Annotated in this window: 25 protein-coding genes and 1 tRNA gene; 14 read left to right on the forward strand and 12 right to left on the reverse strand. The window is 39.9% G+C overall.

Going from position 1 to position 46,696, the window contains the following annotated elements; all coding sequences use genetic code 11:
* Window positions 1-332 precede the first annotated feature (332 nt).
* Window positions 333-1,874, forward strand: a complete 1,542-nt coding sequence (locus LDB17_RS12015; RefSeq protein WP_252639484.1) for a family 43 glycosylhydrolase — start codon at window positions 333-335, stop codon at window positions 1,872-1,874.
* A 51-nt stretch (window positions 1,875-1,925) separates the two neighbouring features.
* Here LDB17_RS12015 and LDB17_RS12020 read toward each other — a convergent pair whose 3' ends face one another.
* The 9 genes from LDB17_RS12020 to LDB17_RS12060 all read right to left on the reverse strand — a co-directional run bounded on the left by LDB17_RS12020 (window position 1,926) and on the right by LDB17_RS12060 (window position 18,063).
* The gene (locus tag LDB17_RS12020) at window positions 1,926-3,533 is read right to left on the reverse strand and encodes a trehalase family glycosidase (RefSeq protein WP_252639483.1); all 1,608 of its coding nucleotides are present in this window, start codon (window positions 3,531-3,533) and stop codon (window positions 1,926-1,928) included.
* A gap of 226 nt (window positions 3,534-3,759) precedes the next feature.
* Window positions 3,760-5,214, reverse strand: coding sequence for a PA14 domain-containing protein (locus LDB17_RS12025; RefSeq protein ID WP_252639485.1), 1,455 nt, complete (start codon window positions 5,212-5,214; stop codon window positions 3,760-3,762).
* A 123-nt stretch (window positions 5,215-5,337) separates the two neighbouring features.
* Window positions 5,338-7,302, reverse strand: coding sequence for an alkaline phosphatase (locus tag LDB17_RS12030; protein ID WP_252639482.1), 1,965 nt, complete (start codon window positions 7,300-7,302; stop codon window positions 5,338-5,340).
* A 68-nt stretch (window positions 7,303-7,370) separates the two neighbouring features.
* A complete protein-coding gene (locus LDB17_RS12035) occupies window positions 7,371-8,225 on the reverse strand; it encodes an endonuclease/exonuclease/phosphatase family protein (RefSeq protein ID WP_252639481.1) in 855 nt (284 codons plus the stop codon).
* Window positions 8,226-8,239: 14 nt separating this feature from the next.
* On the reverse strand, window positions 8,240-11,167 hold the full coding sequence (locus LDB17_RS12040; protein WP_252639480.1) for a GH92 family glycosyl hydrolase: 2,928 nt from the start codon (window positions 11,165-11,167) through the stop codon (window positions 8,240-8,242).
* A 115-nt stretch (window positions 11,168-11,282) separates the two neighbouring features.
* Window positions 11,283-12,818, reverse strand: a complete 1,536-nt coding sequence (locus LDB17_RS12045) for a RagB/SusD family nutrient uptake outer membrane protein (protein ID WP_252639479.1) — start codon at window positions 12,816-12,818, stop codon at window positions 11,283-11,285.
* 12 nt (window positions 12,819-12,830) lie between these two features.
* Window positions 12,831-16,217: a TonB-dependent receptor gene (locus tag LDB17_RS12050; protein WP_252639478.1), complete on the reverse strand. Its 3,387-nt coding sequence runs from the start codon at window positions 16,215-16,217 to the stop codon at window positions 12,831-12,833.
* A 221-nt stretch (window positions 16,218-16,438) separates the two neighbouring features.
* Complete coding sequence (locus LDB17_RS12055; RefSeq protein WP_252639477.1) at window positions 16,439-17,422, reverse strand: FecR family protein; 984 nt, start codon at window positions 17,420-17,422, stop codon at window positions 16,439-16,441.
* Between the two features lie 62 nt (window positions 17,423-17,484).
* Window positions 17,485-18,063 (reverse strand): RNA polymerase sigma-70 factor, encoded by a 579-nt coding sequence (locus LDB17_RS12060; RefSeq protein WP_252639476.1) that lies wholly within the window; start codon window positions 18,061-18,063, stop codon window positions 17,485-17,487.
* 168 nt (window positions 18,064-18,231) lie between these two features.
* On the opposite strand from LDB17_RS12060, the gene LDB17_RS12065 reads away from it, so the two are divergent.
* On the forward strand, window positions 18,232-19,620 hold the full coding sequence (locus LDB17_RS12065; RefSeq protein ID WP_252639475.1) for a Gfo/Idh/MocA family protein: 1,389 nt from the start codon (window positions 18,232-18,234) through the stop codon (window positions 19,618-19,620).
* A 144-nt stretch (window positions 19,621-19,764) separates the two neighbouring features.
* Window positions 19,765-21,762 carry a glycoside hydrolase family 97 protein gene (locus LDB17_RS12070; protein WP_252639474.1) on the forward strand — a complete coding sequence of 666 codons (1,998 nt, stop codon included), beginning with the start codon at window positions 19,765-19,767 and terminating at the stop codon, window positions 21,760-21,762.
* 91 nt (window positions 21,763-21,853) lie between these two features.
* Here LDB17_RS12070 and LDB17_RS12075 read toward each other — a convergent pair whose 3' ends face one another.
* Window positions 21,854-23,149: an O-acetylhomoserine aminocarboxypropyltransferase/cysteine synthase family protein gene (locus LDB17_RS12075; protein WP_252639473.1), complete on the reverse strand. Its 1,296-nt coding sequence runs from the start codon at window positions 23,147-23,149 to the stop codon at window positions 21,854-21,856.
* A gap of 93 nt (window positions 23,150-23,242) precedes the next feature.
* A complete protein-coding gene (gene cysK / locus LDB17_RS12080; protein ID WP_006843938.1) occupies window positions 23,243-24,190 on the reverse strand; it encodes a cysteine synthase A in 948 nt (315 codons plus the stop codon).
* 268 nt (window positions 24,191-24,458) lie between these two features.
* Here cysK and murF point away from each other — a divergent pair, with 268 nt between their 5' ends.
* Window positions 24,459-25,748, forward strand: coding sequence for a UDP-N-acetylmuramoyl-tripeptide--D-alanyl-D-alanine ligase (murF, locus tag LDB17_RS12085; protein ID WP_252639472.1), 1,290 nt, complete (start codon window positions 24,459-24,461; stop codon window positions 25,746-25,748).
* 101 nt (window positions 25,749-25,849) lie between these two features.
* Here the strand turns inward: murF and LDB17_RS12090 are convergent, their stop codons facing one another.
* Window positions 25,850-28,345: a DNA-binding transcriptional activator gene (locus tag LDB17_RS12090; RefSeq protein ID WP_252639471.1), complete on the reverse strand. Its 2,496-nt coding sequence runs from the start codon at window positions 28,343-28,345 to the stop codon at window positions 25,850-25,852.
* 441 nt (window positions 28,346-28,786) lie between these two features.
* Here LDB17_RS12090 and LDB17_RS12095 point away from each other — a divergent pair, with 441 nt between their 5' ends.
* The 10 genes from LDB17_RS12095 (at window position 28,787) to cas13b (ending at window position 46,598) form a co-directional block, all read left to right on the forward strand.
* Window positions 28,787-30,589 (forward strand): carboxypeptidase-like regulatory domain-containing protein, encoded by a 1,803-nt coding sequence (locus LDB17_RS12095; protein ID WP_252639470.1) that lies wholly within the window; start codon window positions 28,787-28,789, stop codon window positions 30,587-30,589.
* A gap of 100 nt (window positions 30,590-30,689) precedes the next feature.
* On the forward strand, window positions 30,690-32,156 hold the full coding sequence (locus tag LDB17_RS12100; protein ID WP_252639469.1) for a glycoside hydrolase family 76 protein: 1,467 nt from the start codon (window positions 30,690-30,692) through the stop codon (window positions 32,154-32,156).
* A 21-nt stretch (window positions 32,157-32,177) separates the two neighbouring features.
* Window positions 32,178-35,357 (forward strand): TonB-dependent receptor, encoded by a 3,180-nt coding sequence (locus LDB17_RS12105; protein ID WP_252639468.1) that lies wholly within the window; start codon window positions 32,178-32,180, stop codon window positions 35,355-35,357.
* 38 nt (window positions 35,358-35,395) lie between these two features.
* Window positions 35,396-37,450 carry a RagB/SusD family nutrient uptake outer membrane protein gene (locus tag LDB17_RS12110; RefSeq protein ID WP_252639467.1) on the forward strand — a complete coding sequence of 685 codons (2,055 nt, stop codon included), beginning with the start codon at window positions 35,396-35,398 and terminating at the stop codon, window positions 37,448-37,450.
* A 23-nt stretch (window positions 37,451-37,473) separates the two neighbouring features.
* Window positions 37,474-38,286: a DUF3823 domain-containing protein gene (locus LDB17_RS12115; RefSeq protein WP_135104499.1), complete on the forward strand. Its 813-nt coding sequence runs from the start codon at window positions 37,474-37,476 to the stop codon at window positions 38,284-38,286.
* A 240-nt stretch (window positions 38,287-38,526) separates the two neighbouring features.
* Window positions 38,527-40,701, forward strand: coding sequence for a hypothetical protein (locus tag LDB17_RS12120; RefSeq protein WP_252639466.1), 2,175 nt, complete (start codon window positions 38,527-38,529; stop codon window positions 40,699-40,701).
* Between the two features lie 28 nt (window positions 40,702-40,729).
* On the forward strand, window positions 40,730-43,225 hold the full coding sequence (locus LDB17_RS12125) for a glutaminase domain-containing protein (protein WP_252639465.1): 2,496 nt from the start codon (window positions 40,730-40,732) through the stop codon (window positions 43,223-43,225).
* A gap of 385 nt (window positions 43,226-43,610) precedes the next feature.
* Window positions 43,611-44,903, forward strand: a complete 1,293-nt coding sequence (tyrS, locus tag LDB17_RS12130; RefSeq protein WP_252639464.1) for a tyrosine--tRNA ligase — start codon at window positions 43,611-43,613, stop codon at window positions 44,901-44,903.
* Between the two features lie 35 nt (window positions 44,904-44,938).
* Window positions 44,939-45,009 (forward strand) — tRNA-Gln (locus LDB17_RS12135).
* Between the two features lie 617 nt (window positions 45,010-45,626).
* Window positions 45,627-46,598, forward strand: a complete 972-nt coding sequence (gene cas13b / locus LDB17_RS12140) for a type VI-B CRISPR-associated RNA-guided ribonuclease Cas13b (protein WP_289781715.1) — start codon at window positions 45,627-45,629, stop codon at window positions 46,596-46,598.
* Window positions 46,599-46,696 lie beyond the last annotated feature (98 nt).

The raw sequence follows: 46,696 nt of genomic DNA on the forward strand, positions 1-46,696 counted from the left end.
ACTGCGTAAAAGTGGGAGAGTAGGTTACCGCCGTTTTAAGCAAAGTCCGTATACATGAAACTGTATGCGGACTTTTGTTATTGATACAATCCAAGCTACAAAGGATAATAGAAAGATACAAATACATACAAAGAAGAAGGATCTCATAAACCAATGAGATCCTTTATTTTTTACAATGCCAATGTTTCTTTGTATATTCGTCATATATTTAGAATAAAGGAAAAACCAGATTCCTTAAGCCCAATAAAAAATCTAACGTAAATAACATTTGAAACATATCTTTCTAACGGAGAACAATTCCGAGAAAAGTAAAGATCTAATAATATTTTATCATGAATAAAGTTTGTTTTATCCTTTTGTTTAGCCTTGCCCTTATTTCTAGTCTAAAGAGTCAGCAGAATTACTTCCGGAATCCCGTTATTCATGGAGATATGGCAGATCCCTCTGTAATAAGAATAGGTGATACCTATTATGCAACTGCTACCTCTTCCGAATGGGCTCCGCACTATCCGCTATTTACTTCAAAAGACTTGGTAAACTGGACGCAGATCGGACATATATTTAAGAAGCGACCCGAATGGACTTCCAACTCTTTTTGGGCTCCCGAATTGTTTTATCATAACGATAAGGTCTATTGCTATTATACGGCACGACGGAAGTCTGATGGGATATCATACATAGGTGTTGCTACAGCAAATAGTCCTACCGATGAATTTACAGATCATGGTCTTCTGGTCGAATTCGGGAAAGAAGCGATCGATGCATTTATCTATGACGACAATGGGCAGCTGTATATATCATGGAAGGCGTACGGGCTCGATAATAGACCGATAGAGATACTCGCTAGTAAATTGTCTGATGATGGCTTAAAATTGATTGGAGAGCCTTTCTCGTTGTTGAAAGATGATGAGCGGATCGGGATGGAAGGTCAGTACCATTTCAAGAGAGGAGATTATTATTATATCGTTTATTCACCTCATAGTTGTTGTGGTCCGCAAAGTGATTATGATGTATATGTTGCCCGTTCAAAGAGCTTCAAAGGTCCTTATGAGAAGTATTCTGGCAATCCGATTCTGCATGGAGGAGGTGGAGATTATCTATCCTGCGGACATGGAACAGCAGTAGATACTCCCGATGGTCGTTTGTTTTATCTGTTTCATGCCTACTTCAAAGGTGAAGGCTTTTTTGCCGGCCGACAACCTGTATTGCAAGAGATGTATATGGAAGACGATAGTTGGCCACATTTTCGCACAGGAACAGTCGGTAAAGCAGAGCAAGCTATGCCATATCCCGGAACTGTGCAGATGGGAGTTGCTGATTTTGAAGATAGATTCGAAGGTAGTACGTTGAAAATAGATTGGACTTGGAACTTCCCTTATTCAGATATAAAGACTGAAGTTCGGAATGGAAAACTTCTGCTTAGCGGCACTCCAAAACAAGGGAATGATTGGGGAACAGCATTATGCTTACGTCCGCAAACGCCTTATTATACTTATGAAACATTGGTGAATAATAACAATAAGAGTATAAAAGGGCTTACCATGTATGGAGATGATAAGAATCTCATAGTATGGGGTGTATCGGATGGGAAGTTAGAGTTGAAATCGATAAAAGATGGTCAGCAATCGTTGATCTATAATTCAACAATATCGCAGAAGCTTGTCTATCTCAAGGCTTTGGTAGAGAACGGTTGTTATATGACTTTCTATTGGAGTAAGGATGGGGAAAACTGGACGAAGATAAATGAGACTCCTATCCAAGCCGATTATTTAACCCGATGGGATAGAGTAGCTCGTCCCGGAATAATACAAATAGGAGACACTTCTCAGCCTGCTGAATTCTCTTACTTTAAGATGACGAATATAAAACAATAAAAAAACTGCCTTAGGAAGTGAATTTCTAAGGCAGTTTCTTTTATCTTCTTATCAAATAGTTTGCTTGCCTACCTGAATGCTTACTTTCTTACTCTTGTCTTTTCCCCAAAGCAATGTTAGCTCGAAAGCAACGTTCGAATCAATCGTAACCGATGGAGTTTCATCCGCCGAATTACGCTTATTAACCTTAAACGAAACCAAGCCGTCGGGGCCGTATGGATAACGCTCTATCCCATGTGCTTCGGTCTGAGTAATATCCCATATCACAGAATGATTGGCATAGTCGGAACGGATACCTAAGATATACTCTATAAATACCGCAATAGGAGGAAGACCTGTCCAACCTACAAAGTCTTTGCGAGCCATAAATCCCGGTTCGGCGGCTTCGGGTGCATAATATTCCCAGAATGTTCCTGTGTTCTTGTATACTTCAAAAACATTATTGTAATGATTCTTGGCTATCTCCTTCGCTTGTTTTGTGTATCCTTTCTTATCAAGTCCCGTGATGACCATATAGTTTGTTCCCGGCCAAACACCACCTTGCCAGTAGCGTCCTCTCGGGTTATATTTCGGGTTGTCCGCCGAAAGAGATGGAACTCTGTGCGGACGGTTGAATGTTTTAGGATCGTCCAAATGCTTCACCATTCTATCCAGTTGCTTAGCATCCAATACATCGGTATGTAATGCCCAGAATGCAGGTATTCCCATTGTTGTACTCAGACTACCATCAGCATACTGATCGTACAGGAATCCTGTCTTTTCGTCCCAAAGATTGTCGTGTACATATTTGGTAAGCATTTTTATCTCGTCCTCAAATTCTTCGATCTCTTGCCAGCGTTCGAGATAGAAACCTATTTCGAGCAATACATTTGCCATCAATATTTGTTGCAGGCATGCATCCAGCCATACCATGTGTCCATTACTATATATCATATTATACTGAGGCTGCACACGTGGCATGTTGTCCATACCTGTACCCCAGCCGCTCGACCAGTATGTCCCATTTGGCCATGTACGGTTTAGTTTCAGCCATTTGTAATATGCACATAGTGCCGGGAATATCTTTTCTAAGCGTTCGTTATCGCCATACTGCTTGTAGTATAACATCTCACTCCACGGCAGAAGGTTAGGCCCGGTGCTTGTCGGGTCGTAACGCTCGAAGCAATCTGCTCCATCGGCTTTGATCTCGCGGCAAATGAATCCATCGGGATGCTGTTTAGCGTAGAAGTTATCCAATGTATGTTGGAATGGGAAAAAGCGGTATCCGTAGCGGGCAAACATCATCATAAAAGATGAATCCCACATAAAGATATTTCCGTTATAAGCTGTATCCAGATAACTGGAAACAAAGCCCGAACCTTTTTGTGGTTGACGGATATTGCTGATAGCTATTTGCCATGCTTTCCAATACATCTCTATTTCTTTCGCATGACCTTCCCAAATAGGACTGGGCAATATATTCTTAGCCTCTTCGAAGCTTTTAGGAATTACTTCCTCGGGTTTTGCTATACGGTATTCATTCTCCGTAACCAAAGCTTCCTTCACATACGTATTTTTGTATGGCAGGTTGTATTTTGGAGGTACCTCTTCATTTTCTTGAGAGAAGAGATTGAATGTTACGATACAGCTTAGAATAATTAAACTAACAAGTCTTTTCATCTTAGGGTATTATAATCGATTTTTATTGTTACTTTTCTACAAATATACTGTTTTTATATATGCTTTATAACCTGTGTGATATAAATAAAAGGTGACAAAAGTGACACTTTTTATTCTGTTTTTTATCTGTCACCTTTTTCTATTTTTTATCAAGCTCAACGAAGAGAAGTATCATCTCCGGTAGGATAGAGTAAGAAACATAAGACAGCGTCCTTATATAGATAAACTATTTTGCAATATACAACATATTATCAGGAATAATATCTTCTCTGATACTGCGGCTCGAAACACCTACCTCGAGGAATTCTCCCATATAGTTTTCGAAATACAATAATTTCAATTCGTGATATCCTGCTTCGAGAGCAATCTTTCCTTCGGCACGTTTCAGGCTGTGAGAACCATCGTTGTCAACAACGATTTGTCCGTCAATGAATAACTTCGAACCATCGTCGGAGAAAGTATAAAATTGATAAACGCCCTTTTCGGGTATTTTGATATATGTTTTGAATACAAATGCCATAGAATCTTTAGCTGTAGCAGAGGCAATCGAAAAATTGTTCAACGTACCTTCTTTTACAAGCCTAGCAGAAGCGATCATATCTGTATGCGTAAGTTTAAAATCGGCTTCGTAATATTTGTATTCTACTCCTTGTTGTTTTACCTGAATGTTTTTAGCAGGCAAATATTTTGTTGCTTGTTCGTCGGCAGAAGACAAGCCTGAAGGATAATAATATTCAAACTCGATACCCTTCGGTGTACGTATCCATGTGTCGAACTGATTTTTGCCTTCATACATTTTGATAATGCGTCCGCCTCTTTCTAGTTTACCGTAGGCGTCGACCCCTGTTGTCCGTCCGAATGCGAGGGCTATTCCCTGATCGATTCCTATATAGTCGTTATCGTGGTCGTGCCCTACAAACACTCCCATTACGTCCTTCTTCTCTACCATCGAGCAAAACATTCCTGAATTTATTTCGGGAGAGGCAACGCCTTCTTCTTTATTGCCGATGGTCTTTTCTTTTCCAACAACGTTGTTATACTCCAATACAGGAATATGGAAGAATGCAAGAGCAGGAAGCGGTGTTCCGCCGTTTTGTGCGGTATATTTATCACTTGTTTTTCTGTACCAGTCTATCTGATCGAAGTGTATCCAGTCGTAATGACCGTACTTGTGTGCAGAGGGTTTGTTGTGAGAGTCGATGCAATATAATACAGCCGCAGTCTTAGCTCCTTTTGATGCCTTAACTTCTAACGGATAGTTTCCCGATCCCGATAGCTCCGGTCCTTTTTCTCCGATAAAGTAAGGGTAGTTTGCGATAAGATCAAAAACCTCATCACGAGTAAGCCCTGCTTCTTCATCGTGATTACCCAAGGTGACAGCCCATGGAGTTTTAGCATCTTCAAATATTTTACCAATAGATTTCCAGCCATCTTTGGCAGGCATATCGGTTACTACGTCACCTGTAAGAATCGCAATATCCGGCTTTTCGGTTGCCAAAACATGCTTGATCACATCTACAGTCTTGCTGCAATTAGGTGAGTTGTTGCTCCAATGCAGATCTGTAAATTGGGCGATCTTGAAATAACCGTCCTTATTGAATTTCAGTTGTATGTTATTCTTTTGTGCGAATGATGTCATTGCGCAAAAGAGAGTTACGAGTATTAGTGTATATTTTCTCATGGTCTTTATCTGTATTCTCTCTGTCATACCGAGTGTAACGAAGTATCTCGCTTCCTTTTTATAGAAATGTTCAGCTTTGGGATGCTTCGTGCCTCAGCATGGCAGAGATGGTATAATTATTTTTTACAATCCTAATAATTTTTTCATTTTATGAAAAATCTGAGTATTCTTATACACTCCTATGAATTCGGATGAACCCGGCCCGTAAGAAAATACAGGTAGCATAAGCGGAGTGTGGTCGTCGGTCATATAGCGGGCAGTGAGATGTCCGTTGGCAACATTTCCGTCCACCAATGTAAGCCCCCCTGTTTCGTGGTCGCCTGTTACTACAACCAATGTCTCTCCATTACTGTCTGCAAACTCAAGGGCTGCTTTCACCGCCAAGTCGAAACTTAATGTTTCCATTACAGAACCCGGAAAAGAATTGGCATGTCCGGCATAATCTATTTTTGCACCTTCTACCATCAGGAAAAACCCTTTGTCATTTGTTGTCGATAGTTTTTTTATTGCCTGATTTGTGGCGTCGGCAAGCATTGTCAGCGTTTCTTCAGATGCAGCCAGATCCATTCGTTCGTCAATACAGATAACCTTCTTGTTGTCGGCATTGATATCGTCAATAGATGTACTGATTCTATACTGTTTTTTTAATTCGCCCAAAATATCCTTACCATCGTTCCGACGTGTGAAAACAGACATTCCCGCACCGTTCAGAAGGGTTAGTTTTCCATCGAGCAAATACGAAGTTATCTCGTCAGAGTTATCTCTTTCTACCGAGTGTCCGTAAAAAGCGGCAGGGGTAGCATCGGCAACATTACCCAGTGTTACAACTCCGCAGGCATATCCCGCAGCATACATTACATCTGCCATCGATGGGTATGCTACTCCATCTTCACTCATACTGATATGACGGTTGTTGTGTAGTTCGCCTGTCGCTAATGCGCTGCCTCCTGCGGCAGAATCGGTCGTATAGGCATCTTTTGCACTGGTGTTTTGCAATCCCACATATTTCATGTTGAATATTGTAAGCCCGTTTCCGTTTTTGTAATTGGCATTATTTACTGTAGCTCCTGCCTGTAGTTGAGCAAGTCCTGTACCGTCACCAATAAGGAATATGATGTTCTTGACAGGCTTGTTGCTTCCATCATTTTTGTAAGTAGGGGTATATACGTTGATACCTTTCGATAGTTGCAGAAGCTTGTTGTTAAAACCTTGAAATCCAACAGTTGTTCTATCCAGCCTTTTGGCACGTGCTACATCATCGGTTATATCTTCATTCTTCCCTATTTGGTAATTCTTATTGTCGAAATGCGAGAAATAATCGGCACAGGCTTCAGGGCGGTCGGTATTAATGTAATCTATGCCTAGATTGTGGAACGTATTCCATGCGGTAACGCCATCGGGAGTTCCCCAAAAACGGATAGGCTTGCCCAATGCGTGTACTTCATTGATCACTTTTACGACTTTCTCCAACTCGGCTTTTTTAATAGATCCTTTACCGTTCCATACCGAATAGTCGGCAAAAGAAAGGCTTATCATTGCTATTCTTTTCAGCTGTTCGGGGGTATAGTCTGTTTTATATCCATCGAATGAAATGAATGACGGATATTTAGAATAATCTTTCTCGGCAGGACGATTACCTGATATAACAACCTTTACGGCATAAGGGTTAACCGTAGCGTCGAAAACCTGAGGATAGGCTTTCAGTTTGGATACTAATATATCCAAAGTCGGATTTGCCGGAGTTTTCAGATCTACCAAAAGAATAAGTGTTTTATCTGAGTTTTTCCAAGGTCTTCCTCCGTTTTGTTCAAATAGATTGACCAATGGGGTGATGTATGCTTCGTCTATAGTCGGGGCATTGGCTACGTCCTTTAGGTCGTGTGCCACCTTCAACTCATTGGCTTTCCCTGTTGTGTAAATATCAGCTTCTATAGATGCTACTTGCTGCGCATAAGCCTGATAAAACGGAACTCTTTGCTCGTAATCGTTATGAGAGTGAATGAGTATCCGTTGTTGTGCATTGATAGATATATTTATCAACCCTGTCAATAAGACTAATAAATATATTTTGTTTAAAATATGTCTCATGATTAAAAACCTTTTTTGATTGTTGTTGACTATACTTCGTTACACGCAGGATAGCACAAATTCTATAATTATTTTATTTCTATTTGAGCAACTACTACAGAATGGTCTGAAATGAATATATCGTCCAATTTTTCAGGGAGTACACTGTGTTTAGCTACCTTGATGCCTTTGCTTACAAAAACATAATCGATAAACTCACGTCTTTCCATTGGTACTTTTCCAAATCCGTGGAATGTCCAGTCTGTACCGCTTTTCTCTACTGCAATATCTTTCGAATGGATAAGATGTTCAGGGCTATTCACATCTGTAACGTGTTTGATTACATCCGATTCGGGTGTCGCATTAAAGTCTCCCGTCATAATGATAGGCAAACCGTTAGCAAGAGCGTTTGCTCTGCTTAGCAATAATGTCACACCTTTCTGACGCGCTATTTTACCCACATGATCGAGGTGTGTATTGATAAAGAAAAGTTGTTTTTTGCTGCTTATATCCTCCAGTATAGCCCACGTAGCGATGCGCTCGCAAGCGCCATCCCAACCTTTAGACCCCGCCACTTCGGGGGTTTCGCTCAGCCAGAAGTAACCGGATTTTATTTCTTTGAATCTATCCTTCTTATATAATATAGCACTGTATTCTCCCTTTTCGATACCGTCTTCACGACCTACTCCTATCGCATTATATTCGGGTAGGCGAGATTTTAAGTCGTTCAGCTGGTTTACAAGCACCTCTTGTGTTCCTACGATGTCTGCATTCTGATTCTTTATTGTCTTTGCCGCAACATCTTTCCTGTACTGCCAGTTGTTCAGGCTGTCGTCAGGATTATCGTAACGAATGTTGAAGCTCATTACATTGAAGTCTACCGGCTTGCTATTACATGAAGCCAATAATACGATTACAGCAAGAAAATAAAATAACTTTTTCATCTTATCAAGGTTTTTTATTTTATGAATAAATTAGATGCTGGTATATTCTCAAACTTCTCGGATGTTGGTTTTTTCCAACCCCAACTCAGGTGCTCTCCTTCGTAATCCTCAAAGTATTGGAGCTTGTATGTGTGGTGGCCTTTTTTCAGGGCAATTCGGCCGGTGGCAGATATGGCTGCATGCGAACCATCGTTGTCAACTATCTTTATATTATCAACATACAAGACACTGCCGTCGTCGGAGGTAGTCATGAATTCATAGACGCCATCTTCTGGTACAAAGATAATACCTGTGAATATAAATGCAAAATGATCTGCTTGTTTTGCTCCGTTTATTGACGGTTCGGCTATTATTCCTTTCTCTACGAGAGTTGCTTTTTGTATCTGGTCTACAGCACTAAAGTATCCTTCGTAATAATGAAAGTTTGTACCATTCTCTTTGGCCAAGGCTGATACAGGGTTCTTAAACACAGCTTTTGTGGCTTGAATCGTAAATATACGGCTCGGGATAAATCCATCTTTATATGCACGAGCTTTGATCGTTGTAGTTGCTGCTATTTCTATTGGCTCGGAATAGAGAGCAGACTCTTCGGTTGGCTCTTTCCCGTCGAGGGTGTAATAAATTTTCACATCTTTTGTCGCCGAATGCAAATCAACAGTTGTATTGTCAATGAAGAGATCCAGATCTTTTGTTGTATATGGTATCGAAACAATCTTTCCTGTAGTCATCGAATGCGGATAGTCAGATTCTGCTATGCCTCTGGACTTGTTCGGTGTGGATGACAAGTTGAAATCGAGTACCCCTCCTTGCATCAGTTCTTGGTAGGTGACATAATTAGCAGCTATCTCTTTTCCGTTGAGAGAAACTTTGTTGATATACATATTCTTTTCAGGGTGATTAGCCTTGATAGTCAATGCCTTTCCGTTCGCTAATTTAATTGTTGCTTTTTCAAACAGCGGAGTTGTCAACGAAAATTCGTTCGACCCCGGGCATACAGGGTAAATACCCATACTGCTGAGGATATACCAAGCAGACATCTGTCCGCAATCTTCGTTGCCACTGATTCCCTCAGGAGTCGGCTGATACATCTCCGATAGTATGCGGCGGGTCATAGCCTGGGTTTTCCACGGCTGACCAACATAATTGTATAGGTATGCCATATGATGGCTCGGCTCGTTGCCGTGCGCATATTGCCCTATGAGTCCTGTGATATCAGACATGTGTCCGTCAACTTTCGACTCCACAACAAAGAGGCTATCCAGCTGCGAGGTGAATTCGTCTTTCCCCCCGAAGAGCTGTATAAGACCATTTACATCATGCGGTACAAAGAATCGGTATTGCCATGCAGTAGCTTCTGTATATGCACGTCCCGGTTCAAAAGGATTGAAAGGGCTGTCCCAATTTCCGTCCATACGTTTGCCTCTAAAGAATTTGGTATGTCCGTCAAATACATTGATGTATGATAGTGCTCTTTCCGTATATACTTTGTAATCATCATCTTTCCCTAACTCTTTTGCCATTTGCGCAATACACCAATCGTCGTATGCATATTCGAGAAGGCATGACACTGACTCTCGTTTTATGTTTGAAGGTATAAATCCGTATTTGATATAATAGTCAGAACCTTTTTTGTTTTTATCGGACGAAACCTTCATGGCTTCATAAGCCTTAGCAATATCAAAACCTCGTATTCCTTTCATGTAAGCATCAGCAATTACCGATACCGAGTGATAGCCGATCATAGTCCCTGTTTCTCCGGCAGACAGGGGCCAGATAGGAAGTTCGCCCGAGGCATCATACATATCGAGGTAAGAGTTGATAATATTATTTACGAGTGTAGTATCTGTTAGTGTAACGAGAGGATTCCATGCTCGGAACGTATCCCAAATGGAAAATGTTGAGTAATATTTCTCTCCTTCGGGTAATATGCTAACCTTCATATCATGGCGGCGAAACTGTCCGTTTACGTCGCTCATTATATTGGGTACTACTTTTGAGTGATATATGGCGGTATAGAAGTTTTTCAAATCATGTTCGCTTCCGCCTTCTACAACGATTTCTGATAACGCTTCAGACCAAAGGTTGCGGGCTTGATTGTGTACTACATCAAAGTCGAAATCTTCCACATCGTGGCTCAGGTTTTTTCGTGCATTCTCTTCACTTACAACCGAGAAAGCAACCTTGGCTATAATAGGTGTACCATCCGAAGAGCCAAATTTGAGGACGGCTTGTTGATTATTCGTTTTAGGTTTGGCATCCTTGTCCAGAATGACACCATCGTTAACTAAGTCGAAAGACTGAATATCTTTTGAAAATTGAGCAACGAAGAACACATACTGATTGGTTACCCATCCCTGAGTTCTTCTCATTCCCGACACTTCATTGTTTGCCGATTGCCTGATAACGAGTGAGTCGATAACTTCTTCGGCCAACACATGTGCCATGTCTATAATTATGGCTTGGTTTTTATCTTTATCGAAGGTGTATCGGTGTACACCTGTATATGTTGTAGCTGTCAGTTCAGCTTTAATTCCTTCTTCTTTGAAATCAACCGAATAATATCCGGGTGTGGCTTTTTCGTCTTGATGCGAAAAGGCAAGAGGCTCGAAAATATAACCTTTCGATACTGGTTTTATGTCTTTGGTGGTAGGATGGAAAAGCACGTCGCCCAGATCGGCACAGCCTGTTCCACTAAGGTGTGTGTGCGAAAATCCTAAAATAGAAGAATCGCTATAATGATAGCCCGAACATGCATCCCAGTCTCCTGTGCGGGTGTCGGGACTCAACTGTATTGCTCCATACGGAGTGGTAGCTCCGGGATATGTGTGTCCATGAAAACCTGTTCCGATAAATGGGTCTACATAGTCGATAGGGTTTTTAGGTAGATTTGTACAGCTAATTAAAAATCCAATAATAAAGGTTGATACGAATATTTTCTTCATTAAGTTTTATATATTAATTACAATTGCCTCAATTTATCATTAAGAAGGAACTATCCAAAATGTATTTTCTACTTCTGCGACAGTTCCTTCTCTATGACAATATCAAATTTCTGTTTTATTTAAAGTTCGAATAACCATCATTCGGGTTATTAACCAATAAATAATCAGTGTTTTCTATCTCTCGTTGCGGAATCGGGAAGTGTGCATCTTTAGCCGGATCGAAAGTTCTAGGACCTCTTGGATCGCTTGCGGTTGTTGCAGCAGCATATACTTCTTTTGCTAATCCCCAACGAACAAGGTCGTAATGACGTTCGTCTTCATAAGCTAACTCACAACGGCGTTCTTTAACCAAATCATTGAATGTAGGAGCCGATATTGCTTTTGAATTGTCTCCGCCAAATGCTCTTACTCTAACTTCGTTGAATGAAGCAGCAGCTGCTGCCACGCCTTTAGTGCGATCGTTCGGACCTCCTCCGGCTAAAAATATTTCGGCTTCGGCATGGATAAGTAATACATCAGCATAGCGTAAAAGAGGCACATCTGCTCCGGTTTCCCAGTTCCAACCTGTAAGATCATTATATGCAGCAGAATATTTTGTTCCCATATATCCTGTACTCATGTCCTTAATAAGGGCACTGGTAAGCGTTGTTTGTTTACCTAAGAAGAAAACATCATCACCCGCACCTTTAAGCGTTACCAAACGGCGAAGGTCTCCGCTTGAGGTTAGGTTTGGTTTTTCGAATGCATCGAACAAACTTTTGGTAGGAGCAAAGTAATACCATCCTGTACCACCCGAAAGAGTTCCCGAAAGAAGGATAACAGATGTTACTGTTCCTTGGTTTCTCACCGGCTTGTTAGTAAGATTGAAAAGTACTTCTTCATGCTTTTCTCCTGCCGGAGAGAACAAGTGCGCATAACCGTTATTATTTGTCTTGTCTAAAGAATACTTGCCCGAGTTGATTACTTTTTCTGCAGCAGCTTTAGCTTCGTTATATTTACCCCAATGTGCATATACTTTTGCAAGAAGCCCGTAAGCAGCACCTAGTTGTGGACGACCTTCAGCACCTTTCTCTCTGGTCCAAAGACTTTGTTTCTCGAAATGAGAAATGGCTGTTTTCAAATAATCTTCGATGCGTGTATATGTCTCGGTTTTTGTTTCGCGCGGCTTGTTTATTTCCTGAGGTTTGTTATAATCATAGAATGGCAATCCTCCATATCTTTTTGCTAAATGGAAATAAGCAAAAGCACAAAGGAAATTAGCTTCACCAAGAATGATATCTTTGTTTTTGTCAGACATTTCAATGTTAGGCGCATATTTCATTACGTCATTCGAGCGTCTGATTACTTTATACATTATTCTCCAGTTAGAGAACTGTCCGCTTGATGCATTTGTTGTTGTTCTGAATTCGGTGAGGGCTTCATCGTCGCCTTTGCTGCGATTGATTACCATATCGTCGCTGGCAGCACCTACCCACCAGTGTCCGCGCCCGAAACCTTCTTCTTCATAAAAAGGGGCATAGGCAGCATCTAACCCTAATTGAGCATCGGCTTCTGTATTCCAAAAGTTTGAAAGCCCGTAAGGTTCCCTATCTAAATCACACGATGTGATAAAAATGAATGGGATGAATAGTAATAATTTATATAGTTTCATGTTTTATTCGATTTAAAAGTTAATATTTACACCCATAATGAAAGTTCTAGGCTGAGGGAATTGTCCTCTGTCCACACCTATTTCGGTAACTCCGTAACTATCCAATTCATTAGCATAAGTTTCACCTAGTTCAGGGTCGAAGCCTTTATAGCTGGTGAATGTAAGCAGGTTCTGTACGGTAGCGTAAACTCTTAGTTTTTGCAATCCTAATTTTTTGATTGTGTTTCTGTTGAAAGTATAACCTAAGGTAAGTGTTTTTAGTCTTAGGTAGTCACCTTTGTCAACATAGTAATCAGACATCCTGCGGTTGTTGTTGGTATCCTTGATTGTAACTCGTGGCCCATTCCCTCCGGGGTTGTTTGTTGGGTGATAACGGTCTAGGATAGCTGCAAACTGATTATAACGAGGATCAACGAACATACCTTCATATTTGATGGCGTTGAATATATCGTATCCGGCAACACCTTGGAAGAAGAAGCTAAGATCGAAACCTTTATACTCAAGATCGGCTCCAAGTCCATAAGTGAAATCAGGGAATCCGCTACCAATATTTGTTTGGTCGTTAGAGTCTATTTTTCCATTACCATCCAAATCGAGGAACTTAAGGTCTCCAACTTTTGCGGCAGGTTGTATTTTTTCTCCTTTTTCATTTACGTAAGTATCTATTTCTTCCTGAGATTTGAATACACCTCCATTTTTATAACCATAGAAGTGTGCTATCGGTTCGCCCACTCTTGTTCTTGTGATGTTGGTACCACGGTAAGAACTTGTAAACATGTTTCTGTTTCCTGTACCCATAGAAAGAACTTCATTTTTAACCTTGCTGAAATTGCCGTATGCGCTTATATTAAAGTCCTTAACTTTAGTATTGTATGATAGGTTCATATCAAAACCACGGTTGCGCACTTCGGCAGCATTTACCATCATTCCTCCGTCTACACCGGCTAATGAAGGTACAGGGATCTCTAACAATACATCTGACGATTTTTTGATGAAATAGTCGAATCCGAAATCAAACTTGTTGAGGAAGCTGATATCTAAACCTAAGTCTGTTTGAGTCGTTACCTCCCATTTCAGGTCGGGATTCGCTAATGTAGACTCATATCGTCCAAAACCTGCAGTTTCTGTACTGCCAAAAACAGTGTTGTATCCATCATTATCTGTTGTGTTGGCAATAAGCACTTTGGTAGGATAATTGCTTCCCATATCCTGATTTCCTAATTTACCCCACGATGCTCTCAGCTTTAAGTTTTGAATTGCTTTTTCTTTCAGGGTTTCAAAGAAAGACTCTTCTGAAATACGCCATCCTCCCGAAACAGAAGGGAAGTATCCCCAACGGTTTCCTTTTGCAAATTTAGAAGAACCATCGGTACGGAAGTTTGCTGATAATAGGTATCTGTCTCCAAATGAATAGTCGAGTCGGGCGAAATAAGAATTCATAGCCCATTCTTCGCGACCACCTTGCATCCATGCTATATTGGTAGCAGCAGAAAGATAACGTTGCGATTTATCTTCGGAGATAAAACCTGTACCGCGAGCATTTGTATATTCAGAGTTGAATGCTTCGTAAGAAGTACCTCCCAAGAGCATAAGCTTGTTAAGTCCGATCACTTTGTCATACTTCAATGTAGTGGTTGTGATCCACTTTGTATCTTTCCATCCTCTTTCGGTAAGTTCATTTGTATTGGACGCACGTCCGGCTTCAGGTACTCTGGTGACAAACCATTTGTCACCCCAATCGGACCAATCATAACCTAAATCTGTTTTGATTGTGAAATCGTTCAAAAATTTGTACTCTGCATATACATTTCCAAATATACGGTCGCGAGTACGTGCACGATCCGATCTGTCTAATACAGCTACCGGGTTTCTGAGGTCGGCGCCTAATTCTCCACTTCCGCTATAGATGCCTTTGGCTTTGTTTTCGTAGACAGAAACAGAAGGATCGAATTGAAGTGCAGAAGCAATGGCTCCATTTGCTCCCATTTCCGGAACCAGCATTTGCTTAGAGTGTGTGATCATCAAGTTTTCTCCAACCTTGAAGTTTTTGAAAACCTCCAGTTCTGTATTTATACGCAGTGTTGTACGGTTGAAGCTCGAGTTTTTTAGAAGTCCGTCTTGTTTAAGATGGGCTCCCATGATATTATACTTGAATTTATCGGAACCTCCAGAGAGCGATAGGTCATAGTTAGCCTGATAAGCAGCACTTGAGAAAATCTCATCCTGCCAGTTTGTTCTGCTCACTTTTGCAAAATCAGATGTGTAATAATCCGGAGCCGTTTTGTCGTATCCGTCATATTTTATAGCATTGTCGTATGCCTCCAAATGGATCGTATTACGTTGTGCTGCATTCAGAACATCTATTTTTCGTTGAGCCATCGAAACTCCATGATGAGTATTGAATGCAATATTCACTTTGTCGGATTTACCTCCCTTTTTAGTCTGAATAATAACAACACCGTTTGCTGCACGTGAACCGTAGATAGCCGCAGATGCAGCATCTTTCAATACGTCGATACGCTCTATGTCGCCCGGATTGATGTCGTTCATATTATCAGCCGGCATACCGTCGATTACATAAAGTGGTTCGTTGTTACCAAATGTACCCATCCCACGGATACGGATAGAAGTTCCCGATCCCGGAGCTCCACTACTTTGCAGTACGGTAACACCCGACATACGACCTTGTAGCGCACTATTGATACCGCTTACTGACATATCGTTGAGGCTCGACATTTTTACGGATGATACTGCTCCTGTCAGATCGGCTTTTTTCTGTGTTGTATATCCTACAACAACAACTTCGTCCAAAGCCTGAGTATCTTCTTTGAGGACGATGTCTAAAGTGCTCTGATTTCCTATTTTTACTTCTTGAGGAACAAAGCCAACATAGTTAAATGCCAGAACCGCTCCGCTGGGAACATTTATAGAATATTTTCCGTCAATGTCGGTAATCGTTCCTGTGGTTGTACCTTTAACGGCGATACTAACCCCCGGAAGCGTGAAGCCTTTTTCATCTTTGATGACTCCCGAAATTTCACGGCCTGTTTGTTTACTATCTTTTACTTCGTTTGTTCCGGCAACAGATAATATAATCTGATCATCTACTATGGTATAAGTGATGTTCGAATCTTCGAATAGTGAATTTAGTATTTCATTTACCGGTTTGTCTTTTACATTTATCGATACAATCTTATCTGTGTTGATAAGTTTGTCGTTGTACATAAAGTGGTAAGAAGACGCTTTTTCTATTTCTTTTAGTACAGAGCGGATAGCTCCTGTTCTATTGATGGAAATACTGTCTATCCGTTTCGATTGGACGGTGAAGGACATTAAAAATAGCCCTAAAAATAAGAGATATTTGCTTTTCCCTCCTAAAATAAATTTCATTAATGTCATGGTATATTTTTTTTAAGGTTAATGTTGAAAAATACGGGTTCAGATGGAGCAAAAAAATCCAGCCCCCTTAGAAGTAAGTGGTAATGTCTTTTCATAAATTTTCTTGTTTTAAAAAACATCATACAAATGAATATCCTTATTCTTAAGGAATCACTTCGACGATATTAAGTTTTAATTAAAAGGAATAACACATTTTGTTCATACTGGTTCGATTTTAGGTTTTAAATTTTAGATTTAAGTTTCTGAGTTAATATTATTTTTTGTCCTTGTCTTTTCCATTCCAGTTGAGGTGTACTCAATGATAGCATGTTCATTATCTGATATATTGATTCATCTTTGATCGTCGCCGTAAAGCGATATTCTTTCAAGCTCTCATCTTGTATCATAATATCTACCCCATAAACCCTATTCAGCTTTTGTACGACTTCCTCGAGCGGCCTATTGTTGAATAATAAAATCCCCTGTTCGTAAGCGTCATACTCGTTCGGTGTACTGTTTGATATTGTATATTTTCTATCTGTTTTGTTAAATACCAATCGGGTATCAGGCTTCATTGTTATCGGATGATTTAGCCTTGGCGAATTAAAATCTACAATACCTCGTTCCAGATATACCTGTATTGTATTATCTGCATCATAATCTCTTACCGAGAACTTAGTCCCATATGCTTTTACCCTTGTTCCGTCTGTCGTTTCTACATAGAAAGGATTCTTCGGGTTTGATTTTACCTCAAAAGTTCCTTCACCGTCTAAAATAACAAGTCGCTCTTCATCTGAAAACCGATCAGGATATTTGAGTGTTGACCCTGCATACAGAGAGACTTTCGATCCGTCGGGTAGAGAGATGTTTACTACTTTGGCATTCGTTGCAGCGACTTCGTTATAGGCCACAGGGCCTGTCTTGTATTTATCTATCAGCAGGTATGTGAAGCCTAATATCAAAGGAATTGTGATGATTGCAGCCGAATTGGCTAGCCAGCGACGCCAGTTGATTGTTTTCTTCTCTCTCAAAGAGAACGGTATTTCAGGAATCTCTTTGTTTATAGACAGTGCTTCCGAAGCCTTATACACAAGATTCCATTGATGGAATATCTTACGTGCTTCGTCAGAAGACGACAAAAAAGACTCAAACTCTACTTTTTCTTCAGAGCTTAGTTCTTTGTTGTGAAACTTGAATATTAGCTTTTCAAATTTTTCTTTATCCATAATAGAATTTAGTGGCTTCTATATATAAGACAGATAACTCATAGGTCACCCTATGAAAAAAATTAATTTTTGTTGAAGAAAAGGAAAAGGAGAACGTATGGCAGGAAATCTTTTAATGATACCGATAATATAATCAGCGATTTATGCATATATGCTTCTACTGTTTTTATCGAAATATTTTTTCTTTCGGCTATTTCTTTATAAGTAAGATGTTCAAATCGGCTCATTCTGAATACTTCCCTATACTTTTCGGGGAGTTCATTTATTGCTTTTTCAATCAAATTTTCCAGTTCCTCAACAGAATATAAATCGTCAGAAGTGTAGGGGTCGTACGTATTCAATATATGCTGTTCGTAAGTCATTTGTGTTTTTTGCTTTTCTATCAAATTGAGGCAGTGATTTCGTGTTGCAGTAAGTAGGTAGGAACGGACAGAGGTATTGATAAATATATTTTTTCGGTCTCTCCACATTTTTAAGAACACATCATGTATGCAATCTCTAACCGAGTCTTGATCCGATATGTATCTGTTTGCAAATACGCATAATGGTGCATAAAAAAGATTATATAGCCTGTCGAAGGCATTGTGATCATCTTCTTTTATCAGATCAAACAATCTATCATATGTGTTTTCCCTCTCCATTCGAAAACTGATATATAACAAACATCCTGCAAATGTATGATATATTTTTAGGCTTAAATGTTAATTAAGAAAATAATATGTAAGATTTCCCTTATCTTTATACCTTCCTTATATTCACAAAATAGAGGGTTAATCTTTAAATATAGACTTTGAAATAAAATATTCACCATGAAAAAATTCATTATTTTATTTTCTTCATGTTTGTTATCGTTTAACTGTGGAGCTCAGCAATGTAAAGAACAATCTCTCGTATTGAAAACTCCTGTTCAAGAGCGTCCGGCAGGACAAACAGATGTACTCGAGCTGAGAACCGAACCCTTACCTGTGGTGCGTATCGCATTTATCGGTTTAGGCATGCGAGGCCCCGGAGCTGTGAACCGAATGACTTATATTCCGGGGGTGGAGCTTGTAGCACTATGCGATGTAGAGCAAAAAAATACAGAGAAAGTAAATAAAATGCTACAAGAAAAAGGTCTTCCTAAGGCTCAGGAGTTTTATGGAGACACCTCTGTGTGGCGTAAGGTCACAGCCCTTCCCAATGTAGATCTTGTTTATGTGGCAACAGACTGGTTGTCGCACGCAAAAATAGGTATCCAGGCGATGAAAGACGGCAAGCATGTGGCAATTGAAGTTCCCGCTGCTGTAACAATGGATGAAATATGGGGATTGATCAACACCTCTGAGCAAACCAGAAAGCATTGCATGCAGTTAGAAAATTGCGTATATGATTTCTTCGAACTCACAACCCTGAATATGGTGCAACAAGGATTGCTGGGTGAAGTGATTCATGGCGAAGGTGCTTATATTCATGGATTGCAACCATATTGGGATGAATACTGGAACGACTGGCGCATGGACTTTAATAAAGCTCACCGAGGCGATGTGTATCCGACGCACGGGCTTGGGCCTGTATGTCAGGCAATGAATATACACCGTGGCGACAAACTGAACTATTTGGTTGCGATGGATACGAAGGCGATAGGTAATCCTGAGTTTTTGAAAAAGAAAAGAAAAGAAGAAGTAAAAGGTTTTCGCAATGGAGATCATACCACCACTATGATTGGAACAGAGAATGGGAAATCGATATTGATAGAGCATAATGTAACATCACCTCGTCCATACAACCGTATGTATCAGCTTACCGGGACAAAGGGATTTGCGAATAAATACCCGATAGAAGGATATGCTTTAGACAGAGAAGAACTTGACCCCGCATTGACCAAGAATCATGAAAACCTGACGGCTCACAGCTTCGTGCCCGAAGATGTGCAAGTGGCATTGATGGAGAAATATAAACATCCTATAGCAAAAGATATAGAAGATCAGGCTAAGAAAGTCGGAGGACACGGAGGAATGGACTTCATAATGGACTATCGTCTGATATACTGTCTTCAAAGGGGACTTCCGCTTGATATGGATGTATATGACCTTGCCGAATGGTGCAGCCTGATACCATTAACGGAAATCTCGCTCGACAATAATTCAGCTCCTGTAGAGATTCCCGACTTCACTCGTGGAGGGTGGAATAAAATAAAAGGATTGAAATTTGCTCAGTAATCCCCTTCGTAGACCTTTATAAAAGGATAAAGGAAAAGGAGTTGTCGGTGTTCACTTTAGTCGAAAAGGGTAGGGATAAACTTGAAAAAGAATTATTTTAGCAAAAGAGAGTGATCTCTCTATATTCTAAACTTAAATATACTTATGAAAAAAAATTACTTGATTATTTTAGCCGTATTCTGCACGGCTCTGTTTTCAATGACAGTATCAGCCCAGAAGTTATTTAATCTTAAATCTCCGAATGGTAAGCTGCAAGCTGTAATTAATGTAGGTAAAACAATCGATTATTCTATTTTGCATAACGGCGATCTTATGCTCGACAAGTCTACGATTTCCATGTCACTCAGTGACGGAACTTTCTATGGAAAAGACGCAAAGTTGTCGGGGTCATCTACAAAGACCGTAAATCAGACAATTAGTGCTCAGGTATATAAACGTAAGCAGATAAAGGATAATTATAATGAGCTTACACTCAAATTTAAAGATCACAGTATTCTCTTTAGAGCATACGACGATGGTATTGCTTACCGTTTTGTGTCTGCGTCTAAGAAGCCTTTTGCGGTACAAGGCGAACAAGTTGAGTTTAATTTTCCTGCAGACAGTAAGGCTTTTATCAACTATACGAATAAATATGAATCGGCGTCTTTTGAAGAACAATTCTTCAATTCATTCGAACAACCGTATGTTCATAATCTTTTGTCTGAGTGGAATAAGAAAAGACTTGCCATAAGCCCTTTGGTAGTAGAGGGAGTAAAGGGCAAAAAGGTTTGCATTGTAGAAGCTGACCTTCTTAACTATCCGGGAATGTTCTTATATCCGGGAGATAAAGCCAATATTCTGAAAGGGATTTTTGCACCGTATCCGAAAGATGTAGAACAAGGGGGACACAACAATCTGCAAATGGTTGTAAAATCTCGTGAGAATTTCCTCGCAAAATTTGATGGTGCTACCAATTTCCCTTGGCGTGTGGTAATCGTTTCCGAAAAAGATTCAGATTTGGCAGATAGCGATATGGTCTACAAGCTGGCAACACCGTCTCAGGGTGACTACTCTTGGGTAAAACCGGGTAAGGTAGCATGGGACTGGTGGAACGATTGGAACCTTTATAATGTAGATTTCAAGACAGGAGTGAACAATCAGACGTATAAATATTATATAGACTTCGCATCTAAATATGGTATAGAATATGTAATTCTGGATGAGGGATGGGCTGTGAATTTGAAAGCCGATCTGTTTCAGGTTGTTCCCGAAATTAATTTGCCCGAACTGGTCGCTTATGCTAAATCGAAGAATGTAGGTCTTATCCTTTGGGCAGGGTTTCATGCTTTCGATCGTGATATGGAAGCCGTTTGCAAACATTATAGCGAGATGGGAATCAAAGGTTTTAAAGTAGACTTTATGGATAGGGACGATCAGGTTGTGGTTGATTTTCACCGTCGTGGTGCAGAAACGGCTGCTAAATATAAAATGATGTTAGACTATCACGGTACTTACAAGCCTACTGGTTTGCAACGAACATATCCTAATGTGATTAACTTCGAGGGCGTAAATGGATTGGAGCAAATGAAATGGGCAGAAAACCTCGATCAGGTTACCTATGATGTTACTATTCCGTTTATTCGTCAGGTAGCAGGGCCTATGGATTACACGCAAGGTGCGATGCGCAATGCTACAAAGGGAAATTACAGAAGCGTGAATAACGAAGCCATGAGCCAAGGTACACGTTGCCGTCAGCTTGCTGAATATGTTATTTTCGAATCACCGTTGAATATGCTTTGCGACAGCCCGTCAAACTATATGGCAGAACAGGAGTGTACTGAGTTTATCGCTGCTGTGCCTACCGTTTGGGACAATACAGTTGCTTTGAATGGCGAAATTGCAAAATATGTAGCTATCGCCCGTCAAAAGGGAGATGCATGGTATGTGGGTGCATTGACAAACTGGGATGCCCGTACAATGGAACTGAATTTGTCATTCTTGGGCGAAGGCAACTTCAAAGGAGAAGTTTTTAAAGACGGTGTAAATGCCGATCGTGTTGCTAAAGACTACAAAAAAGAAATAATAGATATTCCTGCCGATCGGAAGCTTCCAATATCAATGGCTCCGGGTGGAGGTTATGTTGTGAAAATAACAAAGAAATAAAAATGATTATTCTTCTATTATAAGATAAGAGGCTGTCTCAACTATTTTGTGAGACAGCCTCTTTTATAAAAAAAATAATCACGGCTTTATTTTATATGTTGTTCAGCGCCTGATCCAGATCAGCGATGATATCGTCAATGTTTTCGATACCCACAGATAAGCGTAACAACCCTGGTATAGCCCCTGCCAAAACTCTTTCTTCGTCCGAAAGTTGTTCGTGAGTTGTAGTTGCAGGATGGATTATGAGAGATTTGGCATCGCCTACATTCGCTAAGTGGCTTATTAGTTGGAGTGAATTTATCACTTTGTCGGCATTATCACCCGATCCTTTTACTTTGAAAGAAAGTACACCACCGGCTCCTTTTTTGAAGTATTTTTTAGCCAATGCGTGGTATGGGCTGCTTTCTAGTCCCGGATAGTTTACATACTCTACTTTAGGATGTTTCTCCAACCATTTAGCAACAGCCAATGTGTTTTCCACATGGCGTTCTACCCGAAGAGAAAGTGTTTCCAGTCCTTGCAAGAGAAGGAATGAGTTGAATGGGCTGATGGTACTACCCCAGTCTCTAAGTCCTTCTACGCGGGCACGTATCGTAAATGCGATATTGCCGAATGGGCCATTTGCTCCAAATACATCCCAGAATACAAGTCCGTGATAGCTGTCGGATGGCTCTGTAAATTCAGGGAACTTACCATTGCCCCAGTTAAACTTACCACTATCTACAATCACCCCGCCAAGAGATGTTCCATGTCCGCCTATCCATTTGGTAGCACTTTCTACTACAATTGTAGCCCCATGTTCTATCGGGCGGAAGAGTGCACCTCCTGCACCGAACGTATTATCTACAATTAGAGGTATTTCGTATTTGTCGGCTATAGCAGCGATAGCTTCAAAATCAGGGATATTCAGATCGGGATTTCCGATTGTTTCCAGATAAAGGGCTTTTGTCCTGTCATCAATAAGCCTTTCGAACGAAGCCGGTTCGTCATCCGGTGTAAAGCGTGCTTCTACTCCCAAACGTTTGAACTGTGACTTGAACTGATTGTGTGTACCACCATACAGATGCGAAGTAGTTACAAAGTTGTCTCCCTGCGACAGTATATTGTTAAGTGCCAAAAATTGAGCGGAGTGGCCTGATGCTGTTGCCAGAGCAGATGTTCCGCCTTCAAGAGCAGCTATACGTTTTTCAAATACATCTGTAGTCGGATTCATCAGACGAATGTATATATTCCCAAATTTACGAAGTCCAAACAAATCGGCTCCATGTTGTGCGTCATCAAAAGTGTATGACGTTGTTTGATAAATAGGTACAGCACGTGATCGTGTAACCGGATCTACCTCTTGTCCGGCATGTACTTGTAATGTTTCAAATTTATAGTTGCTCATATTTTTTTTGTTTTTATAAAATGAGAGTAATTGATTTTAAAATCAATTACTCATAACTAAATAAAGATAACCTTTAAGATCGTATTATGTTGATTAAAGTGGGTATTCTTCGAAAGCATACAATACTGTAGACAGATAACGCTCTCCTGTATCGGGAAGGATTACAACGATATTCTTTCCTTTGTTTTCAGGATTTTTTGCTAACAATGTAGCGGCATACGCTGCTGCGCCCGAAGATATACCTACCAATAGACCTTCTTCGCGAGCCAGTTCACGGCTTGTGCGGATGGCATCGTCATTGCTTACCTGAATTATTTCATCTACAACAGAGTTATTGTATGTTTTTGGCACAAAGCCTGCTCCTATACCTTGTATTTTATGCGGGCCGGGTTTGCCTCCTGATAATACAGGTGAGTCTGTTGGCTCTACAGCCACTATTTGCACATTTGGGTTGTGTTTTTTCAAAACTTCGCCTACACCGCTTACAGTTCCGCCTGTACCAACTCCTGCTACAAAGATGTCGACTTTACCATCGGTGTCACGCCAGATTTCCTCAGCAGTCGTTTTTTTATGTATTGCAGGGTTTGCAGGATTCGCAAATTGTTGAAGAAGAACTCCCTTCGGGTTTTGTCTTTGTAGTTCTTCGGCTTTTGCTATCGCACCTTTCATGCCATCGGGGCCCGGAGTAAGAACAATATTTGCACCAAGTGCTTTAAGTAGATTTCTACGCTCTATACTCATGGTTTCAGGCATTGTTAATGTAAGCTTATAGCCTTTTGCCGCAGCTACGAAAGCAAGCCCTATCCCTGTGTTTCCACTGGTTGGTTCTATCAGTTCGCTGTCGGGGTGAAGTAGTCCCGATGCCTCTGCTTCTTCTATCATCGCATTGGCAATACGGTCTTTGACGCTTGATGCCGGATTGAAGTATTCCAATTTAGCAATTACATGAGCATCTACTCCATGTTTCTTATTATAATTTGATAGCTCCAATAGCGGAGTGTTTCCGATAAGATCAGTTAATTTTTTTGCAATTTTTCCCATAACCGTTGATTTGTTTGTTTAATTATTGATACAAAGGTACATACTTTGAGGTACATATAAAATCGCTAAAGTAAGGTATTTTGATACCATGTTTATGGTATATTTTGCTGAGATATTTGATAAAGTAAAAAACGTTAAGAAGAATGTTTGATAGAAATTATTAACGTATATTCGTAGTGCTTTAAGCAAATCTTGTGGAACTTTACAAATCTAAAAAGTAATACATTAATAAACGTTTGAAAGGAAACAATAAATTTGTATAAACGCTATGGAGATATCAGATCTATATAATATATATAAGAAATACCCGGAAATTTCAACTGATACACGTAATAGTCCTAAAGATTCAATATTTTTTGCATTAAAAGGTGCAAATTTTAACGGAAATGAATACGCTGAAAAAGCAATCGATCAGGGCTGTGCCTATGCTGTTGTTGATGAAGAAAGATACGCAACCAGACCGAATATAATATTAGTAAAAGACAGTCTGGAAACACTACAAGAATTAGCCCGCCATCACCGGAAACAATTTATAAAAAAGCCAATTATCGCTATCACCGGAACAAACGGAAAAACAACTACAAAAGAGTTGATTTATTCTGTTTTGTCTCAGGAGTATAATGTGCTGGCAACTCAGGGAAACCTGAATAATCATATCGGAGTTCCGCTAACCTTACTGAGGATAAAAAAAGAACATGAGATTGTGATCGTGGAAATGGGAGCGAGCCATGTAGGTGAAATCCGCTTTCTTGCCGAGATGGCTTTACCAAACTATGGGCTGATTACGAATCTGGGACATGCACATATCGAGGGGTTTGGTTCGTTCGAAAATGTGGTGAAGGCGAAAGGGGAGTTGTATGAATTTATCCGCAGCACCAAAGATGGGAAGATATTTATAGACTACAGCAATTTGCTCTTACGCGAAATGTCGGAAGGGATAACGTCTATATATTATGGACTGGAGGAAGATTTATTTATTTCAGGAAAAGTAACATCTATCAGTCCTTTCCTTGCATTGGAATGGAAATTTGGCAGTAAACGTAATAAGGTACAAACAAATATGATAGGGGAGTACAATCTCTCTAATGCATTGGCTGCAATAACCATTGGTAAGTATCTCGGAGTAAAAGCTTCTTTGATATGTAAAGCCATAGAGGAGTATGTGCCGACTAATAACCGTTCGCAACTAAAGAAAACAGAGAAAAACATGCTTATAATAGATGCATACAATGCCAATCCGACAAGTATGCACGCCGCTCTCGAAAATTTTGACCATATGGATGTAAATCATAAAGTTCTTATCCTTGGAGATATGAAGGAGTTGGGGCCTGATACAGACATGGAACATCAGAAGATTGCAGATTATATAAGCGATCATGATTTTGAAAGGGTTATGTTTATCGGAGATAATTTCAGCAGGGTAAAAACAAAGTATCCAAGATTTAAAAATCTTGATGACCTGAAAGAATATCTCAAAAAAGATCCGATTGAAGATAGTTATATATTGCTTAAAGGCTCGAGGGGAGTACAACTTGAGAAATGCATTGACATGCTATAAAAAGATAATAAGTCGAAAATAGAAAAAGATCCTCATTTGGGGATCTTTTTCTATTTATATACTTGATTGATTTTTTGGGATAGAACCGAAAGTAAGATATCTTAAATCAAATCCTTATAAGGATGAGGATAGTCACTACCCATTGTTTTCTTATATTCTACAACAAATGCCTGATAGCGGATGCGAGCCTCTTCATTTAGCTTTAATCTTTGTAAAGCTTTGGTCTGGAAAACTAAGGCCTCGTCATTCAACGGATCGATATTGAACAATGCCTCTGTTAGATTTATAGTTGTCTGATAAGCTTCTGTGGTAAAGCTTTTTTCGATTTCTATTAATAATACAGGTTCCAGTTTATGTTCCATGTCTATCTTGAATGTATCAAAAAGAGCCTGATCTGAAGATCTTAGGAATTTACCACGTGTCAGTATCTCTATTAATTCTTCTCTGTTTTCTTCTATACCCGTAGATATGATTTGAATGCATCTTACAAAGTCGCAATAACATTCGTCGGTTAATACTATTTTAAAATAGCCTTTGTCATATACAAATTCAATTCCGTCCAGCTCACCTAGAGCTTTCCTCAAATGATTGATCGTAACACCTCTCGAGTTTTTTACTTTATCTTCAGGCTTGTCGGGCCATATGAGGTTGCTAAGTCGTTGGGAGGTGATACCGTCTTCGATACTATATTGCAGAACAAGAAAAAACATTTGCCTTAGCTTTGTACTAAACATATAGGTAATATCTTTATTGTTTCTATCGCGCACAGTAAACTCACCGAATAGATAAATGGAATTAGGTTTATCAATCCGTTCTTTATCGTTGTTTAGCATTCTTAATGTTTGACTGGTGTTTCTGCTGTTCTTATTTTTCTGGACAAATCTCCTGTATAGAAGATACCCTACAATAGAGATACATATACAAGTTAGGCCGATAATTATTAAAACAATAATACCTGATTCTTCTTTCGGATAATTGGTAAGATCGTCTGCTGTAATGGGCGGGAATGCTAACGAATAAACCTTAAGATCGGAAGATACATCATCGGCAAACTCCTGTACAATTGCATACAGATTATTTAGCTGATGGTCGTAATATAAATTAGCGTTTGTTGTAATCTTATCCGAATATATCGGAATCGAGTCTCCTAGTATTTCATAACTTCCGTCTTTCAGCGAGAAGCGGTATAATTGTAGAAATGACTTCGAAAAATGCTCAGGATAGCACAATGTATAAAAACAAGAATCATCAAGGATAACCATTCCCCGTACAGGTACTACATTGTTTTTATCCCATGGAATTTCCCAGAGCTTTGTTATATGTTTTGTATTTAAATCAACTTTATGCAGATCATAGAAATATTTTCGTCCTACCACCTGTTCGCCGGATTCGTTACCCATCCCTCCGAATACATATATGGAATTTGTTTTCTTCAGATATCCTACTGACGAAAAGTAACGAGGAAGTATTGTATCTCCGCTAAAACCGTCCAGTGTTGACCATTTTCTCTCGTTTAGGTCGAAACAGTAAAAGTTTTTACTATAGTACATATTGCCGAATCCTCCAAAGATGGTGTATTTATCCGTTGAAGGATCGTAGTAAGCCCCATGATGATGTAGTTGTTTAGGCAGTCGCTCAGTGCTTTCTGTTGTCCATTGATAGGTATCCAGATTCAAACTGGCAATCATGGGCTGTTCATCCGTTATATTGTGATACACCTCATATGCATATAGTCTATTGTTTTTCGTATCGATGAAGTTTGTACCCAAAGCAAGGTTTACCGGACATTTTTCATCAAATACTTTTGTCCTTGTTTCACCCGATCTTACATTATATATAGATATAGCATCCCTGTTGAAGTAATATATTTCTTTCTTTTTTACGTTGTAGTTGGCTCCAGCTACAGTTTCAGATTTGAATGAAGTCTTAAAGCTCCAGTGATAAGCATCATTTATCAGCCATTGTGGATTTAATACTTCTCCCAATGCCTTCCCTTTCGAGTCGTGGACTATATTTCCTTCATTCTCTCTTAATGGGAATGTATATTTCTCATTATTCCCCACCGAAAGCTCTTTTATTGCAAAAGAAGGAGTGTCGATAATGTGGTCGCTTTTACCAAATAGAATAACCGGATAGTATTTTTCAGGAAGCCCTGAGGCTGCAGCTCTAAATACCCTGTCGTTTACGGTTAATCTTATCGAATCACTCTTTAGATCAAATGATATTATCATTCTGAGCCAATGCTTATCAAGCTGTTCTTCTTTATTTAGTTCGGCTGTGATCAAGCTGCTGCGCCCTTCTTCATTGAATTTGAATACAAAACTACTGCCTTGTCCGTCATAAAATAAATTATAGATTTTGTCGGATTTCTCATTTTTTATACGAAGAATGTATCCAATTTCTTTTGCAGGATAAAGGGCTATCTTAAAGTCAATATTGAAATAGTTGGAAAAGGCAACGGATGAATTTTTGAAAACATCGTAAGAAGTTCTTTTATCTATAGATTGTTCCCCTCCACAAAATTTTAGACCTTGAGATAAGGCTGTTTGTGAATAAAAACAACTAAGTATTAAAAATATATATAGATACAGTTTCATGGGATAGAAAATACAATTTTCAAGTTAATAAGATTGTTTCCGGGTGACCTCTATAATAATACTCTGTTTTGTGATAAATGGAGAAGGGGTAGAGGTGTCTTATCAAGATATAAAGATATTAAAATCTTTTTAATAGAAAGAGATTCGCTTTTAATACCGTTTTAACTAGTTTTTCATAGTTTCTTATAATGTGCACATAATAAGGTAATAAGCATAAGATTAATGTTTTTTTTTACTTAATAACCCAAATTTAACCCAATAATTAACCTTCGAGCGCCAATCTTTGGTAAAAATGATAACGGGCAATACGTATGTCGAGCCATATCATGAAAGAAAAATAATTTAATAACCAAAATCTATTAATCAACCAACCAAAAATCAGCCTATGTACATTGATGTTTCTAATTAATGTTAACTCTTAACTTTTATAACATGATTTTAATGAAGAAAATTTTGCGAACATTTCTGTTCGTGGCTATGCTTGGCGGCATAGTATCTATAGCAACCTCATGTAGTGATGATGAATCGGAACATGTCGATTACGGCACTGTTACGGGGATTGTATTAGATGAGATGGATGCTCCTATTAGTGGTGTTACTGTTACCATATCGGGTGTAGACGAAACAGTGACAACAGGAAGTGATGGCAAATATACTGCCCAGAACGTATCTATTGACTCCCATTCGGTAAAATTCTCAAAGAAGGGATTTCAAACAATTAGTGTAACTATTACTGCCGGTAAATTCGATGCTAACAAAGTAGCATCTACAAGTGTGAAAATGGTAAATGCGGATTCTAAAATAGTAGGTACGCTTACCGATGCTAAAAATGGTGGTGCACCTCTTGCCGGAGTTGTTGTTAGCATAAGTGCTGATGTTTCTGCAACATCGGGGAGTGATGGTAAGTTTGTTATCGAAGATTTGGTAAAAGGAACTTATACAGTAACATTTACCAAAACCGACTATGTAACAATAACCAAAACAGTAAACGAAAGTGATTTCGTTGATGGTGTTGCAACTGTAGATCTAAGAATGGGCGGTGTTGAATTACTGCGTGGTTTAACCGCTGAAGATTTGGCAACTGCCGATAAGTGGTATTACAATGAATACCGTGGTGGACGTAATGGCGATGCATATCCTCACTGGGATTGGTCTGGTGATTACATGTGTGCCCTTGACTTGAGAGGTGCTTGGGATGAGCAGAATGAGGGGACAACACTACAAATCCGTAATTCTGGTGATGAACGAAACAATCCGGCTAATCTTGATGTTTTTGACTCTTTTGTATACGGTAGTAAAAAAATAACAGAGGATAATAAAATACTTTCCCTTAGAGTACGTACCCATGATGCTGATGAGGCTTCTCCGGCCTATTTTGGAGTACAGGTTATCGATCTTTCGGCAGCAGAACCTACGAATGTGAAGATAGGAGACACAAAGACTCATGGCTCTGGTAATTATGCTGACTATGATTTCGATTTGAGTGCATATGTCGGTAAAGAAGTGATTGTGGCTGTTGGTATCTATAGACAAAAAACAGGCGATTATTGGAAACAATTAGTTCTTCGTGCTATCCGTTTTGCTGATAAAAAAGTAGAGAACTGGGATTGGTTACCGGGAACAGATGTAGTCGATGGATGGAAGCTTACACAGGAAATGGTACGCTCTACGATGGTACATCCAAAGAAATCATTTAGTGGAATAAGTAAAGTAAGTGGTGGTAGAGATAACTATAAAGCTGCTTATCGTTCATGGCGCGAAAATTCTCATATAGCGTTTGAATGGGCTTTTGTCCCTCTTCACAAAGACCCTGAAGTATTCCCTTCCGAAGGTTACTTGATTAAGACCAGAGGTTCAGGCACTGCTGTTAATACCAAAGAGCCCGAAGCATACTTCTATTCTAAGTTTGCGATAGGAGCAGGTAATAATCAGCTGACTTTGAAGACTCGTAACTTTGGAAGTAACTATACATTCTTTAAGCTGACTGCAATCAAAGAAGACGGAACAGTTGTGCATGTTGCTCCAAAATCGAATACCGCTCAAGAAGCTTCCGCTGCCGCAGATGGCTGTTGGAAATTCAAACACGGTGCGGGTGGAGCCGGTGAGCCTGAAGCTTATGCTTCATTTGTATACGATCTGTCACAGTTTAACGGCAACAATGTAGTATTGGTGTTCGGTGTATACAAAGGCGAAAGCAACGGTGATGAAAGTAAACTGGTATTCTATAGTATCAATCTAAATTAATAAAAATGTTGTGGTCTTAGTGAATCCTCTGCATAAGGCAGTACTATAAAAAGTATTGTCTATGCAGAGAGTACACTGAGATACAAGAAAAATAGAAAAAATGAAAAAAATAGTAACAACTATTCTTTGTTCTTTGTTGGTAATAACCGTTGCATGCAGCGATAATCCCGAAATAGACAATGGAGGAGGCAAAAAACCGGGAACTATTACTTCCGATAATCTTGCCGAGCAGAACATCCTTCGTGCTATGCAAATGGTAGATAGTGCCATGCTTTATCATTTCAAAGGCGAAGGAATGGCAATGTCGAGATTTTATAATCCTTATACTAAATCCAATGCGAATAGAGACGGCTCTGACGAAAAGGGAAGTGTATGGATGTACACCAGCTCTATCGAGGCTGTGAACGCAATATTACACGGGTTGAAAGCTCACAAGGAGAAAGGCAAAGCCGAACTTTATGATAAGAATTTCAACCGCTATAGCGAATTGTTGAACAAGCTGTATACCAATGCCGCGTATTATAAAGGAACATTTAGTCTTACTTCATATACGCAGACTAAAGACTGGTCTGTGTACGGCGTAGATAGAGGTAATGCCAAAGGAACTGCACTGGTAGAGGGTATACACAACGTATATGACGACCAGCAGTGGCTGATACGTGAATTACTGGAAGCATATAAGCTTACCGGAAATAATACTTATCTCACAGAAGCCGAATATCTGACAGAATACGTGCTCGATGGTTGGGACTGTGTTCTCGACAGCAACGGTAAAGAGTATGGAGGTATTCCTTGGGGGCCGGGCTATGTAACAAAACATTCGTGTAGTAATGGTCCTGTAGTTAGCCCGTTAGTTTGGCTGTCAGAGCTCTATAAAGGTAAGAATGATGAGATTACCTATAAGTATATTGCTGCAGATAATAGCCGTAAATCGGCAACTGTGAAAAAGAGCGAATACTATCTGAAATTTGCTAAAGCAGTTTATGACTGGCAAAAAACAAACCTCTTGCGTGAAGATGGTGTATACCATGATATGATGGGTGGTTGCGACCCTAACTGTGATGTGGCATACGAAACTGTGAATGGGGTAAAATATCGCAAGCACACCAATCTGCGCGATCGTACAGGGACTCCTTATTCGTACAATTGCGGTTCGATGATTTCAGGTGCAGCCGATCTGTATCGTGCAACAGGGGAAAATGTATATCTGGAAGATGGAAAAAAATTATCGGATGCAAGTTTCAAATATTTTGCAAAACTTGGTCTTAATGTTCCGGGGTACTATACCTACGACCTGATTGGGTTCAACAACTGGTTTAATGGCGTACTGATGCGTGGATATGTAGATGCATACTCATCTTACAAAAACGCATCGCAATATATCGATACTTTCCAGAAGAATTTGGATTACGGGTACGATAACTTCTTTTATAGAGGATTACTTCCTGCAAATCTGCTGGTTGGCTGGAGTCGCGAAAATGTAAATAACAGACTCGAAGGGATGTTTACATTCGCTTTTGCTGCCGAATACGCAACCTTAGCACGATACGAATTGGAGAAAAATTAACTAACTTAAATTTATATTGTTATGATAAAAACACATCATGCCAGAAGGATGCAATTTTTGTGTTCCTGCATTTTAATGATGCTCTTTCTTGTCTTTGCGCCTTCGCTATGGGCTCAAAACAAGACTATATCGGGTATAGTTACAGATGAAAACAATGAGCCTGTAACCGGAGCGAGTGTAGCAATTAAGAATACGACTGTTGGTACAATCACAGATATAGATGGTAAATATACTATCGATGCTCCTGCAAATGCGACTTTGGTCTTTAAGTTCTTAGGATATGGAACGAAAGAAGAGAAGGTGAACGGACGTAGCCTGATCAATGTGGCAATGACCGTTGACGAAACCACTCTCGAAGATGTTGTAGTTGTCGGTTATGGCGTACAGAAGAAAGTTACTTTAACCGGAGCTGTGGCAGGCATCAAAGGGAACGAGATGTTGAAAACTAAGAACGAAAACCCTCAGAATATGCTTACCGGTAAAATTGCCGGGGTGCGTGTATGGCAAAAGAGTGCTGAGCCGGGTACATTCAATAACAACTTTGACATTCGCGGACTAGGTGCACCATTGGTCGTTATCGATGGTATTCCGAGTACTACAGAAGAATTTCAACGTTTGAATGCAAATGATATTGACGATATCTCTGTTCTGAAAGATGCTTCGGCAGCTATATATGGGGTTCGTTCAGCAAATGGAGTTGTATTGGTGACTACCAAAAAAGGATCGAAAGACGGAAAAACATCAGTTTCTTATAACGGTACATATACTTTCCAAAAGCCATCGGGTATGCCGGTTCTTGCCGATCCTTACCAAACTATGACATTGTACAACGAAAGGTCGATGAACAATATCAATGGAGGAAGTATCATCTATAAGGAGGAAGATTTTGAAGCTTTTCGCAACGGCACTCGCCGCACAACGAATTGGACAGACTTATTATTCTCTAATTATGCACCGCAAACGCAACATGACCTAAGCATCACCGGTGGTAATGACAAAACTCAGTTCTATGTAGGTATGGGTTACTTCTATCAGGAAGGATTCTTTAAATCGGGCGACCTTAATTATAATAAATATAATCTTCGTGCTAACGTTACTACTAAGATTCTTGACGGGTTAACTTTTGATATTAATTTAAGCGGTGTTGCCGATGAGCGCAACAATCCATATACAGATGCTGTAAATATCATTCGTACTTATTGGAGACAAGGTGTTTTGAATCCGGCGTATGCTGACCCTGAAAATACAATGCTAAACTATCAAGGGTTGGAAATGCAGGAGAATGCCGTAGCACAAATGACTTCCGATATATCGGGATATAGAAAATATCAACAAAAATATTTTCAATCTTCGGCATCGCTTAATTACGATTTAAGTGTTGTAGCTCCCGTATTGAAAGGGTTATCGGCAAAAGCGTTAGTGAGCTTCAATTACCGTATGGATAACAATAAGGCATATCGTAAAGAATACTATCAGTATGCATACAATGAGGTTACCGGTTCTTATGATCAGGCATTGTTCAATGCCAGTTCGCCAAGCCGTCTTCGCCGCGAATCATATAATAAGCAACAGATATTGAGCCAGCTATTATTGAACTACAACCGTACTTTCGGTGAGCACACTTTTGGTGGAGTAGTTGGTATGGAAACACAAAAGCGTACTGGAGATAACTTCTATGCACAGCGTGAGCTTGCATTTTCTACAGATTACCTTTTTGCGGGTGTTGACGAAAATCAGTTGGGCGGTATGAATATTGGCAACAATGACCTTTATGAAGAAGCTAATGCTGCAATGATCGGTAGGATAAATTATGCTTATGGCAGTCGCTACATTCTCGAAGCCCAATTCCGTTACGATGGTTCTTCTAAATTTGCAAAAGGACACCAATGGGGATTCTTCCCTTCTGTATCGGCAGGATGGCGTATCTCTGAAGAGCCTTTCTTCAAATCGGTTTCTGCCTTGTCATTTGTAAATCAGTTGAAACTTCGTGCCAGCTATGGGGTATTAGGGGATGACTTGTCCGGCGATTGGAATTATGAGTGGGCAAATGGATATAACTATCCTGCTACAAACTCTAACTCAGCTTCGGGATATTACAATCAGTATGCACCGGGATTCATCATCGGAGATAAATATATTTCTGCCGCATCTACCAAGCCGCTTCCTAATGTAGGCATCTCTTGGTACGAGTCTCGCACATTCGATGTTGGGGTAGACTTCGAAGGATGGAACGGATTGTTTGGTTTTGCCGCCGATTATTTTGATCGTCGTCGCGAAGGTATGTTTGCCCGTCGCAAAGGAGATTTGCCTACCGTAGTAGGTGCTGAGGCTCCAAATGAAAACCTGGACAGTGACCGTCATTTCGGTATAGACCTTGAACTATCGCACCGTAACAAGATAAATGATTTTTCGTATCGTGTAAAAGCGATTAGTACAATTACCCGTCAAAAACACATGATCGCTTCCGAAAAAGGACCTTGGGGAAACTCGTACGACAGATGGCGTAACGACAACCTGACTAATCGTTATCAGGGAGTACAGTTCGGTTATACTTCTGCCGGACGTTATCAGAACTGGAAAGATATCTGGTCTTATCCGATTTATAAAGATCGTGGACTTTTACCGGGCGACTATAAATATGTAGATTGGAATGGTGATGGCGAAATTAGCGATTTGGATAAACACCCTTATGCGTATGACCAAACACCGTGGTTGAATTATAGTTTCAACTTTGATTTCGAATACAAGAATTTCGACCTGAATATATTGTTGCAAGGATCAGCACTTGGTTCTATGAAATACCAAGAGCCATTGTACGCTATATGGGGTAGCAATGGTGGTGGTACACTTACTCAGTTCCTAGATCGTTGGCATCCGGTAGATCCGTTTGCAGATCCTTACGATCCGGCAACACAATGGGTATCGGGTTACTATGGCTATACAGGACATTATCCTGATGCAGACTCTGAATTCAACCGTGTAAGCACAGCTTACCTGCGTCTTAAGAGTATCGAATTGGGGTATACATTGCCTAAGATAAAAGCATTGTCGTCTATGAGATTGCGCATGTTTGCCAATGCTTACAACCTATTTACTATAACAGGAGTGAAATTTGTTGACCCTGAGCACCCGGATGATGAATTGGGACGTTTGTATCCACTTAATAAAACGTACACCGTCGGTATGTCTCTTACGTTCTAAAAACTTGTATTAGTAACGAAATAATAAATTTGATAGATATGAAAAAAATATTAATACTGTCTTTGCTAAGCATGTTATTCTTTGCTGCTTGCAACGATCTAGATATTCCGCCAAAAAATCTGATAACCGACGAAGACCTTCTTACCAATGAGTCGGGTATGGATATTTACATGGCGACTATGTACAGCAACATGCCTTTCGAGGATTTCAAATATATGGGCGAATGGGGTGTAGAATTCAACTCATGGCTGGGATCTATGGGTATAGAAGGAACAGGAGAGGCCCTTAATCGTGACGGTATATGTAAGACTTTCACAGGTGAACGCACTGCCTATTGGGGAAATGCATTCTCGTTGTTGCGCAAAGCCAATTATTTGCTCGAGACACTACCTAAATATAAGGATTCATTTCAGGAACAGACATACAATCATTATTTAGGTGAAGGGTACTTTGTACGTGCCTTTGTATTTTATGCTATGGCTCGTCGTTTTGGAGGAATTCCACTGGTAACAAAGGTGATTCAGTATCCGAATGATAAAGAGGCACTAGAAGTACCACGTGCCAGCGAAGAGGAAACATGGGATCAGATTCTAGCAGACTTCGACCAGGCAGCTTCATTGTTGAGCCCAACCAGTCCAAAGTCCGGATATGCTAACAAATATGTAGCTCTGTCTTTCAAATCGGAAGCAATGTTGTATGCAGGGAGCGTTGCTAAATACAACGAAACTGTAACAGGACGCCTTACCGGCTTTGGTCAGAAGACCGGTGTTCGTGTAATCGGTTTCGGTGAAGACACATGGCAAAGTGCATCCAAGAGATATTTCAAAGAAGCATATAAAGCCGCACGTGAAGTAATGCAGACCGGAGGCTATTCTCTCTATAAGAAAAAATGGTCGGCTACAGATCGTGAAGCGCAATACCAGAATATGGTGGATATGTTTAGTGACCTTTCAAGCCCAGAAAATATTTATGTGAGAAAATATATGTATCCAACTCTAACTCACGGGTATGATGCTTATAGTGCACCATTCATATTCCGTGCGCCGTTGTCGTCGGGAACATGTCCTACTCTTGACTTCCTTGAGTTGTTTGACGGATTTGCTCGCTATGCTGATGGAACAGTTAAGGTAACAACAGGAACATCGAATACAAACGGTGATTATATATTGTATGATAAGCCAATGGACTTTTTCAAAAATGCAGAGCCAAGATTACGTGCTTATGTAATATTCCCGGGAGATATGTTTAAGGGCAAGGAAATTGAAATTCGTGCGGGAGTATACACAGGCTCAACACCGGTTAAGCCTTTGTTCAAGGATTATTCGTATGCTAATGCCGAAACCTATTACCAGCATTTGGATGTTTATACACAGAAGCCTAAGACATTATATTTGAGCCCAAAATTTGAGAACCCTGAAAAAGTGGAGTTTAATGGACAAACAATAACAGCTTCCGGAGCAAATGGTCCGTTCTACGATCAGGGAGAATCTGCAATGGCAGGGCTTTATGGACGTAAATGGCTAAATCCTGACCCTGCATTTGTGGCAGCAGAAGGAAAATCGGAGCAACCTTTTATCCTGATGCGCTATGCTGATGTATTGCTCAATGCTGCTGAGGCTGCTGTAGAATTGTCATTGGCAGGCGAACCGTCTCCTGATGGATCAGACTTGTTGAAAGTAGCAACAGATGCAGTAAACGAGATTCGCGAACGTGCAGGAGCAACCAAGCTTACTTCTAATCTTACTTCATCGGTAGAAGGACGCAATACTGTGCGCAAAGAGAGACGTAAAGAACTTGCTTTTGAGCATAAGACCAAATGGGACTTGAGACGCTGGCGTGTACAACATTACGATGGACGTGATGGCTTCTGGGGTGAAACACGGAATAAGGATGCTTACAGCAATAACTCTCGTTATCGTTTCCGTGGATTGTATCCGTTCCTTTCTACTCAAACAGGTAAATATTTCTTCGATGCCCATTTCCAAATGGTAGGTTTGAGAACATTCGAGTATAATCCGATCGATTATTATTTTGCAATCCCTGGCGGAGAGGTTTCTAAGAGCCCTGTAATTGATCAACAACCAAATAGATAATGAACAATAATAAAACACAGAATATGAAAAAAATAGTATTTTATTCTTTAATGTGTGCACTGCTATCTTTCAGTTCCTGCGATTTGTTCAAGATGGACAATTACGAAGAGCCGGCCGAAACACTGGAAGGTGAAGTAGTAGACGTGGCTACCGGCGAGCGTGTGCTTACCGACCAAGGTAGCGAAGGTATTCGTGTACGTCTCACCGAGCTTAGCTGGGGTGATAATGTTACACACAATCCTGATTTCTATTGTATGCCTGACGGATCGTTTAGAAATACAAAGTTGTTTAAAGGAAACTATAATATCCGTATCGACGGTCCTTTTATTCCTCTCATTCGCGAAGCCAGTGGCATACTTTTGGCTGACGAAACAAAAACGATTGATATAAAAGGAACAACCAAGGTGAAGTTTGAAGTACAGCCTTTCTTAAAAGTAGAATGGGTAGAAGAGCCTACTGTTACCAACGGGAAGATAAAAGCAAAGGTACGTGTAACTCGTGGCGTGTCGGAAGAAGACTTCCGTGCAAAGATAGAACCGATGGGAAGTTATAACAATAGCTTTTTGAATATGACTGATATTCAATTGTTCGTCAGCTATTCGTCAACGGTAGGATACCGTGCCCGTGACGAGAGATGGTCGAACCAGATAGAATATACAGGTTCAGCTTTTAACTCTTTGTTTGGTCAAACGATTACGATCGAATCTAAAGGCACTATACCTGCCGGACGTACAGTGTTTATTCGTGCAGCAGCACGTATCAATTACGATACTCCGCTAGGTAGTGGAACCCGCAGATGGAATTACAATGAGCCAATGGAGGTGATGATTCCATAATGTAGAGAAGTAAATCAGATTTAAGGTTTAAAGTAATTGACCTGCCGGTTAGGCTTTAAACCTTAAATTTTTATTTATTATCCTAAATCAGGTTATATTTGCAGATGTATACTAATGAGGTTTGTAATATATAAAGAAAATGCCCTTTGACAAGCCTTTGCTCTCTATGCAAAAAGTTATCTTCTATGTAACTTGATACTGATCTTAAACAAATTAAATTAACTTGGCTATTACCTTATTATGAAAAAGAATGTATTAATCTTATGCCTTTTGGGGCTTGGTCTTCAGCTGGGGGCTCAAACCAAAGACAATGTTAAAACCACATTCCAGACTTCACGAGAGTGGAGACCAACAATAGATACCCGAGCCGATGCGGTGATGGTATATGGAGTAGGTGGAAACCCTTCTGATAAATCGAAAAGAATACCGTTTGAAGAACGTGTGCAATCGTGGCGCGACAGAGGTTATATTGCTCACTTCATGACAGGCATAGCTTGGGGCGAATACCAAGACTACTTTACAGGACAATGGGATGGCAAAATGCATCTGGACGAAGGTCAGGTGCAACAAAATGGAGACACGATATGGCATGGACATATGGTTCCTTATATCGTTCCTACACAGAACTACCTGAAATATATAAAAGAAAGACATGTAAAGCGGGTGATCGATGCAGGCATCGACGCCATATTTATGGAAGAACCCGAATTTTGGGCTCGTGCAGGCTATAGTGAAGCCTTCAAGAGAGAATGGAAAAGCTATTATGGTTTTGACTGGAGACCACAACACGAGTCTCCCGAAAACACATATTTAGCCAATAAACTAAAATATCAATTGTATTACAATGCACTCAAAGAAGTGTTTACATACGCTAAAGAATATGGTAAGAGTCGCGGGATAGATGTGAAGTGTTATGTGCCCACACACTCACTGGTTAATTATTCGCAATGGATGATAGTTAGCCCTGAAGCAAGTTTGGCGTCTCTTGATTGTGTAGACGGATATATAGCCCAAGTATGGACGGGTACGTCAAGAGAACCAAACTACTTTGATGGAAAAGTAAAAGAGAGAGTCTTCGAAACAGCGTTTCTCGAGTATGGCTCGATGGAGTCGATGACTGCTCCCACAGGCAGAAAAATGTTCTTCCTCACCGATCCGATCGAAGACTGGCCGAGAGACTGGGCAGATTACAAAAAGAACTATCAGGCAACCTTTACGGCTCAATTGCTATACCCCAATATAGCAGATTATGAAATAATGCCTTGGCCCGAACGTATCTATGAAGGGCTTTACAGAACAAGTGCGAATAGTGACAAAAAGGAAAAAATACCAAGACACTATTCTACACAAATGCAAATAATGGTAAACTCGCTGAACAGTATGCCTCTGTCTGATAATAAGGTGACAGGCTCTCGAGGTATAAGCGTGCTGATGGCAAACTCACTGATGTTTCAGCGATTTCCAACACACGCAGGATATGAAGACCCTCAGTTGGCAAATTTCTACGGACAGGCGCTGCCTTTCCTTAAACGAGGAGTACCTGTAAAAACAGCCCATATAGAAAACTTAGGTTATAAAGAAGCACTAGCCGATACGAAAGTATTGCTTATGTCTTATTCAAATATGAAACCTTTGTCTCCCGAAGCTCATACATATATAGCTCAGTGGGTGAAAGCCGGAGGTGTGTTGGTTTATAGCGGGCTCGATAGTGATCCGTTTCAGACTGTGCAAGAGTGGTGGAATACAGGAAGCAATAAATACACTGCTCCGTCTAACCATCTGTTCGAGCAGATGAATATATCTTCATCTCCCAAAGAAGGAGAATACAGCTATGGCAAAGGAACTGTTTATATTATCAGAACTGATCCAAAAGACTTTGTTCTAAAAGCCGATAACGATAAGCAATTGCTCGATGTAGTGAAAAGAATGTACGAACAAAAGGCAAATGCAGGGAAGCTGCTCTTTAAAAATAATTTTTATCTCCAAAGAGGAGCGTATGATCTGGTTGCTGTGCTTGACGAAAGCGTGAGTAATGAGCCTTATATAATAAAAGGGAATTTCATTGACTTATTTGACCCCAAGCTACCTGTATACCAATCTAAGACTGTAAATCCGGGAGAACAAGCGTTCTTGCTGAATATAGACAGAGTGGCAAATAAACAACGTCCGCAGGTGCTTGCCGCTGCATGTCGGGTATACGAAGAAAAGGTAGGGAAGGGTTCTTATTCGTTTGTTGCAAAAAGTCCTATAAATACCACGAACGCATCTCGTGTTTTACTACCCCGAAAACCTGTGAGCGTATCGGTAAACGGCAAAGAAGAATTCTTGGCTAACGCATGGGATCAGCAGACGAAGACTTATTTATTAGAATTTGAGAATAATCCTGAGGGAGTATCTGTTAATATTAAATGGTAAATTATATACAAAACAAAAAGAAAATCGCATGAAGAGCATTGTGTTATATCTTCTTCCGCTGTTTGGCTTACTCGCCTGTAAAAGCAGTGGTGTGAAAGATTATGAAGTGGTTAAAAATGAATTAAGAGCCCCTGCGTACCCTTTGGTCACAATAGACCCATACACCAGTGCGTGGTCTATGACAGACAATCTGTACGATGGTGCTGTAAAGCACTGGACAGGGAAAGACTTTCCGCTTATAGGAGCCATAAAGGTGGATGGCGTTGCCTATCGTTTTATGGGTACTGAAGATGTAGAGTTGGATCCCCTTGTGCCAACATCGGAGCAAGGCGAATGGTATGGCAGCTATACGACTACGCAGCCGGCAGCAAACTGGAAGGATAATAATTTCAACGATTCGTCTTGGAAAAAAGATAAAGGTGCATTCGGTACAAAGATAAATGAGCCTACAGCTAAAACAGATTGGACAACCGAAAATATCTGGGTCAGAAGACACATCGTTTTAGATGAGGATGTACAAGGAAAACAAATCTATTTGGAGTTTTCGAACGATGACGATGCCGTTTTCTACATCAATGGTATTGAAGTCCATAATACAGGTTCGACATGCAACAAAAATGCAATGATTAAATTGTCGGCAGATGTTGTGAATGCACTAAAGAAAGGGGATAACCTGATAGCCGCTCATTGTAAGAACCCTGTGGGTAATGGACTGTTGGATTTTGGTTTGCTGGTACAGAAAGAGATGCATACAGCTCTCGAAAAAACTGCTGTGCAAAAGTCTGTAGATGTGCAAGCCACGCAAACGCATTACACATTTGCTTGTGGCGAGGTTGATCTGAAATTGACTTTCTCTGCTCCTCTGTTTATGGATGATTTGAACCTACTGACTCGCCCTGTAAATTACATTACCTATCAGGTTGTGGCTAATGATGGAAAGGCTCATGATGTACAAGTATACTTCGAGGCTTCTCCACGTTGGGCACTAGATCAACCTTATCAGGAGTCGGTAAGCCAGAGCTTTGAAGACAACGGCCTGTTATTCCTTAAATCGGGAAGCAAGGAACAGAATATACTCGCTAAAAAAGGCGACGATCTGCGCATCGACTGGGGATATTTCTACCTCGTAGCCGAGAAAAAAAATGTATCGGTTAATATTGGAGAGAGTAATACTTTGAGAACTAATTTCGTCAACAACGTTCAGGACGGGCAAGCAACCACAGGAGAAAATGAAAAGTCGAAAATGTCTTTGACTCATAATCTGGGCTCTGTCGAAAGCTTTTCAGGAAAAGTAATGATTGGTTATGATGATATTTATTCGATACAATATTTTGGAGATAACCTTCGCCCATATTGGAATCAGGACGGCAATCAGACTATCGCAGGACAATTTCATGCGGCAAATAAAGAATACAACAAGCTGATAGAGAAATGCTATGCGTTTGACAAGGAGCTAATGGATAAAGCATCTCTGGCGGGAGGAAAGAAATATGCGGAGCTTTGTGCTTTGGCATATCGTCAAGCTATTACAGCTCATAAATTGGTGAAAGCACCGAATGGTGATTTACTATTCTTGTCGAAAGAAAACAACAGTAATGGCTCTATTGGTACAGTGGATGTAACATATCCGTCAGCACCGTTATTCTTGTATTACAATCCTGAACTAGCTAAAGGTCTATTGAACCATATATTCTATTATAGCGAAAGTGGTAAATGGACAAAACCATTCCCTGCTCATGATGTAGGTACTTATCCATTGGCTAACGGACAAACCTACGGGGGTGACATGCCAATAGAAGAAGGAGGTAATATGCTCGCTCTTACAGCTGCTATTGCAGCCATGGAAGGCAACGCCAAATATGCGGAAAAACATTGGGATGTACTGACTACATGGACGGATTATCTAGTGGAATATGGTCTCGATCCTGAGAACCAGTTGTGTACAGACGACTTTGCCGGTCACTTTGCTCACAATGTGAATTTGTCGGTGAAGGCTATTATGGGTGTTGCTTCGTATGGCAAGCTTGCCGATATGCTCGGGAAAAAAGATGTTGCCGAAAAGTACACTGCTAAGGCTAAGGAAATGGCGCAAGAGTGGATGAAGATGGCTGATGATGGAGATCATTATCGCCTTACATTCGACAAACCGGGAACATGGAGCCAGAAGTATAATTTGGTATGGAATAAGCTTCTAAAGATGAATATATTCCCTGACGAAGTGGCTCAGAAAGAAATCGCTTACTATTTAGGCAAACAAAACAAATACGGACTGCCTCTCGACAATCGTGAAACATATACCAAGACAGACTGGATAATATGGACTGCTACGCTTGCTGATGATAAAGCGACATTCGAGAAGTTTATCGACCCGCTGCATTTGTTTATGAACGAAACAGTAGACAGAATACCAATGTCGGACTGGGTATTTACAGATAAGCCAAACTACAGAGGATTTAAAGCCCGTTCGGTAGTCGGAGGCTATTATATCAAAATGCTGGAAGAAAAGCTAAAAGGAAGTAAATAGGTTTTAGGCAACTATTTCATGGAAGGGGGTTCACAAATTATTTGTGAGCCTTCTTTTTTATTGGAGTTCATTATTATCAAGAGCCCTAAAAAATTATCTATATAAGAACAGAGGTTCAATAAAAAGGTGACAGAAATAAATGAGATAAAAAGTGTCACTTTTGTCACCTTTTTAGGGTTAAGGTGTTGTTGTATAGGGTAATGTTGTTTTTGGGAATTGTCACCTTTTGTTCCTCACTGATCTTAGAAATATGATTATTAAATAAAAAGAAGTAAAGTATGGATACTAAATTATTTGTAATAACTTTTTTTCTATTCGGAATAAGGTCGTATTTTTGCACACTAACTAAAATTTAGTTACATAGTACATTAATAAAACTGATTCGATGAATTTTGTTGAAGAATTAAGATGGAGAGGTATGATCCATGAAATCATGCCGGGTACGGAAGAGCAACTGCAAAAAGAATTAACTTCGGGCTATGTGGGTATCGACCCTACAGCCGACTCATTGCACATCGGACACTTGGTGGGCGTAATGATTTTGAAGCATTTTCAACGTGCAGGACATCGCCCGATAGCTCTCATCGGAGGAGCTACAGGTATGATCGGTGACCCTTCTATGAAGTCAGCCGAACGTAACCTATTGGACGAAGCAACTCTCCGCCATAATCAGGAATCGTTGAAAAAGCAACTTGCTAAGTTTCTCGATTTCGAGTCTGACAAACCCAATGCAGCCTTATTGGTAAACAACTATGACTGGATGAAAGATTTCTCTTTCCTGAACTTTATCCGCGACATAGGAAAGCATATCACAGTGAACTATATGATGTCTAAAGATTCTGTTAAGAAACGTCTTAACGGAGAGTCTTCGGAAGGAATGTCTTTTACTGAGTTCTCATACCAGTTGATGCAGGGTTACGACTTTCTTCACTTATATCAGACACTGGGTTGTCGTATTCAGATGGGAGGTTCCGATCAGTGGGGAAATATCACCACAGGGACAGAGCTTATTCGCCGTAAAGCGGGAGGAGAGGCTTTTGCTCTTGTGTGTCCTCTGATAACTAAAGCCGATGGTACTAAATTCGGTAAGACAGAATCGGGCAATGTATGGCTCGACAGAAGATATACTTCTCCTTATAAATTTTACCAGTTCTGGTTGAACGTAAGTGATGAAGACGCAGAGAAATATATCAAGATATTTACAGCACTCGATAAAGAAGAGATAGAAGGCTTGGTTGTTGAGCAAAAAGCAGCGCCTCATCTCAGAGCATTGCAAAAGCGTCTTGCTAAAGAAATAACCATAATGGTTCACTCTGAGGAGGATTACAATCAAGCAGTGGAAGCATCAAATATTCTATTTGGCAATGCTACTGCGGATGCTTTGAAGAAGCTGGACGAGGAAACTTTCCTTCAGGTGTTTGAAGGCGTTCCCACATTCGATATTTCGAAAGATGAGCTTGCAGGAGGAATCAAGGCTGTTGATCTGTTGACAGAGCAAGCTGCTGTTTTTCCTTCGAAGGGAGAAATGCGTAAGACTGTGCAAGCGGGAGGTGTAATGATCAATAAAGAGAAGCTGGAAAACTTTGACGATGCTATTGACGCTTCGTCTCTTATAGCCGGAAAATATATAATAGCACAAAAAGGGAAGAAAAATTACTTCCTGTTGATCGCAAAATAAAATAATTATTACTTTTGTACTCGCAAAAGTAATATTGTCTCATGGTGTAATGGTAGCACTGCAGTTTCTGGATCTGCCTGTCTAGGTTCGAATCCTAGTGAGACAACGATAAAGAAAGGACGGCCACTGATTATCAGATAGATAACTAGTGGTCGTTCTTTTGTCGTACGAATAGTCATATGAATAATTATTTTTTGAGTTAATTGTACAGAGAAATAATATAAGTGAACTTCTATAAAGGCATAGTAAATCCTCTATCAACATACATAACTTTACTATATTTTTTTGTGCGTGGCGCTAAATTAGGTTCATTGAATAACACTCAACACAATTGATATTGAGTAGTTTTAAAATTAGAGTGTTTATATAGATGAGGTTTAGCATCTTCCTTTCTTCTATTTGGCAAGATTTTCATTTATAAACAAATAAGAGGGAGGGTACTCTCTAATATGCGAATGCCATATATATAATTTAAGCTATTTTGTCAAGTCTGGATTTATTGTTTAAAAATAACTATAAATAGAATAATTCACCCTTTAAGAGGGGGTAGGCATATGAAGAGCATTAGTTAGAATACCTCTAATTAATACCGTATAGCGATGTTATCGGGTTGTATATTATGCATATAACGTACAATTCATATCAATTAAATAGTTTTGGTTTAGACAGTCCTTTTAGTTCAAATTATTGTATATTTGAACTAATTATAACCCATTATTTATTATGAAAAATATAAATCAAGAACCTCACAGAAAAAAATATAATTTTAATGATCACTCTTGGTATTATGGCGCTTATCTGAATATGGCAAGACATAATCTGTTTTTACTAGTTAATCATATAAGCGAAAAATTCTCTTACCTTAAATTTGATCTGCTAAGTGATGATGAAGCGATTAGTAATAATAAGCATATTCTTGCCAATATTTTTGATGTTGAACAACGAGAGTTCGAGAATGATAGGTTTAAGGTCTATAAATATCTCGTAAAACGCCATTATTTGCCTTGTATCAAAATATTCCATGGTGAGCAAGGGTGCAATCTGGATGCTAATCCTATAGTAGATTATACGGGCTTACATAAGTTTCTCCTCTCTGTTTTTCAGCAAGTCAATATATTTCGGAATTCGTTTTCACACTATTTATCTATCGATTCGGATGGATGTTCGGTATCTGAAAAGGAAGTTGGTGTAGATGTTGGTTTGAAACAGACGTTGAAACAGTTACACGAACAAGGAAAGGCATATTCGTTAAAACGTTATAGTTTAACACAGAACGAAGCAGACTACGAACATATTGAAAAATACTATTCTTTTGAGGTAGGAAGCAATAAGCTGACAAATAACGGCTTACTCTTTTTTACTTGTTTATTTCTTGAGCGTAGTTATGCTTATCGTTTTCTAAAAAGGATTGAAGGTTTTAAAAATGAAACAGAATCCTCTTTCAGAGCGACATTGCAAGTCTTTACGGCTTACTCATTGACACTGACTGACAGTAGGCTAGATTCAGAATATACGCAAACAGCCTTGTTGATGGATATGTTAAACGAGCTGCAACGTTGCCCACAAGAGTTATACAAAAATTTGAGTGATGAGGATAAACAAAAATTTGAGCCTAGTTTAGATGCCGATGCTCAACAAAATATACTAACCAACAGTGTCAATGATTTAGGTATTGGAAAATCCAGTTCAGATTGACCCCTTTTGCCAAGTCTAAATTGACCCCTGAAAAAACTTTATTATTACCCCTAAAATATCCTGGTCGACGGGGTCATTTTTATTTTAGCTTTACTTGT

The organism is Dysgonomonas sp. Shenzhen-Wh21, assembly GCF_043392705.1.
Classification (GTDB): Bacteria; Bacteroidota; Bacteroidia; order Bacteroidales; family Dysgonomonadaceae; genus Dysgonomonas.

What these genes read in the sequence shown, in the direction of transcription:
- murF (WP_252639472.1), top strand. Translation starts at nt 24,459, where the DNA reads ATGGAGATATCAGATCTATATAATATATATAAGAAATACCCGGAAATT.
- LDB17_RS12025 (WP_252639485.1), bottom strand. Translation starts at nt 5,214, where the DNA reads ATGAGAAAATATACACTAATACTCGTAACTCTCTTTTGCGCAATGACA.
- LDB17_RS12040 (WP_252639480.1), bottom strand. Translation starts at nt 11,167, where the DNA reads ATGAAGAAAATATTCGTATCAACCTTTATTATTGGATTTTTAATTAGC.
- LDB17_RS12015 (WP_252639484.1), top strand. Translation starts at nt 333, where the DNA reads ATGAATAAAGTTTGTTTTATCCTTTTGTTTAGCCTTGCCCTTATTTCT.
- cysK (WP_006843938.1), bottom strand. Translation starts at nt 24,190, where the DNA reads ATGGGAAAAATTGCAAAAAAATTAACTGATCTTATCGGAAACACTCCG.
- LDB17_RS12055 (WP_252639477.1), bottom strand. Translation starts at nt 17,422, where the DNA reads ATGGATAAAGAAAAATTTGAAAAGCTAATATTCAAGTTTCACAACAAA.
- LDB17_RS12065 (WP_252639475.1), top strand. Translation starts at nt 18,232, where the DNA reads ATGAAAAAATTCATTATTTTATTTTCTTCATGTTTGTTATCGTTTAAC.
- LDB17_RS12090 (WP_252639471.1), bottom strand. Translation starts at nt 28,345, where the DNA reads ATGAAACTGTATCTATATATATTTTTAATACTTAGTTGTTTTTATTCA.
- LDB17_RS12030 (WP_252639482.1), bottom strand. Translation starts at nt 7,302, where the DNA reads ATGAGACATATTTTAAACAAAATATATTTATTAGTCTTATTGACAGGG.
- LDB17_RS12045 (WP_252639479.1), bottom strand. Translation starts at nt 12,818, where the DNA reads ATGAAACTATATAAATTATTACTATTCATCCCATTCATTTTTATCACA.
- LDB17_RS12020 (WP_252639483.1), bottom strand. Translation starts at nt 3,533, where the DNA reads ATGAAAAGACTTGTTAGTTTAATTATTCTAAGCTGTATCGTAACATTC.
- LDB17_RS12115 (WP_135104499.1), top strand. Translation starts at nt 37,474, where the DNA reads ATGAAAAAAATAGTATTTTATTCTTTAATGTGTGCACTGCTATCTTTC.
- tyrS (WP_252639464.1), top strand. Translation starts at nt 43,611, where the DNA reads ATGAATTTTGTTGAAGAATTAAGATGGAGAGGTATGATCCATGAAATC.
- LDB17_RS12110 (WP_252639467.1), top strand. Translation starts at nt 35,396, where the DNA reads ATGAAAAAAATATTAATACTGTCTTTGCTAAGCATGTTATTCTTTGCT.
- cas13b (WP_289781715.1), top strand. Translation starts at nt 45,627, where the DNA reads ATGAAAAATATAAATCAAGAACCTCACAGAAAAAAATATAATTTTAAT.
- LDB17_RS12125 (WP_252639465.1), top strand. Translation starts at nt 40,730, where the DNA reads ATGAAGAGCATTGTGTTATATCTTCTTCCGCTGTTTGGCTTACTCGCC.
- LDB17_RS12095 (WP_252639470.1), top strand. Translation starts at nt 28,787, where the DNA reads ATGAAGAAAATTTTGCGAACATTTCTGTTCGTGGCTATGCTTGGCGGC.
- LDB17_RS12035 (WP_252639481.1), bottom strand. Translation starts at nt 8,225, where the DNA reads ATGAAAAAGTTATTTTATTTTCTTGCTGTAATCGTATTATTGGCTTCA.
- LDB17_RS12050 (WP_252639478.1), bottom strand. Translation starts at nt 16,217, where the DNA reads ATGACATTAATGAAATTTATTTTAGGAGGGAAAAGCAAATATCTCTTA.
- LDB17_RS12105 (WP_252639468.1), top strand. Translation starts at nt 32,178, where the DNA reads ATGATAAAAACACATCATGCCAGAAGGATGCAATTTTTGTGTTCCTGC.
- LDB17_RS12075 (WP_252639473.1), bottom strand. Translation starts at nt 23,149, where the DNA reads ATGAGCAACTATAAATTTGAAACATTACAAGTACATGCCGGACAAGAG.
- LDB17_RS12070 (WP_252639474.1), top strand. Translation starts at nt 19,765, where the DNA reads ATGAAAAAAAATTACTTGATTATTTTAGCCGTATTCTGCACGGCTCTG.
- LDB17_RS12060 (WP_252639476.1), bottom strand. Translation starts at nt 18,063, where the DNA reads ATGGAGAGGGAAAACACATATGATAGATTGTTTGATCTGATAAAAGAA.
- LDB17_RS12100 (WP_252639469.1), top strand. Translation starts at nt 30,690, where the DNA reads ATGAAAAAAATAGTAACAACTATTCTTTGTTCTTTGTTGGTAATAACC.
- LDB17_RS12120 (WP_252639466.1), top strand. Translation starts at nt 38,527, where the DNA reads ATGAAAAAGAATGTATTAATCTTATGCCTTTTGGGGCTTGGTCTTCAG.